55 protein-coding genes (2 of these 55 cut by a window edge) are annotated in these 56,068 nt (G+C 66.9%); 30 read left to right on the top strand and 25 right to left on the bottom strand.

Features of this window, described 5'->3' with window-relative positions:
- Positions 1–24: the 5' end (the start) of a YceI family protein gene (locus tag JCQ34_RS15640; RefSeq protein WP_286398940.1), read on the bottom strand. It extends 525 nt beyond the left edge of the window; the window shows 24 of its 549 coding nt (coding positions 1–24); the start codon lies at positions 22–24; its stop codon lies beyond the left edge, outside the window.
- Between the two features lie 203 nt (positions 25–227).
- On the opposite strand from JCQ34_RS15640, the gene JCQ34_RS15635 reads away from it, so the two are divergent.
- The 10 genes from JCQ34_RS15635 to JCQ34_RS15590 all read left to right on the top strand — a co-directional run bounded on the left by JCQ34_RS15635 (position 228) and on the right by JCQ34_RS15590 (position 14,448).
- Positions 228–908 (top strand): histidine phosphatase family protein, encoded by a 681-nt coding sequence (locus tag JCQ34_RS15635; RefSeq protein WP_286398937.1) that lies wholly within the window; start codon positions 228–230, stop codon positions 906–908.
- Positions 909–961: 53 nt separating this feature from the next.
- Entirely contained in the window at positions 962–1,522 is a 561-nt protein-coding gene (locus JCQ34_RS15630) for a TlpA family protein disulfide reductase (protein WP_200830762.1), read from the top strand.
- Positions 1,523–1,539: 17 nt separating this feature from the next.
- Positions 1,540–2,295 (top strand): cytochrome c biogenesis CcdA family protein, encoded by a 756-nt coding sequence (locus tag JCQ34_RS15625; protein ID WP_286398935.1) that lies wholly within the window; start codon positions 1,540–1,542, stop codon positions 2,293–2,295.
- Positions 2,295–4,082: a cytochrome c biogenesis protein ResB gene (resB, locus tag JCQ34_RS15620; protein ID WP_286398932.1), complete on the top strand. Its 1,788-nt coding sequence runs from the start codon at positions 2,295–2,297 to the stop codon at positions 4,080–4,082. The genes JCQ34_RS15625 and resB overlap by 1 nt, the downstream gene beginning before the upstream one ends.
- Entirely contained in the window at positions 4,082–5,167 is a 1,086-nt protein-coding gene (ccsB, locus tag JCQ34_RS15615; RefSeq protein ID WP_286398931.1) for a c-type cytochrome biogenesis protein CcsB, read from the top strand. The genes resB and ccsB overlap by 1 nt, the downstream gene beginning before the upstream one ends.
- Before the next feature lie 187 nt (positions 5,168–5,354).
- A complete protein-coding gene (locus JCQ34_RS15610) occupies positions 5,355–7,535 on the top strand; it encodes an Hsp70 family protein (RefSeq protein WP_286404582.1) in 2,181 nt (726 codons plus the stop codon).
- A 1-nt stretch (position 7,536) separates the two neighbouring features.
- Positions 7,537–9,618 carry a LuxR C-terminal-related transcriptional regulator gene (locus tag JCQ34_RS15605; protein ID WP_376976606.1) on the top strand — a complete coding sequence of 694 codons (2,082 nt, stop codon included), beginning with the start codon at positions 7,537–7,539 and terminating at the stop codon, positions 9,616–9,618.
- 164 nt (positions 9,619–9,782) lie between these two features.
- Positions 9,783–10,919, top strand: coding sequence for an IniB N-terminal domain-containing protein (locus tag JCQ34_RS15600; protein ID WP_286398927.1), 1,137 nt, complete (start codon positions 9,783–9,785; stop codon positions 10,917–10,919).
- A 122-nt stretch (positions 10,920–11,041) separates the two neighbouring features.
- Entirely contained in the window at positions 11,042–12,958 is a 1,917-nt protein-coding gene (locus JCQ34_RS15595) for a dynamin family protein (protein WP_286398925.1), read from the top strand.
- Positions 12,955–14,448, top strand: a complete 1,494-nt coding sequence (locus tag JCQ34_RS15590) for a dynamin family protein (RefSeq protein WP_286398923.1) — start codon at positions 12,955–12,957, stop codon at positions 14,446–14,448. Before JCQ34_RS15595 ends, JCQ34_RS15590 begins: the two co-directional genes overlap by 4 nt.
- Positions 14,449–14,462: 14 nt before the next feature.
- On the opposite strand, the gene JCQ34_RS15585 is transcribed toward JCQ34_RS15590, so the two are convergent.
- Both JCQ34_RS15585 and JCQ34_RS15580 read right to left on the bottom strand, forming a co-directional pair.
- A complete protein-coding gene (locus JCQ34_RS15585; protein WP_286398921.1) occupies positions 14,463–14,993 on the bottom strand; it encodes a hypothetical protein in 531 nt (176 codons plus the stop codon).
- 50 nt (positions 14,994–15,043) lie between these two features.
- The gene (locus JCQ34_RS15580) at positions 15,044–15,433 is read right to left on the bottom strand and encodes a PLD nuclease N-terminal domain-containing protein (protein WP_286398920.1); all 390 of its coding nucleotides are present in this window, start codon (positions 15,431–15,433) and stop codon (positions 15,044–15,046) included.
- Positions 15,434–15,495: 62 nt separating this feature from the next.
- Here JCQ34_RS15580 and JCQ34_RS15575 point away from each other — a divergent pair, with 62 nt between their 5' ends.
- Positions 15,496–15,804: a DUF4229 domain-containing protein gene (locus JCQ34_RS15575; protein ID WP_286398919.1), complete on the top strand. Its 309-nt coding sequence runs from the start codon at positions 15,496–15,498 to the stop codon at positions 15,802–15,804.
- Here the strand turns inward: JCQ34_RS15575 and JCQ34_RS15570 are convergent.
- From JCQ34_RS15570 to JCQ34_RS15550, 5 genes are all read right to left on the bottom strand, one after another.
- Complete coding sequence (locus tag JCQ34_RS15570) at positions 15,801–16,682, bottom strand: 1,4-dihydroxy-2-naphthoate polyprenyltransferase (RefSeq protein ID WP_236799501.1); 882 nt, start codon at positions 16,680–16,682, stop codon at positions 15,801–15,803. The genes JCQ34_RS15575 and JCQ34_RS15570 overlap by 4 nt on opposite strands.
- A 76-nt stretch (positions 16,683–16,758) precedes the next feature.
- Complete coding sequence (locus tag JCQ34_RS15565) at positions 16,759–17,985, bottom strand: AMP-binding protein (protein WP_286398916.1); 1,227 nt, start codon at positions 17,983–17,985, stop codon at positions 16,759–16,761.
- A gap of 12 nt (positions 17,986–17,997) precedes the next feature.
- Positions 17,998–18,951 (bottom strand): 1,4-dihydroxy-2-naphthoyl-CoA synthase, encoded by a 954-nt coding sequence (locus JCQ34_RS15560; protein WP_286398913.1) that lies wholly within the window; start codon positions 18,949–18,951, stop codon positions 17,998–18,000.
- 22 nt (positions 18,952–18,973) lie between these two features.
- On the bottom strand, positions 18,974–19,414 hold the full coding sequence (locus JCQ34_RS15555) for a VOC family protein (protein ID WP_286398911.1): 441 nt from the start codon (positions 19,412–19,414) through the stop codon (positions 18,974–18,976).
- 52 nt (positions 19,415–19,466) lie between these two features.
- Complete coding sequence (locus JCQ34_RS15550; protein WP_286398909.1) at positions 19,467–20,228, bottom strand: CPBP family intramembrane glutamic endopeptidase; 762 nt, start codon at positions 20,226–20,228, stop codon at positions 19,467–19,469.
- Between the two features lie 207 nt (positions 20,229–20,435).
- Between JCQ34_RS15550 and JCQ34_RS15545 the strand changes: the two genes are divergently transcribed.
- On the top strand, positions 20,436–21,896 hold the full coding sequence (locus JCQ34_RS15545) for an amino acid permease (RefSeq protein ID WP_286398908.1): 1,461 nt from the start codon (positions 20,436–20,438) through the stop codon (positions 21,894–21,896).
- An 89-nt stretch (positions 21,897–21,985) separates the two neighbouring features.
- Here the strand turns inward: JCQ34_RS15545 and JCQ34_RS15540 are convergent, their stop codons facing one another.
- Positions 21,986–22,735, bottom strand: coding sequence for a dienelactone hydrolase family protein (locus JCQ34_RS15540; protein ID WP_286398907.1), 750 nt, complete (start codon positions 22,733–22,735; stop codon positions 21,986–21,988).
- 62 nt (positions 22,736–22,797) lie between these two features.
- On the opposite strand from JCQ34_RS15540, the gene JCQ34_RS15535 reads away from it, so the two are divergent.
- Positions 22,798–23,853: a DNA polymerase IV gene (locus JCQ34_RS15535; RefSeq protein ID WP_286404580.1), complete on the top strand. Its 1,056-nt coding sequence runs from the start codon at positions 22,798–22,800 to the stop codon at positions 23,851–23,853.
- 90 nt (positions 23,854–23,943) lie between these two features.
- Here JCQ34_RS15535 and JCQ34_RS15530 read toward each other — a convergent pair whose 3' ends face one another.
- On the bottom strand, positions 23,944–24,120 hold the full coding sequence (locus JCQ34_RS15530) for a CsbD family protein (RefSeq protein WP_142132746.1): 177 nt from the start codon (positions 24,118–24,120) through the stop codon (positions 23,944–23,946).
- Between the two features lie 128 nt (positions 24,121–24,248).
- On the opposite strand from JCQ34_RS15530, the gene JCQ34_RS15525 reads away from it, so the two are divergent.
- From JCQ34_RS15525 to JCQ34_RS15510, 4 genes are all read left to right on the top strand, one after another.
- Positions 24,249–24,923 (top strand): pentapeptide repeat-containing protein, encoded by a 675-nt coding sequence (locus JCQ34_RS15525; RefSeq protein WP_286398902.1) that lies wholly within the window; start codon positions 24,249–24,251, stop codon positions 24,921–24,923.
- Between the two features lie 118 nt (positions 24,924–25,041).
- A complete protein-coding gene (locus JCQ34_RS15520) occupies positions 25,042–26,268 on the top strand; it encodes a thiolase family protein (protein ID WP_286398900.1) in 1,227 nt (408 codons plus the stop codon).
- Complete coding sequence (locus tag JCQ34_RS15515; protein ID WP_286398896.1) at positions 26,268–27,071, top strand: enoyl-CoA hydratase/isomerase family protein; 804 nt, start codon at positions 26,268–26,270, stop codon at positions 27,069–27,071. The genes JCQ34_RS15520 and JCQ34_RS15515 overlap by 1 nt, the downstream gene beginning before the upstream one ends.
- 19 nt (positions 27,072–27,090) lie before the next feature.
- A complete protein-coding gene (locus JCQ34_RS15510) occupies positions 27,091–27,966 on the top strand; it encodes a 3-hydroxyacyl-CoA dehydrogenase family protein (RefSeq protein ID WP_286404579.1) in 876 nt (291 codons plus the stop codon).
- A gap of 19 nt (positions 27,967–27,985) precedes the next feature.
- Here JCQ34_RS15510 and JCQ34_RS15505 read toward each other — a convergent pair whose 3' ends face one another.
- Positions 27,986–28,219 (bottom strand): DUF6480 family protein, encoded by a 234-nt coding sequence (locus tag JCQ34_RS15505; protein WP_286398893.1) that lies wholly within the window; start codon positions 28,217–28,219, stop codon positions 27,986–27,988.
- 73 nt (positions 28,220–28,292) lie between these two features.
- Here JCQ34_RS15505 and JCQ34_RS15500 point away from each other — a divergent pair, with 73 nt between their 5' ends.
- Positions 28,293–28,913, top strand: coding sequence for a GNAT family N-acetyltransferase (locus JCQ34_RS15500; protein ID WP_286398891.1), 621 nt, complete (start codon positions 28,293–28,295; stop codon positions 28,911–28,913).
- Here JCQ34_RS15500 and JCQ34_RS15495 read toward each other — a convergent pair.
- Positions 28,910–29,746: an SGNH/GDSL hydrolase family protein gene (locus tag JCQ34_RS15495; RefSeq protein ID WP_286398888.1), complete on the bottom strand. Its 837-nt coding sequence runs from the start codon at positions 29,744–29,746 to the stop codon at positions 28,910–28,912. The two genes, JCQ34_RS15500 and JCQ34_RS15495, sit on opposite strands and share 4 nt — an antisense overlap.
- 181 nt (positions 29,747–29,927) lie before the next feature.
- Here JCQ34_RS15495 and JCQ34_RS15490 point away from each other — a divergent pair, with 181 nt between their 5' ends.
- Both JCQ34_RS15490 and JCQ34_RS15485 read left to right on the top strand, forming a co-directional pair.
- The gene (locus JCQ34_RS15490; protein ID WP_286398886.1) at positions 29,928–30,626 is read left to right on the top strand and encodes a tyrosine-protein phosphatase; all 699 of its coding nucleotides are present in this window, start codon (positions 29,928–29,930) and stop codon (positions 30,624–30,626) included.
- Positions 30,623–32,863 carry a S1 family peptidase gene (locus tag JCQ34_RS15485; protein WP_286398883.1) on the top strand — a complete coding sequence of 747 codons (2,241 nt, stop codon included), beginning with the start codon at positions 30,623–30,625 and terminating at the stop codon, positions 32,861–32,863. The genes JCQ34_RS15490 and JCQ34_RS15485 overlap by 4 nt, the downstream gene beginning before the upstream one ends.
- Before the next feature lie 60 nt (positions 32,864–32,923).
- Here the strand turns inward: JCQ34_RS15485 and JCQ34_RS15480 are convergent, their stop codons facing one another.
- Together JCQ34_RS15480 and JCQ34_RS15475 are read right to left on the bottom strand one after the other, a co-directional pair.
- Positions 32,924–33,634: a DUF4397 domain-containing protein gene (locus JCQ34_RS15480; RefSeq protein ID WP_286398881.1), complete on the bottom strand. Its 711-nt coding sequence runs from the start codon at positions 33,632–33,634 to the stop codon at positions 32,924–32,926.
- A 102-nt stretch (positions 33,635–33,736) separates the two neighbouring features.
- Complete coding sequence (locus tag JCQ34_RS15475) at positions 33,737–34,180, bottom strand: PaaI family thioesterase (RefSeq protein WP_286398879.1); 444 nt, start codon at positions 34,178–34,180, stop codon at positions 33,737–33,739.
- Between the two features lie 143 nt (positions 34,181–34,323).
- Here JCQ34_RS15475 and paaZ point away from each other — a divergent pair, with 143 nt between their 5' ends.
- Positions 34,324–36,435, top strand: a complete 2,112-nt coding sequence (gene paaZ / locus JCQ34_RS15470; RefSeq protein ID WP_286398878.1) for a phenylacetic acid degradation bifunctional protein PaaZ — start codon at positions 34,324–34,326, stop codon at positions 36,433–36,435.
- A gap of 186 nt (positions 36,436–36,621) precedes the next feature.
- Positions 36,622–37,017 carry a VOC family protein gene (locus JCQ34_RS15465; protein WP_286398875.1) on the top strand — a complete coding sequence of 132 codons (396 nt, stop codon included), beginning with the start codon at positions 36,622–36,624 and terminating at the stop codon, positions 37,015–37,017.
- A gap of 82 nt (positions 37,018–37,099) precedes the next feature.
- Here JCQ34_RS15465 and JCQ34_RS15460 read toward each other — a convergent pair whose 3' ends face one another.
- The 4 genes from JCQ34_RS15460 to JCQ34_RS15445 form a co-directional block, all read right to left on the bottom strand.
- Entirely contained in the window at positions 37,100–37,405 is a 306-nt protein-coding gene (locus JCQ34_RS15460; protein WP_286398873.1) for a hypothetical protein, read from the bottom strand.
- 104 nt (positions 37,406–37,509) lie between these two features.
- Entirely contained in the window at positions 37,510–38,166 is a 657-nt protein-coding gene (locus JCQ34_RS15455) for a TetR/AcrR family transcriptional regulator (RefSeq protein ID WP_286398870.1), read from the bottom strand.
- Positions 38,167–38,227: 61 nt separating this feature from the next.
- The gene (paaK, locus tag JCQ34_RS15450) at positions 38,228–39,607 is read right to left on the bottom strand and encodes a phenylacetate--CoA ligase PaaK (protein WP_286398868.1); all 1,380 of its coding nucleotides are present in this window, start codon (positions 39,605–39,607) and stop codon (positions 38,228–38,230) included.
- A 7-nt stretch (positions 39,608–39,614) separates the two neighbouring features.
- Positions 39,615–40,085: a hotdog fold thioesterase gene (locus JCQ34_RS15445; RefSeq protein ID WP_286398865.1), complete on the bottom strand. Its 471-nt coding sequence runs from the start codon at positions 40,083–40,085 to the stop codon at positions 39,615–39,617.
- 267 nt (positions 40,086–40,352) lie between these two features.
- Here JCQ34_RS15445 and pta point away from each other — a divergent pair, with 267 nt between their 5' ends.
- On the top strand, positions 40,353–42,479 hold the full coding sequence (gene pta, locus JCQ34_RS15440; RefSeq protein WP_286398862.1) for a phosphate acetyltransferase: 2,127 nt from the start codon (positions 40,353–40,355) through the stop codon (positions 42,477–42,479).
- A gap of 71 nt (positions 42,480–42,550) precedes the next feature.
- Here the strand turns inward: pta and JCQ34_RS15435 are convergent, their stop codons facing one another.
- Positions 42,551–42,841: a hypothetical protein gene (locus JCQ34_RS15435; protein WP_286398859.1), complete on the bottom strand. Its 291-nt coding sequence runs from the start codon at positions 42,839–42,841 to the stop codon at positions 42,551–42,553.
- 341 nt (positions 42,842–43,182) lie between these two features.
- Here JCQ34_RS15435 and JCQ34_RS15430 point away from each other — a divergent pair, with 341 nt between their 5' ends.
- From JCQ34_RS15430 to JCQ34_RS15420, 3 genes are read left to right on the top strand one after another with little or no spacing between them, the layout of a single operon-like run.
- The gene (locus tag JCQ34_RS15430; protein ID WP_286398856.1) at positions 43,183–43,539 is read left to right on the top strand and encodes a VOC family protein; all 357 of its coding nucleotides are present in this window, start codon (positions 43,183–43,185) and stop codon (positions 43,537–43,539) included.
- Positions 43,540–43,593: 54 nt separating this feature from the next.
- Positions 43,594–44,754 carry an acetate kinase gene (locus JCQ34_RS15425; protein ID WP_286398853.1) on the top strand — a complete coding sequence of 387 codons (1,161 nt, stop codon included), beginning with the start codon at positions 43,594–43,596 and terminating at the stop codon, positions 44,752–44,754.
- Between the two features lie 5 nt (positions 44,755–44,759).
- A complete protein-coding gene (locus tag JCQ34_RS15420; protein WP_286398850.1) occupies positions 44,760–45,320 on the top strand; it encodes a GNAT family N-acetyltransferase in 561 nt (186 codons plus the stop codon).
- 2 nt (positions 45,321–45,322) lie between these two features.
- Here the strand turns inward: JCQ34_RS15420 and JCQ34_RS15415 are convergent, their stop codons facing one another.
- The 3 genes from JCQ34_RS15415 to JCQ34_RS15405 form a co-directional block, all read right to left on the bottom strand.
- Complete coding sequence (locus JCQ34_RS15415; protein ID WP_286398849.1) at positions 45,323–46,519, bottom strand: NAD(P)/FAD-dependent oxidoreductase; 1,197 nt, start codon at positions 46,517–46,519, stop codon at positions 45,323–45,325.
- Between the two features lie 4 nt (positions 46,520–46,523).
- On the bottom strand, positions 46,524–46,730 hold the full coding sequence (locus JCQ34_RS15410) for a DUF2945 domain-containing protein (RefSeq protein WP_286398846.1): 207 nt from the start codon (positions 46,728–46,730) through the stop codon (positions 46,524–46,526).
- An 87-nt stretch (positions 46,731–46,817) separates the two neighbouring features.
- The gene (locus JCQ34_RS15405; protein ID WP_286398843.1) at positions 46,818–49,034 is read right to left on the bottom strand and encodes a S9 family peptidase; all 2,217 of its coding nucleotides are present in this window, start codon (positions 49,032–49,034) and stop codon (positions 46,818–46,820) included.
- Positions 49,035–49,190: 156 nt separating this feature from the next.
- Between JCQ34_RS15405 and JCQ34_RS15400 the strand changes: the two genes are divergently transcribed.
- The 4 genes from JCQ34_RS15400 to JCQ34_RS15385 all read left to right on the top strand — a co-directional run bounded on the left by JCQ34_RS15400 (position 49,191) and on the right by JCQ34_RS15385 (position 52,431).
- Positions 49,191–49,751, top strand: a complete 561-nt coding sequence (locus JCQ34_RS15400) for a hypothetical protein (protein WP_286398840.1) — start codon at positions 49,191–49,193, stop codon at positions 49,749–49,751.
- Between the two features lie 13 nt (positions 49,752–49,764).
- Complete coding sequence (locus JCQ34_RS15395) at positions 49,765–51,384, top strand: FAD-dependent monooxygenase (protein ID WP_286398837.1); 1,620 nt, start codon at positions 49,765–49,767, stop codon at positions 51,382–51,384.
- A gap of 184 nt (positions 51,385–51,568) precedes the next feature.
- The gene (locus JCQ34_RS15390) at positions 51,569–51,760 is read left to right on the top strand and encodes a hypothetical protein (protein ID WP_286398834.1); all 192 of its coding nucleotides are present in this window, start codon (positions 51,569–51,571) and stop codon (positions 51,758–51,760) included.
- Positions 51,761–52,008: 248 nt separating this feature from the next.
- Entirely contained in the window at positions 52,009–52,431 is a 423-nt protein-coding gene (locus tag JCQ34_RS15385) for an Hsp20/alpha crystallin family protein (protein ID WP_286398831.1), read from the top strand.
- 218 nt (positions 52,432–52,649) lie between these two features.
- Here JCQ34_RS15385 and JCQ34_RS15380 read toward each other — a convergent pair whose 3' ends face one another.
- From JCQ34_RS15380 to JCQ34_RS15370, 3 genes are all read right to left on the bottom strand, one after another.
- On the bottom strand, positions 52,650–53,585 hold the full coding sequence (locus tag JCQ34_RS15380; RefSeq protein WP_286398828.1) for an NAD(P)H-hydrate dehydratase: 936 nt from the start codon (positions 53,583–53,585) through the stop codon (positions 52,650–52,652).
- On the bottom strand, positions 53,569–54,375 hold the full coding sequence (locus tag JCQ34_RS15375) for a histidine phosphatase family protein (protein WP_286398827.1): 807 nt from the start codon (positions 54,373–54,375) through the stop codon (positions 53,569–53,571). The genes JCQ34_RS15380 and JCQ34_RS15375 overlap by 17 nt, the downstream gene beginning before the upstream one ends.
- Positions 54,376–54,615: 240 nt before the next feature.
- Positions 54,616–56,068: the 3' portion of an alkaline phosphatase D family protein gene (locus JCQ34_RS15370; RefSeq protein WP_286398824.1), read on the bottom strand. 239 nt of this gene lie beyond the right edge of the window; the window shows 1,453 of its 1,692 coding nt (coding positions 240–1,692); its start codon lies beyond the right edge, outside the window; its stop codon occupies positions 54,616–54,618.

The following is a 56,068-nucleotide window of genomic DNA, read 5'->3' as shown; positions in this document are numbered from 1 at the left end:
GGTGACGTCTGCGGGAAGTGCCATGATGTTGCTCCTTTTATAGCTGTGCCTGTTGTGGTCCTGATGTTGAAGCTTCATAAGTTGAAGTCTCAACTAACTTGCTGCATCCAGTATAAACATGCATTTGCATCTTTTGTTCCCGCGTTCGGAACATTTCTTCAAAAACTTCAGTTCTACTGGATGTAGAAGATTTCGGATCGCGCGCCATCTTTGAGAAACTGGTAAACATGCCCCAAGCCACTGTCCATCTGCTCCGCCACGGCGAGGTCCATAATCCCGACGGCGTTCTCTATGGACGGCTCCCGGATTTCCACCTTTCCGAGCTGGGCCAGGAGATGGCCCGGATGCTTGCGGAGCACTTCCGGCAGCGCGCTGAGCAGGGGGCCCGCATCACCTACCTGGCCGCCTCACCGCTTGAGCGTGCGCAGGAAACTGCACGGCCGACGTCGGAAGCCCTGCAGTTGCACATCCACACAGACGCGCGGATCATCGAAGCCGAAAACTACTTCGAGGGCATGAAGGTCACCAAGGGCGAACTGCGCAGGCCCAGGCACTGGCCGCACCTGGTCAATCCGCTGCGCCCGTCCTGGGGTGAGCCGTACAAGCAGCAGGCGGCAAGGGTGGCAGCCGCCGCGCAGGACGCGCGCCGGAAGGCCATTGAACTCGCGGCGGGCGACTTCGGCGCCGAAGGCCCCGAGGCCATCCTGGTCAGCCACCAACTGCCCATCTGGGCCACCCGGCTGAGCGCGGAAGGGCGGCCGCTGTGGCACGATCCCCGCAAGCGCGAGTGCACCCTGACCTCCGTTACGTCCCTGGTGTTCGACGATGCCGGCTCGCTGTTGCGGGTGGAGTACAGCGAACCCGCAGCATCCCTTCTTCCCGGTGCCGCCAGCACCCCTGGAGCCTAGTAGTGAGCAACAACAACCTTCCCTCGCGCCGCGGACTGCTCGCCGCCGGCGGCATGGCCCTGACCGCGCTGACCCTTGGCCTGTCCGGCTGCGCGCAAGAGGACGCCCTGGCCAAGCAGGCCAAAGCGGGGGACAACAAGAACTACGTTGCCGGCGACGGATCCGTGACCGAGTTCGCCGCCGCGGACCGCAAGGAAGCCGTGCAGATCCAGGGTGCCCTCTTCAACGGCACCGCCGTCACCCCGGCCGACTTCCAGGGAAAGGTGAGCGTCTTGAACTTCTGGTTCGCAGCCTGCGCCCCCTGCCGGGTGGAAGCGCCGCTCCTGGAGGCGCTGCACCAGGAGTTTAAGGACCAGGGCGTCCAGTTCTTCGGCGTCAACCTCCGCGACGAGAAGCCCACGGCCGAGGCGTTCGAGAAGACCTTCAACCTGACCTACCCCAGCTTTAACGACAAGGACGGCGGGGTCCTGTTGTCCGTGTCCGGCCTGGTGCCGCCCGGAGCCGTGCCCACCACGCTGGTCCTGGACAAGCAGGGACGGGTGGCCTCCCGCGTCCTCGGCGAGATCGAGAAGGGCACCCTGAAGGCCCTCATCACCGCCGCCGTGGCGGAATAGGGACAGGCCGGGACCCCGTGAACAGCCCCTTCGCCGAAGCCATCCTCAGCGGCTCCCTCCTGCTGGCCATCCCGGTGGCACTGCTCGCCGGACTGGTCTCCTTCCTTTCGCCCTGCGTCCTTCCGCTGGTCCCCGGCTACCTGGGATACGTCACGGGCCTGAGCGGCGTGGACCTGCAAAAGCAAAAGCGCGGCCGGATGCTGGCCGGCATCGGATTGTTCGTCCTGGGCTTCTCCGTGATCTTCGTCCTGCTGGGCGGCGCGTTCGGCCAGCTGGGCACCCTCATCACCGGCAGCCAGAACGCCTGGATCACCCAGCTCCTGGGCATCCTGGTGGTCATCATGGGCATCGTGTTCATGGGCGGCTTCAGCTGGCTCCAGCGGGATGCGAAAATCCACGCCAAGCCGCCGGCCGGTCTTTGGGGCGCACCGCTGCTGGGCCTCACCTTCGGGCTGGGATGGGCGCCGTGCATCGGCCCCACCTACTCAGCCGTGCAGTTGCTGAGCCTCTCCGGCGGATCCTCCGCCGCCAAGGGCGCGTTCCTGGCATTCGTGTACAGCCTGGGGCTGGGCATTCCGTTCCTGCTGATCGCCCTGGCCCTGCGCCGGGGACTGGGAGTGATGGCGTTCTTCCGCAAGCACCGGCTGGCCATCCAGCGGACCGGCGGCGGAATCCTGGTGGTCCTGGGGCTGCTGATGGCCACCGGCGTGTGGGGTGCCTGGGTGACCGGGCTGCAGTACTGGTTCCAAACCGACGTGAAGTTGCCGATCTGATGAGCGAGCGTGTGAAGGTAAAAAAGAAGCAATCCGCCCCTGTCGCCGAGGCGAAGGCCCAGGCCGCCCTCCCGGCGCTGGGACTCAAGGGCATGCTCCGGTGGGCCTGGACCCAGCTGACCAGCATGCGCACCGCGCTGTTCCTCCTGCTGCTCCTCGCTGTCGCCGCTGTCCCCGGGTCGCTGTTCCCGCAGCGCCCGGCCAACCCGGCCACGGTGACCCAGTACATCAAGGACCACCCGGAGTACGGCAAGCTGCTGGACTCCCTCCAGCTGTACGACGTCTACTCCTCCGTGTGGTTCTCGGCGATCTACCTGCTGCTGTTCATCTCGCTGATCGGCTGCGTGGTGCCGCGCGCCATCGCCCATTACAAGGCCATGCGCTCCCAGCCGCCGCGTACTCCGCAGCGCCTGTCCCGGCTGCCGGAATACGGCACCATGGTGATTCCCTCCGGTACCGGCATCCCGGCGTCGGACGCCATCAACGGTGCCGCAGGGCTGCTGCGCAAGCGCGGCTACCGGGTGGAGGTCCGGGACGCCGACGGCGCCCTGCCGTCCCTGGGTGCCGAGCGCGGCTTCCTCAAGGAGGTGGGCAACCTGGTGTTCCACACCTCACTCATCGGCGTGCTGGTATCCGTGGCTGCCGGCGGCCTGTTCGGCTACAGCGGCCAGCGCATCCTGGTGGAAGGCGACACCTTCGTGAACACCCTGGTGGGCTACGACCAGTTCAACCCGGGCACCAACTTCCAGTCCAGCCAACTGCAGCCCTACTCCCTCCAGCTGGACAAGTTCAACATCACCTTTGACCGAGAATCCCAAGGCAAGTTCGGCCAGCCCATCGACTTCGCCGCCACCGTCACCACCAAGGAAAACCCGGACGCCCCGCCCAAGCAGGAGATCCTAAAGGTCAACGATCCCGTGAGCCTGGGTGGCACCAGCATCTACCTCACCGGCAACGGCTACGCGCCGGTGGTGACCATCCGGGACGGTGCCGGGAACGTGGCCATGCAGGGGCCGGTGGTGGCCAAGCTGCAGGGCCAGAACTACTACTCCTCCGTGGTGATCAAGGTTCCGGACGCCCAGCCGGACCAGCTGGGGTTCGTGGGCTTCTTCCTCCCCACCGCGTTCGTCAATGACAAGAACGTGTCCTTCAGTGCCGACCCCGAACTGTTCAACCCGCAGCTGACCCTGAACTCCTATTACGGCGACCTGGGCCTGAACAAAGGTGCGCCGCAGAACGTCTTCGAACTGGACGTCAAAAACCTCACCCCGCTCAACGCCAGGAACCTGGCGGCAGGCGGTATCACGCTGGCCCCCGGCTCCACTTACACCCTGCCCGACGGCAAGGGCAGCATCAGCTTTGACGGCGTGAAGCGCTACATCGGCGTGGACATCCACCACAACCCCGGACAGGCCTCCGCCCTGGTGTTCGCCCTGCTGGCCGTGGCCGGGCTGATCTTCTCGCTCTACGTCAACCGCCGCCGCGTCTGGGTCCGCACCGGTACCGCCGCTGACGGCCGCACCATGGTGGAGTACGGGCTCCTGGCCCGCGGCGAGGACCACCGCCTGGCCGGCGAGGCAGCGGCGCTCCGTAAGCTGTTCACCACGGAGTGGCAGCTGCCTGAAGACGCTGACTCCGAAGAAGGGACCGCTCCGTCCCAGCAAACTCCCAGCCGCACAGGCGATAATGTCGCAGGCTCCGTCGATACCGCAGCAGGCTCCACTGAAACTGCCGCCGGCTCCGTCACCACCCCAGCAGGCCCCACCGGGCCCGAAAAGGACCAGTAATGCCATTTGGAATCAACGAAACCATGGGCCAGTACAGCGAACTCTTCATGCTGTTGGCGGCGGGTACCTACACGGTGGCCTTCATCGCCTTCGCCTGGGACCTCGCCAAGAGCAGCAAGGCGTTGCGCGCGGTTGACGTCAAGGCCGCGCAGGCCGGGACCGCAGCCAAGGTTCCCGTAGCCGCAGGAGTGGGTGCGGGCTCTGCCGGGGCCCGCCTGGACGGCCCCGCCGACCGCGCCGAACGCCCGTCGTCGTCCGCCAAGGCCGGCGGTGCAGGAACCGGCGGCGTGGTAACGGCCGACGGCGACATGAAGTACGCCGCGGAGCGCCGGGTTCCGGCGCGGGTCGCCGTAGCCCTGACCATCCTCGCCGCCGTTATCCACGGCGCCGGCGTGGTCACCAGGGCATTGGGCGCGGGCCGCGTGCCGTGGGGCAACATGTACGAATTCCTCACCACGGGCGCGTTCCTGGTGGCGGCAGTGTTCCTGCTCTCGCTGATCCGCCGCGACCTCCGCTTCCTGGGCACCTTCGTGGTGGGCCTGGTCATCATCATGATGGTGGCGGCTTCGGTGGCCTTCTGGACCCCCGTCGGCCACTTGGTTCCCGCCCTGCAGAGCTACTGGCTGGTCATCCACGTTTCCATCGCGGTGCTTTCCTCGGCCCTGTTCACCCTGACCTTCGCCATGTCCGCCCTGCAGCTGGTGCAGTCCCACCGGCAGAAGACCGTGGCCGCCGACGGCACCGACAAGCTCGGTTTCATGCGCCTGGTGCCCTCCGCCCTGAGCCTGGAAAACTTGTCCTACCGCATCAACGCCATCGCCTTCATTGGCTGGACCTTCACGCTGATGTTCGGTGCCATCTGGGCCGAGAAGGCCTGGGGCCGGTTCTGGGGCTGGGACACGAAGGAAGTGTGGACGTTTGTTATCTGGGTTGTCTACGCCGGCTACCTGCACGCCCGTGCCACCCGCGGCTGGACCGGAACCCGCGCCGCATGGCTGTCGATCGTGGGCTACCTCTGCGTGATCTTCAACTTCACCATCGTCAACACGTTGTTCAACGGGCTCCACTCCTACTCCGGCCTCTAGGCTGCGCCCTCTTGCCCGCAGGTTTTTCGGGCCTTAAGACCTGAATTTGGCCGCCACGAGGCAATTGCGCGCCATATCGCCATTCGGTGTAGCAACAGGGGTGTTCCCGGGTCCCGCGGAATGCTAATTTGGTGACTGTTCACTGTGATGAAGCTTGCATGTGGACCACCAGCCTTCCGAGGTAACCATGAGCTACGCCCTCGCCGTAGACGTCGGGACGAGTTTCACGGCAGCCGCCGTTGTTCGCTTTCACCAGGGTGCTTCCCCTGTGCCCGAATGTCTGCCCCTGGGCGCCCGCGGAGCATCTGTGCCTTCCGTGGTGTACTACCCGGAAGAGGGCACTGTCCTGGTGGGCGAGGCCGCCGAACGCCGCGGGCTGGACAAACCCGAGCGTGTGGTCCGCGAATTCAAACGCCGGATTGGCGACGACGTCCCGATCATCCTGGGCACCCTGGCGCTGCAGCCTGAGGAAGTCTTCGCCACTATGGCCCGGTGGGTGGCCGACCGGGCAGCCGAGCGCGAGGGGGGCCCGGCGTCGGCCCTCTTCCTGACCCACCCCGCCGCCTGGGGCAGCCACCGCCTGTCCGTGGTCCGGGATGCCCTTGCTGCCCGCGGCCTGGAAAACGTGACACTCCTTTCCGAGCCGGAGGCCGCCGCCCTGCACTACGCATCGCAGGTACGGGTGGAGGAAGGCAGCACTATCGCCGTCTACGACCTCGGCGGCGGCACGTTCGATACCGCTGTCCTGCGGAAGTCCGGCAGCAGCCGCTTTGAGCTCGTGGGACGCCCGGAGGGCATCGAAGACCTGGGCGGTGCCGATTTTGATGCTGCAGTCTTCAGCTACGTGGCTGCCCATAGCGGGAACGCGCTGGACCACCTCGACCCCGTTGACCCCTCGGTCCTCGGCGCCCTGACCCGGCTCCGCCGCGAATGCGTAGAGGCCAAGGAAGCCCTCTCCGCTGACAGCGAGGCAAGCATCCCGGTGCTCCTGCCCGGCGTCCAGCAACAGGTCCGCCTGGTGCGTGCCGAGTTCGAAGCGCTGATTGAAGAGCCCGTGCGGGAAACCGTAGAGGCACTGGAACATTCCCTGGCCCAGCTCCACCTTGAGCCGGAAGACCTGTCCACGGTGCTGCTGATTGGGGGCTCGTCCCGCATCCCCCTGGTGGCACAACTGGTGTCCGAGCAGCTGGGCCGGCCCATTGCGGTGGACGCCGACCCCAAGTCGTCCATTTGCCTGGGTGCGGCAGTCGCGGCGCTCCTGGCCCACACCGCTGCCGCAGAGGCTGCGGCGCTGGCGGAAGCTGGGGCGGCCAAAGCTGAACCGGCACCAATCGAAGCCGCATCAACCGGAGCGGCACCAGCCGCACTCGCGGCTGATGCGGTGGAAGCCGCCGTCGCGTCCTCCGACGCGCCACCCGGACCGGACAGTTCCAGCCGGCCCAGCTGGTCGCGTAAATATTCGACGGCGGGAGGAGCCATCGCCGGGCCCTCCCGCCGTGCGCTGCACGGGAAAGGGGGCGCGCACGCCCCGAAACCCACAGTCCGGGTCACGGCTGTGGCCGCGGCCGCGGCTGTCCTTACGGTCCTCACCGCCACTGCCGCCCAAAGTCCTGACGGCTTCGGGAACCTGACGGCGATGTTCGTGCCCCAGGCCGGTGCCAGCACCACGGGCGGATCCAGCGGGGGAGGGGGGACGGAAGCGCCCGGTCCAGGCGCGGCAGCGGCGGCAGTCGTTCCGCAGCCGCTTGCGGGCATCGAAGCCAGCGCCAGGAAGCCGTTCACCGGGGAGCCCGCACCCACTGCCTCCGCCCCGCCCGCCGGCAAGCAGGCCACAGGCGGAGACGCGGCCGGCGGTGCGACGGCGGGTGGACCTGCCGCGGGCGCTCCGGCGAATCCGCCGTCCGGTGCCGGCACCGGGATCATTCCGGATTCCCTGAGCGGTGCTACTGCAAGCCCCACCGACACCCCCCAGCCCCTCCCAACGAGTCCGGCACCCACCAGCCCCGCGCCGACCGCCACCACGCCCCCGACCACATCGCCTGCCCCGTCACCGTCGGGCACTGCATCGTCCGGCACTGCACCGCCCGGCACCTCCTCGCCCGGGGTGCCGATCAGTCCCACCCCTAATTCCGCCCCGGCTCCCACGGACACGGGCACCGTTGCACCGACCAGCGGGAGCGCGTCTCCAACCATTACGCCTACAACGATGGCGGCTTCCGGCCCCACCGCTGATCCGCTCGTCACGCCAACGGCAACGGAATTGACGCCCACACCCGCCGTTGCGCCTTCACCCACGCCTGAGGAGTCCACCAGTGCCTCCACTGACACTGCCGTCGCCACGGCCACGACCACAGCTCCGGCGGCCTGAGATGGATGCGCACCTGCAGCGGGCGGAACGCCCCGTACCACTGCACACGTCTCCGGACCATCAGGGCCACCCGCCCCATGCAGCGGAGCTGATGGCCAAGCAGTTGAAAGGTGCCAACGCAGCCGTACGTGAGCTGCTGCTGGCACTCTCGGTGGGGTTCGCCCTGCCCGGTCCGCTTCCGGCCGACCTCCAGCGCAAATTCATCAACGGGACCGTGGAGGACCTGGACTCCCTGGTGGACCGGGCGGAGGCCGCGGGCCTGCTGAGGCCGGACGGCACAGTGGTGGGGACTGCCCAGCACGCCCTGCTGACCGCCACGCCAACCGCCAAGGTGCACTCGCTCCAGCGGGAGCTCGTGACTGTCTTCGCGTCCACCGGGCAACCACTTGGCAACCTTGCGCGCGAGCTCGCCAGGGGCGGACTCGCCGATTCCAGGGTTGCGGCGGAACTTTCGCAAGCGGCCAACGCTGCGCTGGAAAGCGATCCGGGGCTCGCCTCCCAGCTCTACGAGGAAGCGCTCCTTGCCGGCGCCGACCCGCTGGCCACCGCGGCCCGCCGCGCCCAGGCCGCAGCCGGTGACGGGGAACTGGACGCCGCCGCCCGCATCATCGACGCCCTCTTGGTCAGTGCGGAGCCGCCGGACGTGCGCCGGGGCGCGGACGTGGCTGCCTCCGTATGGGCGCAGCGGGGAATGCTGGCCCGCGCGGCCGACGTCTACAGCTGGTTGGGGCCGGGCCGCGTAGGCGCCTCGGCTCCCCTTGCCGCCGTCGCTATGATCGGCGCGGGAGACCGGGCAGCTGCCGAGGCCTTCTTCCAGCCGGACGCGCCGGCGTCGTCCCCAACGCTTCTTGCGGCTGCCCTGGTGCAGACCGGCCAGGGGGTTCTCGCGTCACTGGGCGAGAAGCCGCAGCAGGGCATCTCCATCCTGATCCATGCTTCGGACATGTTGAACTCGGCGGGCATGGCCCTTCCGCTGCCGGAAACACCTGCCGCACTGGCAGCCCTCCTTGCCCTGCACAGCGGTGAGCCGCACTTGGCGGAAACGGTCTGCCGGGCCGCCGTGGTGGCCGGGCAGGGCGGCAATGCCGCGCAGCCCAGGCTTTTGCTGCTCCAGGCCTGGGCGGCCATGATGCAGGACAAACTCGAGGACGCGCGGTTCGCCGCCGTGGAAGCCGCCAAAGCCAACCACTGGCCGCTGGTCCCGCGCGACGAGTTCATGTCCGCCGCGCTGGAGGTGGGACTTGCCCGCCGCAACGGCGACGTGCCGGAGCTCCTCAGGGCGTGGGAGCGGGCGCGGGAGGCAATGCTGCACACGTCGGTGGACCTCTACAACCTCCTGCCGTGGGGGGAGCTGCTGATCGCCGCTGCCCGCCTGCGCGAGACGCGCCGCGTAGCGCAGTACCTGGAAGACGCATGGAAACTGCTGGGGCGCCTGGGCGGACCTGCACTGTGGGCCGTTCCCCTGCACTGGGCTGCCGTCCAGGCTGCGCTGCTCAATGAGAGCCCCGCCGATCTTGCCCCCCATGCCACCGCCCTGGCAAGGGCCTCTGCCCACAGCCAGCTGGCCGCCGTCCTGGCGACGGCGGGCAAAGCCTGGGTATCGGTGCTGGCCGGCCGTTTCCGTACTCCTGAAGTGGAGGGTGCGGCCCGGCTGCTGGGTGCAGTGGGAATGCCGTGGGAGGGCGCCAGGCTGGCAGGACATGCTGCCGCCCGCGCCGAGGAACGCCGGGACATGATGCGCCTGCTCTCCTGCGCCCGGGACCTGCACCCGCAGGGCAGCCCGGGAGCATCTGGAGCGGCCGACGTGCAGGCAGGCAGCGGTGCCGATGGTGGGGGCAAGGGAGCCCAGCCGGACGCATCCGGCTTGAGCGAGCGCGAAAAGGAAGTTGCCAGGCTGGTGCTTGAGGGCAAGACCTACCGGGAAATCGGCGAGGCGATCTACATTTCGCCCAGGACGGCGGAACACCACATCGCCAGGATCAGGCGCCGGCTCGGCGCGGAGAACCGTTCAGACCTGCTGGCCCGCCTGCGCCTGGCCCTCGGCGTGGACAGTTCCCAGCAGCTGAATCCGCAGCAGGAATGACCCCCTAACACCCCTAGGCGTGCCACGTCCGTTGCCCCGGCACGGCGGCCACTGTTAGGGGGAAACCGCCCGATGCCCTTCCCCGGCAGCGAACCTAGGTTTGAGACAACCGGACACGTTCGCCGGATGATCCGCAACTCAAAGAAGATGTGAGGACCACGCATATGCCAACACTCGCAAACGACCTTGTTCAGTTCCTGATGCAGCTTTTTGGCAACCGGGAGGCGGTCCAGGAGTTCCTGGACGACCCCGAGCGGGCATTGGCGGAACACGGCCTGGGCAACGTGTGCTCGGCTGACGTGGACGCCGCAATGCCAGTTGTCCTTGACTACGCTCCCATCACCGTCAACGCCTCATCCTTCGACCGCCTGCACAACACCGGCGGAAACAGTGCCTGGTCCGGACACGTGGGGTCTGGCTACATAGGGCCCGGGCCGGCAGGCACGACGGCGGCGCACGCCGGCAGCGCCGCGGCCGTCCACGGTGGGGTGTACAGCCCAGGGCAGGGCGGGGCGGACTACGACAATGACGACCATGCCCACGCGGTCCAGCAGCTGCACCACGTGGTGAACCACTTCTCCTACACCAGCAACACCACCATGCTCGACGACCGGGACACCATTACGGACCAGTCCGTCAACCAAAATATTTGGGCGCATGGTGACGTGGAGCAGTGGTTCGACCATGACGCCGTGGTGGCCGCCGGGGACCACGCAGTGGCCGGCGGTGACGACGCCAGTGTCAGGGACTCCAACAACATCAGGGATTCCTACAACGCGGACCATTCGACCGATAACTCCACGGACAACTCCATCCACGCGGGCGGAGACGTCGGCATCGGCAATGAGCTGACCGCCATCTCCGGCTCCTTCAACACCGATGACTCCTTCAACACGGACATCGGCCTGGATGTGGACGACTCATTCAACGACAACTCGGACCACGCGGACTACTCCGACCATTCGGACCACTCCGTCAGCACGGACACGGCCGTGGACGTCCACGACTCGTTCAACGACAACTCCGACAACTCCACCCACAACTCCGACAACTCCACCCACAACTCCGTGGAGGTGGCGGACTCCTTCAACCCGGACAACTCCACCACTACCGCGGTGGACGTCCACGGGGACGACTCCTTCCAGGACAAATCGGCCACGAACATCCTGGCGGACAACCTGGTGGTTGCAGACAACCAATTCGAGTTCACGGAGGACAACCCGACCCATACAGATGTGGACCTGGACGACCACACCCCCGCCATCGACCATGCGGTGGTTGACGACTCCACCGCGCTGTAACACGCTATTCGAACACGCTGTTCGCGGGAGGCAAACCGCCCGGCAGGAGGCATCCACCTCCTGCCGGGCTCTTCCGGTATTACCGACGTTGGGAATTTTCGGCATCGACAGGGGGACACGCTGTGGCAGAAGCAGCACCGGCAAGGCCACCGGGGCCGGTTACTGCCGGTCAGTTGGGGAAGCTCGTGGAACAGGGCCTGCAGCTGGTGGGCAGCGGGGACCGCACAGACCTGCGCCGGAGGCTGGAGCAGGCCATGGCCAGGCTGCAGGACCCGAGCATCAGGGTCATTGTGGTGGGGGAGTTCAAGCAGGGAAAGAGCAAACTCATCAACGCCCTGGTGAACGCGCCGGTATGCCCGGTGGATGACGACATCGCCACGTCGGTCCCCACAGTGGTCCGTTATGGGGAGCCGGCGTCGGCAGCCGTCCTGGTCCCGGGAAATGCCGCCCCGGACAACTCCCCGGTGGAAAACCCGGCCGGGGATGCTGCCGGCGGCGGAATTGAGCGTCGGCCTGTCGAGCTTGCCGACCTGCCGGCCCTTGTTTCCGAGCAGGGAAACCCCGGAAACAGCAGGAAGATAGCAGCCGCGGAGGTCTGCCTGCCCCGCCGGCTCCTCACGGGCGGGCTCAGCATCATCGATTCCCCTGGCGTGGGCGGCATGGGCTCAACGCACACTTTGACCACCCTCACGGCCCTGCCCACCGCAGACGCCATGCTGCTGGTCTCGGACGCGTCGCAGGAATACACGGAACCCGAACTGCGGTTCCTCCGCCAGGCCATGCGGATAACCCCCAACGTTGCGGCCGTCCTCTCCAAGACAGACCTGTATCCGGACTGGCGGCGGGTGGCGGAGCTGGACAGGGCGCACCTGGGCCAGGTGGCGTCTGATATCCCGCTGCTGCCTCTGTCCGCGGACCTTCGCCTGGAAGCTGCGCGGCTCCAGGACAGTGAACTCAACGACGAATCCGGCTTCCCGGCACTGGTGGCCCACCTCCGCAATGACGTGGTGGGCAAGGCAGAACGGATCCAGCGCCGTTCCGTCAGCCAGGACCTGCTGTCCGTCACCGAGAACCTGAGGCTGTCCCTGCAGTCCGAGTTGGATGCCTTGGAAAACCCGGGTGGCACGCCGCAGATGCTCGCAGAGCTGGAACAGGCCAGGACGGAGGCGGACCACCTGCGGAAGCGGTCCGCCCGCTGGCAGCTCACCCTTAGCGACGGCATCAATGACCTCATCGCCGACATGGAGTATGACCTGCGGGACCGCCTTCGCGCGATCCAACGGGAAGCCGAGAACGCTATCGACCAAGGCGATCCCGGTCCCGTGTGGCCGCAGTTCTCGCAGTGGCTCGAAGAATGTGTTGCCGCAGCGGTTTCGGACACGTTCGTTTGGACCAGCGAGCGGTCGCAATGGCTGGCCGCCCAGGTGGCTGGGCATTTCGCGGCGGACGAGGTAGCGCTGCCGGTCCTGCATGTCTCCGATTCCGGCGACGCCCTGGATCCGGTGGAGCAGATGCCGGAACTGGATCCCGGCCGGGTAAATCCGATCCAGAAGGTCCTGATCGGCATGCGCGGATCCTACGGCGGCGTCCTGATGTTCGGCCTCCTGACCGGGATCTTCGGAATGGCCCTCATCAATCCGCTGTCGGTGGGCGCCGGGCTGCTGCTGGGGCGCAAGGCCTACCGGGAGGACAAGGAGACCCGGCTGAAGCGGCGCCAGGGCGAGGCGAAAGCGCTGGTGCGGCGGCAGTTGGACGATGTGACGTTCCAGGTGGGGAAGCAGTTGAAGGACAGGCTGCGCCTGGTCCAGCGGACCATCCGCGACCACTTCACCGAGATCGCGGATGAATACCACAGGTCGCTGTCGGACTCGGTGGCCGCGGCGCAGAAGGCTGCGAACTCGTACGCGCAGGAGAAGGAAGGGCGCATCCGGGACATCAGGGCTGAGCTGAAGAAGGTGGATGCGCTGCACCGGGCTGCAGAAGCCGTGGCCGCCGAGGCAGCCGCAGCCAGGACCCAAACAGCGGCGGGGGTGGGATGACGGCGTCCACCACGGCCGGGGCGGCGGCGCTGATTCGGGAAGCCCTGGAGGTGTACGCCGACGACCTGCAGGCCACCCAGGAACTGCAGGGCTATGCGCGGCGGCTGGCGGAGCCGCTGCGGATTGCCGTTGCCGGCATGGTGAAAGCCGGCAAATCCACACTCCTGAACGCCATCATCGGTGAAGAGATCGCCCCCACGGACACCGGCGAGTGCACCCGGATCGTCACCTGGTACCGTCACGGCCACACGCCCCGCATCACGCTCCACCCCGCTGCGGGGGAGCCCATGACCCTGCCGCTGAAGCGTGTGGACGGGCGCCTGGTCTTCGTCCTTGACGGCGTACGCGCGGAAGAAGTGGAACGGCTCGATGTCGAATGGCCGGCGCCGGCACTGCAGGCCATGACCCTGATCGACACCCCCGGCATCGCCTCCGTCTCCCAGGACGTGTCCGCGAGGTCCCTGGCGTTCCTGACCCCGGAGGATTCGCCGTCGGAAGCTGACGCTGTTATCTACCTGATGCGCCATATGCACGCATCCGACCTGAGGTTCCTGGAAGCCTTCCGCGACACAGAGTCTGGCCGCTCGGGCACCGTCAACGCCATCGGGGTGCTGTCCCGGGCCGACGAGGTGGGAGCCGGCCGCATCGACTCCCTTCTGTCCGCGGGGAACATCGCGGAAAGGTACAGCCGCGATCCCAACCTGCGGAAGCTTGCCCTCGGCGTGGTCCCGGTGGCCGGGCTACTGGCCCAAAGCGCCCGCACCCTGCGCCAGCCGGACTTCGAAGCACTCCAGCTGCTGGCCACCCTGGACCGAACCGAGCGAGAACGGATGATGCTCTCCGCCGACAGGTTCCGCCGGTCCGCCGCGCCGGCGGGCCTGACGGAGGAGGCACGGGCGTCCCTTCTGGAGCGCTACGGGCTTTTCGGCATCCGCCTGGCCGTGGTCCTGATCCGCAACGGTTTTGCCGAACCCACGCCGCTGGCCCACGAGCTGGCGCGGCGGAGCGGCCTGGACCCCCTGCTGGACGTGCTGGACCGGCAGTTCCAGGCCAGGGCGGAAGAGCTCAAGGCCAGGACTGCCCTGGCGGCGGTGGAAAACCTCCTGGCCAGCCGGCCGCGGCAGGGGACGGAACACCTGGCGGCATCCCTGGAGCGGCTCCAGGCGAACGCACACGAGTTCCGCGAGCTCCGGCTGCTGGCGGCGCTGCGGACCTCGGGGGTGGAGCTGGCCCCTGAGCTGGCTGCGGAAGCCGAACGGCTGGTCGGCGGCCAGGGCGCAGCTGCCTACCGCCGGCTGGCCGCGGCAGCAGATGCCGGACCCGAAATGCTGGCGGCTGAGGCCAGGCGCTGCCTGGCCCGCTGGCGTGCAGTCGCTGAAAGTCCGCTGACGGCACGGTCCGCCGGCGAAGCCTGCCGGGTGGTGATCCGCAGTTGCGAGGGGATGCTGGCAGAATGTGCGCGCGGGGACCGGCAGCCGCAGTCGGCGTAGGGTCCCAGGTCACCTCAGCTGCTCCCGCGCTCCGGCTTCAGCCATGCCCCGGCGGATGGCAGGAAGAGCAGCGACAACCCGGCCAGCGCCAGGAGCAGCCCGGCGCCCCACAGCATCACCACGTAGCTGCCGGCGGCACCGGCGGGGACCAGGAAGGCCGATGCCAGGACAAGGATGAGGACATGGCTGGCCAGCAGGGGAAGCAGGATCCAGCGGGCCCAGTTTCGGCGGCCCAGCACGGCGGCAAGCGCCACCGCCTCAAGCAGGGTTACCGCGAGCAGTGCTCCGACACTTCCCCAGAAGACGACTTCCGCCGTCGTGCTCACGGACGCTGCGTCCCGGCCTGCTGCCATATCCGCCACCAGGCCGCGCAACCGCTGAAGGTTGGATTCGCGGGCCACGAAGGATCCCAGCAGGACGGCCAGTCCCGCGGCGAAACTGAAGAGCCAGAGCGAGCGGGAAGTGCGGACCACCCGGGGCAGCGGGGGGATGACCGGGATGGGCGGCGGGGTGGAGTAGGACAGGCCGGGCCTCGGTGGGGGCACGGACCAGTTGCGCTCTTCTCCGCCAGGCGGGGAGGCCGGCGCCATGGGTCCTATTTCAGTCCGTCGGTATCGTGTTCATCGGTGCCGCGCTGGCCTTTTCCGCCGTCCTCCTTGGTCTTTGCCTCCAGTTCGTCCCGGAGTTTCTTCAGCCGCTCGGCCTCGGCCTGGTTGCGGCGGCGGGCCTCGAGGTTGCGGAGGAAGTCCGGGTCATCGTCCGGGGCCGTGGGGTGGGGGTAGCTGGGCCGCGGCTGCGCTGTGCCGCGCGGGCGCCCGATCAGCAGCCACAGAATGGCGCCCAGGACCGGCAGGACGATCTGCACGATGATCCAGGCCGGTTTCGAGATGCCCCGGGTAAGGCGGCCTTCAGTGCGGATCACGTCCACCAGGCCATACACGAAGATGACGAGGACTGCGACGGCCAAAGCCACACGGAACAGCATGCCGTTAAGTCTATCGTCAGGACGGGCGGGGGCCGCCGGGCGCAGGCGGCTAAACTTGAATAGTGGCCTTTTTGAAATATTCCCTTATCCGTTTGGCGATCTTCGTCCCCCTGTTTGTCGTGTTTATGCTTCTGCAGGTAGGCGTGCTGATGGCCGTGATCTGCGCCGCGCTCATTGCCTTTGCCATCAGCTACCTGTTTTTCCAGAAGCAGCGCGATGCTGCCGCGGCGGCCCTGCAGTACCGTTTCTCGGGGAGGGCCAAGCCGCTGCGCTCGGCCGGTGAAGTCCAGGACGCCAATGCCGAGGACGCGCTGCTGGACGCCAACCCGGACATCACCATCAACAACGCCAAGGGCACCAAGAACAGCTAGAATCCGTGGCTGAGGATCAGTCCCAGTGAGAACAGCACGCTGTAGCCGAGGTTGATCAGGCCGGTCTGCTTCAGGACCGGGATGAGGCTCTTGCGCTTGCGGCCGTTGATCATCAGCCAGGCCGGCATCAGGCAGGCTGGGATGAGCAGCAGCACGATCAGGATCCACGGCCGGGCCGGCGCCAGGATTACTACCAGCAGGATGGCGACGGCGAGCATCAGGACGTAGCTTTCCCGCGCATGCTTGTCTCCCAGCCGCACGGCGAGGGTCTTCTTGCCGGCCTGCATGTCCGTGGGAATGTCCCGGACGTTGTTGGCCATGAGCAGTGCGGTGGCGATCAGGCCGGTGCCGATGGCGCCGATGACCGAGGACAGGTTTATGTGCCCGGCCTGGGTGTAGGTGGTACCCAGGGTGGCCACCAGGCCGAAGAAGACGAACACGAAAAGATCGCCCAGGCCCATGTAGCCGTACGGGTTCTTGCCGCCGGTGTAGCCCCAGGCGGCCATGACGCAGCCCAGGCCCACCAGGATCAGCCACCAGGCCTGGGTGAGGAACACCAGGACCAGGCCGAACACCATCGCCAGGGCGAACGTGCCGAACGCCGCCCACTTGACGTGTTCGGGCTTGGCAGCGCCCGATCCCACCAGCCGCAGCGGCCCCACCCGGTCGTCGTCCGTGCCGCGGATGCCGTCCGAGTAGTCGTTCGCGAAGTTCACGCCCACCTGGAGCAGGAGCGCCACCAGCGCCGCGAGGATGGCGTTGGGCAGCAGGAACGAGTCCATCTCGTAGGCGGCGGCGGTGCCGATCAGCACCGGCGCGATCGCTGCCGGCAGCGTCCGGAGTCGGGCGCCTTGGATCCATTGGGCGGCTGTGGCCACGGTTAGTACCTCGTGTTGTTTCGGTAAGACGGCAGGATGGAACAGGTGCACCCGCCGCGGTGGTGCAGGTCCAACTCTACTTTCCCCGGTGGAGGGCGCTGAGTTCGGCGGTCATGGCGAGCCGGTCGGGTTTGCCGTTGGGCAGCATCCGCAGCGCCGGCGCCGTGAGGACGGTCTTGGGCGCCAGAACCCCCAACTGCCGCTGCCAATGCTGTTGAAGTACGACGGCGGGATCCCCGGGTTCCTGCCCGGCGGCACCTTCTCCGGCGGTGCCTTCCCTGCCGTCCGTACCCGCAGGGGCAAGGGCCACGTAGGCGGCCACGGCCTGCCCCCACTCCGCGGACGGGACGCCTGCCACGTAAGCCGCGGCGACGGCGTCGGACTTCTCCAGCTGTTCCTGCACGTGGCCGGCGGAAACCTTCACGCCGCCGGTGATGATCACATCGTCGGCGCGGCCAAGCACGGTGAGCCGGCCGTCGTCGTCAATGGAGCCCAGGTCGCTGGTGCGGTACCAGCGCACCCCGTCCTCCTCGAAGAAGGTCCCGGTTTCCTCATCGGGTGCCTCGATGTAGCCGGCGGCGACGGTGTCCCCGCCCAGCAGGATCCGGCCGTCGGTGTCCACGCGGACCGAGACGCCTTCCAACGGATAGCCGTCGTAGATGCAGCCGCCGGAGGTCTCCGCGGAACCGTAGGTGGTGACCACACGGACGCCGGCCTCGCGGGCGGCGTCAAGCAGTGCCGGCGGCGTGGGAGCTCCTCCCAGCAGGACGGCGTTGAAGCGGCGGAGCACGGCCAGCGTGTCCGGCGACGGATCATCCAGGAGGCGCTGGAGCTGCGTGGGAACCAGGGAGGTGAATCGGATCTTGTCCGTCAGTTCCAACGCCGCTGCGGTGAAGGCCTCCGGGGTGAAGCCGCCGGACATGTCCATGACCCAGGGCCGGGTGCCGGCGAACAGGGAGCGTACCAGCACCTGGATGCCGGCCACGAACTGCACTGGCAGTGCCAGCAGCCACTGGCCCTCGCCCTTGAGCCGCAGCGCCGTGGCCATCGAAGAGGCTGCCAGCGACTCCACGGTCAGCAGGGTGGCCTTGGGGACGCCGGTGGAGCCGGAGGTGCGGACCACGGCCACGGCGTCGTCGCAGCCGGGCGTTTCGACGTGCCCCACGACGAGTTCGCCGTCCGGGCCCACGGACAGTTCGACGGCGGGGCCCTCGCCGTGGAGGGCAGCCGCGAGGGCCTTCAGGGCGGGTCCGATGTTGAGCGGACCGCTTGGGGCCGGAGTGGGGGATGCTTCGCTGTTCATTGCCGTCCTGCCTTAGAAGTAGTGCGGGAAGCGTGACCAGTCGGGGTCGCGTTTTTGCAGGAAGGCCTCCTTGCCCTCCACAGCCTCGTCCGTCATGTAGGCCAGGCGGGTGGCCTCGCCGGCGAACACCTGCTGGCCGGCCAGGCCGTCGTCCGCCAGGTTGAAGGCGAACTTCAGCATGCGGATGGCCTGCGGGGACTGCCTGGCGATGTCCGCGGCGTATTCCAGTGCCACCTCTTCCAGCCGCTCGTGGTCCACGGCCTCGTTCACGGCGCCCATGCGGACCATGTCTTCAGCGGAATATTCGCGGGCGAGGAAGAAAATCTCGCGGGCGGTCTTTTGCCCCACCTGCCGGGCCAGGAGCGCGGAGCCGTAGCCGGCGTCGAAGCTTCCCACCGTGGCGTCCGTCTGCTTGAACTTGCCGTGCTGCCGGGAGGCGATGGTGAGGTCGGACACCACGTGCAGCGAGTGACCGCCGCCGGCTGCCCAGCCGTTGACGACGGCGATGACCACCTTGGGCATGGTGCGCATCAGCCGCTGGACTTCCAGGATGTGCAGCCGGCCGGCGCGGGCGGGGTCGATGGTTTCCTGGGTCTCGCCGTCGGCATACCGATAGCCGTCCCGGCCGCGGATCCGCTGGTCCCCGCCGGAGCAGAAGGAGTGGCCGCCGTCCTTGGGGGAGGGGCCGTTGCCGGTAAGGAGGACGGTAGCGACGTCGGGCGTCATCCGGGCGTGGTCCATGGCCCGGTAGAGCTCGTCCACGGTGCCCGGCCGGAACGCATTGCGCACCTCGGGCCGGTTGAACGCAATCCGGACCGTGGGCAGGTCACGCACCCAGCCGCCGTCGGCATCCCGCTCCACCTGCCGGTGGTAGGTCATGTCCTGGAAGTCCTCGAAACCGGAGACCACCCGCCAGCGCGTGGGATCGAAGACATCGGACACCGGGGCGGGGATCTGGTTGCTCACCGTCCAAGTCTAGTAATCGTGCTTAGCTGATGCAGAACTCGTTGCCCTCGGGGTCCGCCATGGTATGCCAGGAATGCGGGCCCTGCCGGGCGGACCAGAGGAAAGTTGCACCCCGTGCCTCGAGTTCGCGCCGGACCACGTCCTTGTCCCGGCCGTCCAGCCGGACGTCCCAGTGCACACGGTTCTTGACCGTCTTTCCCTCCGGTGCGGTCTGGAACAGGATGCGCCGCTCCGGGGCCTTGGACTCGATCTCTTCCGGCGGCCTGATGGCGGCGCCGTCCTTCCACACCAGGTTTCCCCGGTGGGTCATGGTCTGGTCGCCGGTGGCGTAGCCCTGCTCGATCATGGAGCGGATGAAGGATGCGTCCTGCGGTTCCACGGTCCACTGAAGCGTTTCTGCCCACCAGTCCGCGAGCTCATGCGGGCGGGCGGAGTCGACAACTATCTGGATATTCAGTCCCATGCGTCCACGGTAAAGGTGGGTGGGGCGTTGCGGAAGGTCCGGTGGAGCAGCTTTACGCCTGGACGTTCTGCATCTGGTTGAACAGTTCCGGCGGGATGGCATAGACCAGAATCACGGCCAACAGGTTCTTGGCGGCGTGCACGAAGTAGGAGAACATGACGTTCCTGCCGGTCCACATGTAGACGAACACCAGCGTGGCGCCCATGGCCAGGTAGGGGAGGAGGGCGGTGAGGGTAATCGCCTCCTGCCCCACGATGTGCAGTGCCGCGAAGAGCACCACGGACAGGATGCAGCAGATCCAGATGTTGACCCGCCTGCCCAGCTTTCCGATCAGCAGGTGCCGGAAGATGTACTCCTCCACGAACGGACCCACCACCACCAGCAGCGGCACCATGAGCCAGGCGGGGACCTGCTGCATCAGTGCCTGCAGGCCGGCCTGGTTCTGCGAGGTTTCCACCTGCCCGTTCGCCGCCACCACCACCGCCGTGAGGATCATCATGGCGATGACGGACGCCGGCACCATAAGCAGCGTGAACCAGGGCCGGGTTGCCAGGACCTTGAGGTCGCGTACCACCACCTTGCGGGCCGCCAGGAGCGCCAGTATTCCTACTGAGGCATAGAACAGCAGGTTCACTGCGTAGGAGGCCGCTGCAGGGGATGGTGCTATCTGGCGCAGAAACGGGGCCACCAAATCCCCGGCGGCGGCAAAAAATCCTGCGATGGCAACGTAGAGGCACAGCGTGGCCACGTCCATGGGGGAGAAACGGTACAGCTGGGGCTGAGGAGCGGGCGGTAAGCGGTGGGCTGTTGCCATGCTCCCAGCCTATCGCCGGGCCGGGGCGTGTAGTGCGGGTCACGTACCACTCCACGCCAGGTTGTAAGATGGTCAGGTCGCGTGAAGCTTCGGCAGTTCGACGGTTCGCCCTCACATTCGCTGGCCAAATGGCCTGTAAACCGAATTATGTGAGCTCGATCATACGAAGACCGGATGCGGCCAACCCCCAACCCACAAGGAACAGTTGTGCCTCAAAGTACCCCCACAGACCTAAAGAACAGCACGGCGCCATCCTCCGTCGTCGACCCCACCCTCAGCGCCGAGGGCTACAAAAAGACCCTGGGCCGCCGCCACGTCACCATGATCGCCATGGGCGGCGCCATCGGCGTCGGCCTCTTCATGGGAGCCGGCGGACGCCTCGCCTCCACCGGCCCCGCCCTGATCTTCTCCTACGCCATCGCCGGCGTCATCGCCTACCTGCTCATGCGGGCCCTGGGCGAACTCATCATGTACCGGCAGACCTCCGGCTCGTTCGTCAGCTACGCCGGCGAGATGTTCGGCAGGAAGGGCGCCTTCCTCTCCGGGTGGATGTACTTCATCAACTGGGCCATGACCGGCATCGCCGAGCTCATCGCGATCGGCCTGTACTTCCAGTTCTTCTTCCCCAACGTCCCCGTTGAACTGTCCGCCATCGCAGCGCTGGTGCTGCTGGTGGCCGTGAACCTGTTCAGCGTGAAGGCATTCGGCGAGTTCGAATTCTGGGCTTCCGTCCTGAAGGTTGCCGCAATCGTCATCTTCCTGGCCGTGGGCACCTTCATGGTGGTCACCAATGCCAAGGTGGGCGACGGCCACGCATCGGTCAACAACCTCTTCGCGGCCGACGGCGGCATGTTCCCCAAGGGCGCGCTGGTCATGATCCTGGTCCTGAACGCCGTGATTTTTGCCTACAACGCCATCGAACTGGTGGGCATCACCGCCGGTGAGATGCAGAATCCGGAACGCGAAGTTCCCAAGGCGATCCGCGCCGTCGTGGTCCGCATCGTCGTTTTCTACGTCGGCTCCGTGACCCTGCTCGCCATGCTCCTGCCCTCGGACCAATACAAGGCCGGCACCTCCCCGTTCGTCACGGTCTTTGGCCAGATGGGCCTGGGCTGGATGGGTGACGTCATGAACATGATCGTCATCACCGCAGCGCTGTCCTCCTGCAACTCGGGCCTGTACTCCATCGGCCGGATCTTCCGGACCATGGCCAACAATGGCCACGCCCCGCAGTGGCTTACCCGCATGTCCACCCGCCACGTCCCCTACGCCGCGATCCTGGCCATCGGCGCCGTCTACCTGGTGGGCATCCTGCTGAACATCTGGCTGGGCGGCTCGCACGCCTTCGACCTCGCCCTGAACACGGCCTCCATCGGAGTCATCTTCACCTGGGGCTCCATCTTCGCCAGCCAGATCGCGCTGCGGAAGAAGAAGGGCAACGTCTCCAGCCTGCCCATGCCGGGCTCGCCGTGGACCAGCTGGGCCGGCCTCATCGCCCTGCTCGCCATCACCGTGCTCATCGGCTTCGACACCATGACCAGCAAGGACGGCGAGGTGTTCTACCTGGGCCTGTGGACCCTGGCCACCATCCCGTTCTTCGCGGTGGTCCTGTGGCTGGGCTGGCAGAAGGTCAAGAACAACCAGCCCAAGAGCGAGCTCTACAGCTGACTTCCTGAACAACGTTCGACGGCGGGTTGCCCCTGGGGAGGGCGGCCCGCCGTCGTCGTTGTATCCGGATGCCGTACAGCGCTTGGTCCTTAAGGTGCTGCACCATCCTTGAGGTGCCGCGCGAAGAAGTCCTCGATCCTCTGCCAGGCCTCGGGCGAGTTCTCCGGGTCCGGACCTACGCCCATGACCCGCATCAGCGGGCGGAGGAGTACCGGCCCCAGCTCTTCATCGTTGAGGAAGGCGTGGCCGGCGCCGGGGAATTCCTTCACGCTGTGCTCGATGCCCAGCTGGTCCAGGGCTGATTCGAGCCGGGCCGCAGCTCCCTTCAGTGACTTGTCCGCGCCGCCGTAGCTGCCCACGATGGGGCAGGCGCCGCGGAGTGCGTCCACCAGGTCCTGTTGCTCCTTGCCCGGCAGCCGTCCGTAGTTGACGGAGGCGGCGTCAAACCCATCCCGGGCGGTGAGCAGGGCAAACCCGCCGCCCATGCAGAACCCGATCACCCCCGTTTTGCCGTTGCTGAGTTCCGACTCCGCCAGCCAGGTGCGGGCGGTGGCGATATCGATGAAGGGCCTGCCTGTCCTGGCTGCCATGGCACGCATGGTTCCCACCAGGCAGCGTCGCGGGCCGCCGTCGCTGAACAGGTCCAGCGCCAGAGTGAGGTAGCCGGCCCGGGCCAACCGGTCCGCATGCCGGCGGGTCTGGTCATCGAGGCCGAACACTTCATGGATCATGACGACGCCGGGGAAGGGGCCCTGTCCTTCGGGTACGGCAAGGTAGCCGTGCAGGAAGGTGGATCCGCCGGCGGCCGTGCTCTGGGCGCTCAGGTCTACGTTCGTCATGGCCCAAGGCTAGCCCGTTGTAGCCCCGCCGGGGCAGACTGGGGCTTGTGAGCGAACAGTGGGTGCTGCATGTGGACCTGGACCAGTTCATCGCTGCCGTTGAAGTGCTCCGGCGCCCTGAGCTGGCGGGAAAGCCCCTGATTGTCGGCGGCCGTGGGGACCCCACGGAACGTGCCGTCGTGTCCACCGCATCCTATGAGGCCAGGGCGTTCGGGGTCGGGTCGGGAATGCCGCTGCGCATCGCCGCGCGGAAAGTGCCGGACGCCGTCATCCTGCCGGTGGACCACGAGGCCTACCTGGAAGCGTCCGAGAAGGTCATGGCGGTGCTGCGCTCGCAGCCGGGAACCACCGTCCAGGTGCTCGGCTGGGACGAGGCATTCGTTGGCGTCAAGACCCCCGATCCGGAGGCGTTCGCCCGGCAACTGCAGGAGGCCGTCCTGGTGGAAACCCGCCTGCACTGCAGCGTCGGCATCGGCGACACCCTGCTCCGCGCCAAGGTGGCCACCTCATTCGGCAAGCCCGCAGGCGTCTTTCGGCTCACGGAAGAGAACTGGCTCGACGTCATGGGGAGCCGGCCTACGGTCGAGCTGTGGGGCGTGGGAACCAGGATTTCACGCCGTCTGACCACCCTCGGGATCAAGACTGTTGCCGAGCTCGCAGCGGTGGACCCCGAACACCTGGTGCCTGAGTTTGGCCCGAAAATGGGTCCCTGGTACGCCCAACTGGGGCGGGGTGACGGCTCCCGGGTGGTGGACGATACACCCTGGGTGCCGCGGGGGCACAGCCGCGAGACCACCTTCCAGCGTGACCTGACAGACCCCGAACAAATTGGCGACGCCGTCAGGGAATTGGCCGCGCGGGTGCTGGAGGATGTTGCTGCCGAGGGAAGGCCCGTGGTTGGCCTGACGCTGAAGGTGCGGTACGCGCCGTTCACCACCAGGACCTACGCGCGGAAGATTCCCGAGACCTCAGATTCCGCAGAAGTATTGGCACGGGCCCTTGACCTCGCCGCGAAGATCGAACCGGGACAGCCCATCCGTCTGCTTGGCCTCCGGGCCGAGATGACCATGCCGGAAGACTCGCGGCAGGGCCACACGCCGACCCGCAGCGGCTGGTGAGGTGGACAGCGAAACGGCGGCAAATCCACTGGATCCGCCGCCGTTTGGGCTGTTGCAGCACGCCGTTCGCTGCGGCTGCATCAGCAAGGACTAATGACGCTTGAACTCGTCCTTGACACTTTCGCCCACCTTCTTGGCGTCTGCTTTAACCTGGTCGGCCTGGCCTTCTGCCTTGAGGCGGTCGTTGTCGGTCGCGTTGCCTGCAGCTTCCTTGGCCTTGCCGCCAAGGTTCTCTGCCGCGTTACTGATCTTGTCTCCGAGGCCCATGGTTCCGGCCTCCTTTCGTTTCCGTCGATCAACCGTGCACTTTCACGATAAACAAAGCTTGCTTATTATTTCAAGCCCCGCGCAGCAGCTGCTGCCCGCTGTCAGGCCCCACCGCTAGGCTCGGGACCATGAATAAAGCACGTGGCAAAGCAGCGCTCAAGGTGGCCCCGCCCCGGTTGACCCCCGTGGACCTGCGTGACCTTGAAGAGCTGCCGGATCCAGTGTTCCGCGGCGGCGGGCGGCATGAGAATGTGCGGTTCAACCGGGCCTCCATGGACGGCCTCGATCTGGGGGATGCCGTCTTTGCGGAATGCCGGTTCGACGCCGCATCCTTCAACGAAACCCAGCTCCGTGGCGCGTCCTTCCGCGACTGCCTCCTGGCCGAGGTGTACGCGCCCGTCTTCCGCGGTGCCCGCAGTACCTGGCGCGAATCCGAACTGCGGAATCCCCGCCTGGGCTCGGCCGAACTGTATGAGAGCGGCTGGCAGTCCGTCCGGATCGACGGCGGCAAGATCGACTTCCTCAACCTCCGCGGCGCCAAGCTCACCGACGTCCTTGTCAGCGGCTGCATCATCAATGAACTGGACCTCGGAGCCGCCACCGCCACAAGGGTGAAGCTGGAGGACTGCACCGTGGGATCGCTGGACGTGAGCGGAGCAAAATTGAAGGACTTCGACCTCAGGGGCACGGAGTTCCGCAAGGTCAGCGGCCTCGGCAGCCTGTCCGGGCTCGTCATCGACGAGTACCAACTGAACCTGCTGGCACCGCTGATCGCGGTGCATCTGGGGGTCACGGTGCTGTAACCGGATGCGCACCCACGGCCTGCCGTGTACCATTTACAGAACGAACGGTCGGTAAGTGGAGGATTCCGCTGTACCGGCCGCCGATGACAGTGCTGTTTATCGCGTGAAGGGTGTTTCCATGGCTGCAACCGCAGGTCCGCAGGCTTTCCTTGTTGGCGGGGTCCGAACGCCGGTGGGCAGGTATGGAGGGGCTTTGTCCTCCGTGCGGCCGGACGATCTTGCAGCCCTGGTTGTCCGGGAAGCGGTGCAGCGCGCCGGCCTGGATCCGGACAGCATCGAAGAAGTGATCCTCGGCAACGCGAACGGTGCCGGCGAGGAGAACCGGAACGTGGCCCGGATGGCCACCCTGCTGGCGGGACTGCCCCTCCACATTCCGGGGATCACCGTCAACCGGCTCTGCGCCTCGGGCCTCAGCGCCATCATTCAGGCCAGCCACATGATCAAGGCCGGCGCCGCCGACATCGTGATCGCCGGCGGCGTGGAGTCCATGAGCCGCGCGCCCTGGGTGCAGGAAAAGCCCACCACCGCCTTCGCCAAGCCCGGCCAGATCTTCGACACCTCCATCGGCTGGCGCTTCACCAACCCCCACTTCCAGCACGGCGGCCTGTCCCGGGACGGCAAGATGACCTACTCCATGCCGGAAACGGCGGAGGAAGTGGCCCGGGTGGACAACATTTCCCGGGAAGACGCCGATGCCTTCGCCGTCCGCTCCCACCAGTTGGCCCTGGACGCCATCGAGGCCGGCCGGTTCAAGGACGAAATCGTCCCCGTAACCGTCAAGACCCGCAAGTCTGAAACCGTGGTGGACACCGACGAGGGCCCACGCCCCGGCACCAGCCTGGACGTCCTGGCCAAGCTGAAGCCGGTGGCACACGGCGGATCGGTGGTCACGGCAGGCAACTCGTCGTCCCTCAACGATGGGGCCTCGGCAATTATCGTCGCCTCCGAAGCCGCCATCGAGCGTCTGGGCTTGACGCCGCGGGCACGCATCATCGACGGTGCCTCTGCAGGCTGCGAACCGGAGATCATGGGCATTGGCCCGGTCCCGGCCACCCAGAAAGTGCTCAAGCGGAGCGGCCTGAGCGTTGGTGACCTGTCCGCCGTCGAACTTAATGAAGCCTTTGCCACGCAGTCACTGGCCTGCATCCGCCGGCTGGGGCTGGAACCGGAAATCGTAAACCGTGACGGCGGCGCCATCGCCCTGGGACACCCCCTCGGTTCCAGCGGGTCGCGGATCGCCATCACCCTGCTGGGGCGGATGGAACGTGAAGACGCCAAGATCGGCCTCGCCACCATGTGCGTGGGTGTCGGCCAGGGCACGGCGATGCTGCTGGAGAAGGTCTGATGGCCGCACCGGTGAACCTCGCCGAGGAAAAGTTCTCCGCCCTCCTGGTGGAGGAGCGGGACGACCGGGTAGTGGTGCTGCTCAACCGGCCCGGGGTGAAGAATGCGATAGACCAGCAGATGGTGGACGAACTGCACACGGTCTGCGCCGCGCTGGAACAGAACCCCAAGGTGCTGATCATTGCCGGGGTGGATGGCGTGTTTGCCTCCGGAGCCGACATCGCCCAGCTGCGTGAACGGCGGCGCGACGATGCCCTGCAGGGGATCAACTCCACAATCTTCGTCCGGATCGCCAAGCTGCCCATGCCCGTCATCGCTGCACTGGATGGCTACTGCCTGGGTGGCGGCGCAGAGCTCGCCTACGCCGCCGACTTCCGGATCGGAACCCCCAACATAAAGATCGGCAACCCGGAGACCGGGCTGGGCATCCTCGCCGCCGCTGGTGCCAGCTGGCGGCTCAAGGAACTGGTGGGTGAGCCGATGGCCAAGCAAATCCTGCTGGCCGGGCTGGTCCTTGGCGCCGGTGAAGCCAAGGCCATCAATCTCATCACCGAAATCCACGACCCCGCCGACCTCCTGGACGCCGCCCACAGCCTGGCCAACAGGATCGGGCGCCAGGATCCCCTGGCCGTCCGCATCACCAAGTCCGTGTTCCACGCGCCTGCGGAAGCCCACCCTCTCATTGACCAGCTGGCTCAGGGCATCCTCTTCGAGTCCCAGGCCAAGTTCGACCGCATGCAGGCGTTCCTGGACCGCAACGCGGCCAAGAAGGCAAACGCCGCCAATCCTGCCGACGGAAAGTAGACCCGTGACTGATTCATCAATGAACCCGGACCTGCCCACTGGCCTTCCCCACCTGGTGGGGGTGCTGGGCGGTGGCCGTATGGGCGCGGGAATCGCCCACGCCTTCCTGATCAAGGGCGCCGACGTCCTGGTGGTGGAGCGCGACGACGTCTCCGCCGAGGGCGCGCGGGAACGCGTGGAGTCGGCGGCACTGAAAAGCATCGAGCGCGGAGCAGTGGACGCCAACTTCGACGAACTGGCATCCAGGCTGACAGTCAGCACCGACTACGACGCCTTCACCGGTCGGCAACTGGTGGTGGAAGCGGTCCCTGAAGACTGGGACCTCAAGGTAACGGCGCTAAGGGGCATTGAAGAGCGGCTGGGGGAGGACGGGTTCATCGCGTCCAACACCTCATCGCTGTCGGTTAACGGGCTGGCCCGTGAACTGAAGCGGCCCGAAAACTTCCTGGGCCTGCACTTCTTCAACCCCGTCCCGGCATCCACGCTCATCGAGGTGGTGCTGGGGGAGCGCACCTCTCCCGAACTTGCCGCCGCGGCAAAAACGTGGGTGGAGGCACTTGGCAAGACCGCCGTCGTCGTCAACGATGCCCCCGGTTTCGCGTCCTCACGCCTGGGCGTGGCCATCGCGCTGGAGGCCATGCGGATGGTGGAGGAAGGTGTGGCCTCGGCCGAGGACATCGACAACGCCATGGTCCTGGGCTACAAACACCCCACCGGACCGCTGAAAACCACGGACATCGTGGGCCTCGACGTCCGCCTGGGCATCGCCGAATACCTGCAGTCCACCCTCGGCGACCGGTTTGCGCCCCCGCAGATCCTCAGGGACAAGGTGGCCCGCGGCGAGCTGGGACGCAAAACCGGCAAGGGCTTTTTCGAGTGGCCCACCCAGGAATGACCGCCTAAACGGACGGGGCTTAGTCGAAGAAGCCCACGATGTAACCGATGAAGTAGAGGAGGCACAGCAGGACCACCACGCCGATGATGCCGATCCACAGGAACTGCGTGCCCTTTCTGGGGCCCTTCTCCTCGTGGCCCTGCGTCATGCTGGTGGACGCTTCGCCGGGCGGCGTTTCTCCGGGCGGAACTCCGCCTCCGGGCTCCAAACCGGTGAGCTTGTCCTCTTCCGGGTCCGGATTCTGGCCTGACATGGTGACTCCCTCGCTCGACGTCGTGGTGCTTTTCCCAGCGTAACCCGCGCTCCCGCGGGCCTAGGCTGGTGCAGTGACTTTCCTTGAACCCCTTACCCTTACCGGCCGCTACGTAATCCTCGAGCCGCTCGCCGCGGAACACCACGACGGCCTGGTGGCGGCCGCCAGGGACGGTGAGCTGTGGAAGCTCTGGTACACATCGGTACCCGCGCCCGACAAAATGGCGGCGGAAATCCGCCGCCGGCTCGCGCTCCAGGACCAGGGGACCATGCTGCCGTTCACCACCCGGCTGATCGATTCCGCGACTGGCGGCCCGGGGCGCATCATCGGCATGACCACCTACATGAACATCGATGCCGCCACCCCGCGTGTGGAGATAGGCTCCACCTGGAACGCAGCGTCCGCCCAAGGGACGGGCACCAACCCGGATTCCAAGCTCCTGCTGCTGCGGCACGCCTTCGAAACGATTGGCTGCCCCGCCGTCGAGTTCCGCACCCACTGGTTGAACCACCAGTCGCGCGAGGCCATTGCCCGGCTGGGCGCAAAGCAGGACGGCGTGCTCCGCAGCCACTCACGGACCAGTGACGGAAACCTGCGGGACACCGTGGTGTTCTCCATCCTGGAGCATGAGTGGCCGGCCGTCCGCGCCGGGCTCGAGTACCGCCTGGACCGGCGCGGAGAAGTGCGAGGCTAGGGGACGGAGTAGGCGCCGGAAGCGCTGAGCGCAGCGAAGTAGGCCTCGTAGCCTGCGGCGTTCGGATGGAAGTTGTCCGGGCTTGCAGGGTTGGCCAGGTCCAGGTTGATCCAGGGATCCCCGGAGTTGACGCCGTGCCCTGTGAACGCGCCCCTGACGTCTACGTATTGAACCCCTGTGGCACTGGCGGCCGCCGCGATGGAGGCATCCAGTCCGTTGGCCAACACGGTGGCCTGCTGGATAAACAGCGACAGTGGATCGGCAGGATTGGGGGTGACCGGGTCGTAAAGGTACGGATAGCCCGTCACAACGATCCTTGCGTTGGGTGCAGCGGCCTTCACGCTCTGGATCATCGAGATGACATCCTGGGTGAGCTGTCCGCTTTGAATCATCGCGGCCGCAGAGGCAGTAGCCGCGTCACATGAGGGTCCTGCGGCGGGGTTGGCCAGGGCAGCCCCGCAGGAGGTGATGATGTCGCCGAAACCGATGTTGTTGCCACCAGCAGTGATGGTCACCAATTCCGTGCTCTTGTTCAGCTGGCGGAGCTGGCTGTTCACGACGTCCCAGGTGGTCTTGCCGCTGCAGGCAGCATTCACCACCAGCTGGATTGACTTGGCTTCATCCGCGAGTTCGGAATAGGCGTTGTTGCTGCGATAGCAGGCGTCCAGGTACGGCCCGGCACCTTGTCCTGCGGCGTAGGAATCTCCCAGTGCGATGTACTTTTCTTTGTCCACGGCCTGCGCCGGAGCGGCCGCAAAGCCTGCGGTAATCGCCAGCGTGGCAAGGGCGGCAGCGAAAGCCCGCGGCCGACGTCGTGCTGAAACTGTTCCCATGTGTTCCCCTCAGTTGCTCAGTGCCCCTCCGGCGGGGCCAAGTTTTGGTCACAGTACTCCCGCCTGTCACAGCTGTCACGGGCCGTTGGACACTCGTGCTTCACCACAACTTCCCCTTATGTGACATGCGGCTCCCAGCGGCGTGTGGTTAGCTGTCCGGATGAACACAAGGGGCAGGTCCATGGACTGGGATGGCGCTGTCAACGCGTGGCACGTTTCCGGCGGCATCTACCGCATGGGGCGGCGCGAGTGGCTGACGGAAGCAGGGTGGAAACAGGCTTTCGACGACGGCGTCCGCACCGTGGTGGACCTCCGTAACGCTGATGAAGGGCGGCGCCGGGACAATGACCCGGTGGTGCCTGCCGCTGCCTGGGCCGGCATGGATGTGGTCCACGCACCCACGGAGGAGCCCGGTGATCCGCGGTTCACCGCCGTCACCGGCCCCTACCTGAACGATCCCGCCCACTATGCGGAGAACGCCCGGCTTTTCCCCGAAAAGCTGGTGGGTGTTTTCCGTGCCATCGCCGGGGCCGCGTCCAAGGGGGACGTCCTGCTGCACTGCGCCGCGGGCCGCGACCGCAGCGGACTGGTGGCCGCCATGGTGCAGGACCTTGCAGGCGACCCCGACGAGGCGATCGCCGAAGGCTACCGCCGGGCTGCCCGCGGCATCAACGAGCGTTACCGCACCCACGGGCCGCCCCACAACAGGGAACGGTACCTGGACGAGCCGGAGTTGACGGCCCTGCTGGAACAGCGGGGTTTCGCGGTGGTGGCGTTTGTCCGTGGCCTGGACACGCGCAGCTACCTCCTGGCAAACGGGCTCACCTCCACTGAACTTGAGGCCGTCCTGGCTCTTTCCGGAGCGGGGGTTGCCCGATGAATGCGGACACACTGCGACGGGTCCTCACCCTTGCCGCTGCCACCGGAATGCTGGCCTCATCGGCGTACGTGGCCGGCCCCGCCTTCGGTGCCGGCGAACCGGACTCCGGGCAGGTAGCCGGGACCGGGAGCAGCACTGCCGCGCCGGCGAGCGCCAGCCCGTTTCCGTCAACCGGTGATTCATCCGGCACAGGCACCTCGACAGGTCTTTCCGAAGCAGCGCTCGCCGACGCAGTGCAGCGCGATCTCAAGCTGACGCCCCAACAGTTCCAAGCCGCGGCGGAACTCGGCGCCCAGGCCGCAGCCGCCGCGGTGCAGCTGCGCCAGCTGCCCGGTTACGTGGGTATCCGGATCGAGGGCACTTCCATCGTCGTGACCGGCTCCGGTCCTGAATTGCAGGCTGCTGCTGCTGCGCTCGCCGGCAGGATTCACGGCCTCACCCTTGAAGCCCCGGCTCCCCAGCCGGCGGCACCTCCGGTTGCGCCGCCGTCGTCCGCTGCTCCGTCTCCATCAACACCTGTGTCGCCAACCGCCCCCGCCTCCACAGAAGGCACCCGCTCGGAACTGGCGCAAAACACCGAACAGCTGTTCCAGGCGTATGTGCGCGATGTGGGCCCGCAGGGGCTGCAGGCAGTCATGGCGGCGGCAGGCGGCAAGTTCGTGATCAGGACCGGCGGGATCAACACGGCGGAGTCGCTGTCCGCCTCCTCCGGTGCTGGTTGGAGCTCGGCAACCCCCGCAAGCGGAAAAATTTCTCCCGCGCAGTTCGTCTCCCGTTACGCCAACGTGGAGCTCGACGGCGGCGCGCCGATTAAGCCCGAGGCCGACGTTCCGGGCGGCGTGGGCTACCAGACGGACATCGGATACGTCTGCTCCACCGGCTTTTCCGCATTCGATCCGGCAGGTGTGCCCGCCGTCCTCACCGCCGGGCACTGCGCGTCCGATGGGGCAGCGAAAACCGCCACCCTGGAATTCCAGTTCAACAAGCTGGGACTCCTGGGCAAGTTCGGTTTCAGCCAGTTTGGCGGCCCGGGCAACTCCCGGGTCGTGGACCCGAGCACTCCCATCGCTCCGGACCAGACGGCAGTCACTGACCCCGGAAACGTAGGAACGGACATCTCCGTCATCCAGTCTCTGCGGCAGGACATCAATCCGCTTCCGGCTGCCAGCACGTGGGGGGACCCGTCCCAGCCAGGGCCGGACGTGAAGATTATTGGGCGCGCTGATCCCGTGGTGGGAATGCCCATCTGCCGGTCGGGACGGACATCGGCTTGGTCGTGCGGAACTGTGGACGCGGTGGGGATCTTCATAGTGCCGGGGCCGGCCTACGCCACGGACCCCACGGACCTCCGCGCCTTCAACGGCTTCCTGTCCTATGGCGTGCAGTCCAGCGGCGGTGACTCCGGCGGCCCTTACCTGAGCGGCAATTATGCTGTGGGAACCCACTCAGCCGGGGACACTCCCGACGCGAACGGGAACGTCATCCAGAACTTTGCCGTGGGGGCCACCCTGCGGGACAGCATGGCGGTGCTGCCGGGCTACCAATTGGAACTCTTCCTCAACAAACCAACCGTTACCGCGCCGGCGCCCGGCGAAACCTACCAGCCGGGACAGGTCATCAGCGGCCAGGTTCCTGCGGCTCCGGCATCGGCCGTGGCGAAGGACAGCAAAGTCCGGGTCACCATCCAGGGCAAAGACCCGTTCGAGGTGCCGGTCCATGACGACGGCACGTGGAGCTTCGCGGCCCCACAGGGCACGGGTACGCTCCGCTTCACGGCTGAGACAGTAAACGGGTTCAGCAGGTCGGGAGCCAACAGCTTTGAGTTTGCTCCAGCAGCAGCGGAACCGCCGGCCCCGCCGGCGCCCACTGACCCGGTTCCCACGACGCCGCCGGCAAGCCCCACACCGACGGGTCCTGCCCCAAGCAGCCCGGCGCCGACCAGCCCGGCGCCGACCAGCCCGGCGCCGACCAGCCCGGCCCCGGCGAGCCCGTCGCCTGCCCCACCGACGGAAATCCCCGCCGTCGTGGTTCCGCCGTCAAGCGCCCCCGCGCCAAGTGCGCCGGCTGACCTTGCCAACACGGGCGGAAGCCGGAACAACCCGGCCGACCCGGGAGACCTTGCCTACACCGGAGCCGACGGGCTGATTACCGCAGCGATCGCCGCTGTGGCCGCGCTCGCCGTCGGGATCCTGCTGATGCTGCTGGTCCGACGCCGGAAGGGACGCTCCACCAGCTAGCCGATAAGGAGGCGGGGCCGCGGAGCCCTGCCCCCTTAGCGTCAGCTGCGGTCTGCCGACTCAGTGCCGGCCGCGGCCCTGCTCCTTGCCGTCAACCACCTGAGTGGCCACGGCCAAGGTGCCGTCTGCGAGGCTTCCCCAGGCGTAAACGATGGTGTTCTTCCCGCCTTGCACCGTGATGTCCGCCGGGCCGATCACGGGATCGGTGGTTCCTGCCGCGGCGACCGTGGCCGAGATGGTGCCGGCCTTCAGCTTGAGTTTGGCTTCGTCCGGGTTGCTGAGTCCCTCAATCACCGGAACTCCACCTGCCAGAACGTCGACGGCGGGGGCCGCGGCTACGTGTCTGACCGTGAGCTTGCCCTTCTGGTCATTGCGGGGCGCTTTGGTGTCATTGGTGAAAAGTGACGCGGTGGGGGTGCCGTCGGCATCGAGGTGGGCCACCGCGGTGTAGTTCCGGCCCTCGTCGAGTTCCACGTTCACCGGGCCTATCACCGGGTTGTCGGCGCTGGTGGCGTCAGCAGCGGTGATGGCGATTTGGTAGTCTCCGGCGGCCAGTTCCAGGGGCCCGGCCAGGGTGCCGGGGGTGAAGTCGTCGAGGGTGAGGTTGCCATTGACCCACACGTCCACGGTCAGGCCGGGAACTGCGTGCAGGACGGAAAGCTGGGCGGGGTCATCATCATGATGGTGCCATCCGCCGGCCTGGGCGGGAGCGGCGAAGGCCAGCGAAGCGGCGAGCGAGAGTGCTCCGGCGGCGTAGGTCATTTTGCGCATGTCAAACTCCTTGCAGGATGCCCGGTAGCGGGCTGTTTGTACTTACGCGCTTAATACCTGCGGAACGCCGTCCTTGGATGCGGTCCCGGAGAACTTCTTGGGTCAGTTTTTGCGCTTCATCAGCAGATTGGTGATGCGCAGGGTGCAGAGCCGCTGGCCGGCCTCGTTGGTGATCAGCACCTCGTGCGTGGTGAGGGTGCCGCCCAGGTGGATAGGGGTGGCCGTGATGGTCACCTGGCCTTCACGCGCGGAGCGGTGGTGGGTGGCGGAAACATCCACGCCCACCGCCGTCTTGCCCATGGTGCTGGCATGGATCACAGCGGCCCAGGATCCCACTGCCTCTCCCACGGCCAGGGAGGCGCCGCCGTGCAGCAGCCCGAACGACTGCCTGTTCCCTTCCACGGGCATGGTGGCCACCACGCGCTCCACGGACTCTTCCAGGATCTTTACGCCCATCTTCTCGTCCAGCTCCCCGAGGGTGATTTTCCAAAGTTCGTGCTCGGAGGGCTGGCTTCCGGCGTCATCTTTCGGGGCAGGGGCGTTCATGGGTTCTCCTTTGAGGCGGCCAATTCAGTGCTGGCCTTCTAGTCTGCAGTACGGCACGTCATGTATGGTGAATATATTACCGAACGGACGGTCAGTAATGACCGGCCGGTTTGCCTGCCCCCTTGTTGGAAGGACCGTCAACGATGACCACCACAGCCACAGCTCCCCAGGCCACGGTCGACACCGTGGAGACAGTGCCCAGCTTCGTCATGGACGCCTGGTGGACGCCCGACGCCGGCTCGTCGGCTTCCGCCGTCCCCGTCCGGGACGCGAGCACAGGGGAGATCCTGGCCAAAGTCAGCACCGAGGGCCTGGACCTCGCAGGGGTGGTGGAGTACGGACGCACCACCGGCCAGGATGAACTGGGCAAGCTGACCTTCCATCAGCGTGCCCTCAAACTCAAGGAACTGGCCCAGTACCTGAATGCCCGCCGCGAGCACTTCTACAACTTCTCCTTCCAGACCGGCGCCACCAAGATCGACTCCATGGTGGACATTGACGGCGGCATCGGCGTCCTCTTCACTTTTGGGTCCAAGGGCCGGCGGGAACTCCCCAACTCCCAGGTGGTGGTGGACGGCCCCATGGAGGTGCTCTCCAAGGACGGCTCCTTCGCCGGCGAGCACATCTACACCCGCATCCCCGGCGTGGCCGTGCAGATCAACGCCTTCAACTTCCCGGTCTGGGGCATGCTGGAGAAGTTCGCCCCCGCGTTCATCGCCGGCGTCCCCACGATCGTCAAGCCCGCCACTCCCACCGGCTACGTTGCCGCGGCCGTGGTCAAGGCCATCGTCGAGTCCAACATCCTGCCCAAGGGCTCGCTCCAGCTGGTTTCCGGCTCCGTCCGCGGGCTGCTGGACGTGCTGGACTACCGCGACCTGGTGGCCTTCACCGGTTCTGCCTCCACGGCCAAGTCGCTGAAGGCCCACCCGAACGTGGTTGAGGGCGGTGTCCGGTTCACCTCCGAGACCGACTCCCTGAACGCCGCAATCCTTGGCCCCGATGCCGTGGAGGGCACCCCGGAATTCGACGCCTTCGTCAAGTCCGTGGTCACCGAAATGACCGTCAAGGCCGGCCAGAAGTGCACCGCCATCCGGCGCGCCATCGTGCCGCAGGAGCTGGTGCCCGCGGTCTCCGCCGCCATCGGCAAGCGCATCACCGAGCGCGTCGTCCTGGGCGACCCGCGCGGCGAGGGCGTCACCATGGGCGCCTTGGCGTCCGTGGAACAGCTGGAGGACGTCCGGGCCGCCGTGCAGTCAATGCTCGACGCCGGCGGTGAGCTTGCGTACGGAACGCTTGATTCGCCGTCGGTCACCTCCGCCGACGGAACCACCGGGGTAGTGGACGGCGGCGCATTCATGGCCCCCGTGGTCCTGAACTGGGACAACCCGGAAGCGGAAGCCATCCACTCGCTCGAGGCGTTCGGGCCGGTATCGTCCGTGATCGGCTACAAGGACCTGGCAGACGCCGTGCGCCTCGCAGCCCGCGGCGGTGGGTCCCTGGTGGCGTCGGTCTGCACCAACGATCCCGAGGTGGCGCGCCAGCTTGTCACCGGCATCGCGGCACACCACGGCCGCGTCCTCATGCTCAACCGCGAGGACGCCCGCACCTCCACCGGCCACGGTTCGCCGGTTCCGCATCTGGTCCACGGCGGACCGGGACGCGCCGGTGGCGGCGAGGAACTGGGCGGCATCCGGTCCGTGCTGCACCACATGCAGCGCACCGCCATCCAGGGCTCACCGAACATGCTGACCGCCGTCACCGGTGTGTGGCACACCGGGGCCGACCGCAACTTCACGGTGGAGACCGAGGGGACGCACCCGTTCCGCAAGCACCTGTCCACCCTCCGGATCGGCGACGCCGTCCGCTCCGATCTGCGGCAGGTCACCCTGGAGGACATCACCGCGTTCGCCAACTCCACCGGCGACACCTTCTATGCGCACACCAACCAGGAAGCGGCGGAAGCCAACCCGTTCTTCCCGGGCATCGTGGCGCACGGCTACCTGCTGTTGAGCTGGGGCGCAGGGCTGTTTGTGGAGCCCGCACCGGGCCCCGTGCTGGCCAACTACGGCCTGGAGAACCTGCGCTTCATCACCCCCGTCGCCGCCGGCGACTCGATCCGGGTGACCCTCACCGCCAAGAAGATCACCCCGCGTGAAACCGACGAATACGGCGAGGTTGCCTGGGACGCCGTGCTCACCAACCAGAACGACGAAATCGTGGCCACCTACGACGTCCTCACCCTCGTCGAAAAGTAACCACCGACGCCCTTCAAATCCTCGTTGCTCTATCACTTTTGGTTCCTAAACTGCGGTTTCAGGGACCAAAAGTGATAGAGCATCGGGGGATTAATGCAGGAGGGATGGGCTTTTTTTGGGGGGTCTTTTTTCGGATCTCCGAGCGTAAAATTCTGCCCACAAGGAGGTGGCCCCATGCACCTGACAATGAGTTCAGTAACAACCATCCTGCCGGTGGACGACGCAGCCCGCGCCCACAGCTTCTACACGGAGAAGCTGGGCCTTCCGCACCGCGGAACGACTGAAGATGGACACCAGTTGCTCGGCATCGACGGCGGCCCGTTGCTGGAGCTGATGCCGGTGTCCGACGGAAAGCATTCCGAGCACACCGCGCTGAGCTTCGAGGTCGCCAACATCGAGGACACTGTCCGGGACATGGAAGCCCGCGGCATCCGGTTCCAGGACTACGATCTGCCCACCTTGAAGACGGAGAACCATATTTGCACGACGGCGTCCGAGAAGTGCGCCTGGTTCATGGACACCGAGCACAACATCCTGTGCATCCACGAAAACCTGGGTGACAAGCTGGAGTACCAGGTCTAGGCCCAGCAAGCTGATAAAACGGCAGCAGGGGTGCCCCGGTCGGATCGGGGCACCCCTGCTGCTTGTTTACCGACGGCGGCGGCTAGCTTTCGGCGCCGCCGTGCAGGCCGTCGTCGCTGCTGTCGTCCTCGGGGCCGGTGCCGCGGCCGTCTTCGCTGCGGTCGGAAAGGTCCATGTTGCCGCGGGCCTCATCCATGGTGGGGCCGCCGGAGGGGACGCTGTAGGTCTCCGGACGGACGCCGTGCGACTGTTCCTCGATCAGTGCCTGCTCCTCGCTGAACCGGATCACGTTGGCTTCGTCGCCGGCATCGCCCGGAATGTCCTCGCGGATCTTTGAGGGATCCGGAACGATGAAGCCTGCGTCGGGTTCTTCCTTGGGGTGGCTCATGTGTCTTTTCCTTCCTGCGGATGGTGGCTTAGTACCACCGTAGCGGGGGAGCGGGGAATATACCAAGCACCCTTATTATTCGGTGCCCGGAGGGCTCGCGCTTCCTAGGTATTGGCGTGAAGGCCGTCAAACGCCATGGTGATGACGTCGTCGGCCAGCCGTTTCGGTGAGAGTGCACCGCCCGGTTTGTACCACTCCACGATGGAGTTGATCATGCCGAACAGCAACCGCGAAACGGTCCGGGGATCGATGTCCGCGCGGAGGGACCCCTCGTCGCGGGCGGCCGAAATCAGGCCGGCCACCTTGTGGTCGAAAGCGCGGCGGCGTTCCAGGGCGTCCCGCTCGATCTCAGTGTTGCCGCGCAGGCGGAGCAGCAGGGTGACGAAGGGCAGGCGGTCCACCAGGACAGCCACGGTCTCGCGCAGCACAAACTCGAGCCGGGAATCCGCGGCTCCGGAGGTCGCTTCCGGCTGCTCCAGGATGGCTTCGAGCCCGCCCAGGGCGTGGTCAAGGGCGAGCTTGAGGAGGTCGCCCTTGGAGGGCACGTGGTGATAGATGGCGGACTTGGAGATGCCCAGGTTCTCGGCCAGGATGCCCATGGAGGTGGCGTCGTAGCCGTGCCGGTTGAACACGTCCACGGCGATGCGGAGCACGGACTGCTGGTCGTAGCCGGGGCGGCCGCGCTTGGCTGTGCCATTCACGGAGTTTCCGTTGGTGCTTGAGGTTTCGGTGGTGCTGGCAGTTCTGCTGGCGCTGGGCATAATCGCTAGTTTCTCACGAACGGTCGGTAAGTCCGGGGACGGCGCAGCACCACCGAAACACTCAGGCCTTCGGGCGCAGGTCGTAGATGCGGCGCAGCTTGCCGTTGGACCGCTCCAGCGAACCCGGCTCCACCACGTCCACAGTGCACGAAGAACCCACGTGGATCTTGATCTGTTCCTTCAAGGTGCGTGCCGCCGTCGTGCTCTGCTCGATGGTGACGGCGTCCCGGCGCTCGATGCGCACGGTCAGCTGGTCCATCCGATGGCCCTCGGGGCGGGTGAGTTCAAGCTGGAAGTGCGGGCTGAGCTCCGGGATGCGGAGGGCGATTTCCTCGATCTGGGACGGGAACAGGTTCACGCCGCGCAGGATGATCATGTCATCGCTGCGGCCGGTGATGCGGCCCATACGGCGGTGCGCGGGGCGGGCCGTGCCGGGCAGGAGCCGGGTGAGGTCCTTGGTGCGGTAGCGGATGATCGGAAGCGCTTCCTTGGTGAGCGAGGTGAACACCAGTTCGCCGTGCTCGCCGTCGCGCAGGACGTTTTCCTTGCCCGCTACAGGGTTGAAGGGGTCGATGATTTCGGGGCGGAAGTGGTCCTCCCAGATGTGGCTGCCGTCCTGGGTCTCCACGGCTTCGCCGGCAACGCCCGGGCCCATGACCTCGGACAGGCCGTAGATGTCGCAGGCCTTGATGTTCATCATGACCTCCAGCTCATGCCGCATTTCCTGGGTCCACGGCTCTGCGCCGAGGACGGCGAACTTCAGCGAGGTGGAGGCGGGGTCGATCCCCATGTGCGCCATGGCGTCGGCGATGGTGAGCAGGTAGGTGGGGGTGGCCAGGATGGCGTCCGGCTTGAAGTCCTGGATCAGCTGGATCTGGCGTTCGGTTTGGCCGCCGGACATTGGAATGACGGTGCAGCCCAGCGCCTCGGCGCCGGCGTGCGCGCCCAGGCCGCCGGTGAACAGGCCGTAGCCGTAGGCGTTGTGGACCTTCATGCCGGGGCGGATGCCGGAGGCGCGGAAGCTGCGGGCAACGAGTTTCGCCCAGTCAGCCAGGTCCTGCTTCGTGTACCCGACCACCGTGGGCCGGCCGGTGGTGCCGGAACTGGCGTGGATACGGGCCACCTCGTTCTGCGGCACCGCGAACATGCCGAACGGGTACTCCTGGCGCAGGTCCTCCTTCGTGGTGAAGGGGAAGTTGCCGAGGTCCTCGAGTTCGCGCAGGTCGGTGGGGTGGATGCCTGCTTCGTCGAACTTGCGCTTGTACAGCGCGACCCGGTCATAGGCGTAGGCCACGGTGTGCTGCAGCCGCTGGAGCTGCAGTGCCTCGAGTTCGTCGCGGGAGATGGTCTCCTCGCGGTCCAGGACGGCGTCCGTGCCGGCTGCGGTGTCCGCCGGGGTGGAAACGGCAGCGGCGGGGGTTTCGGGGGCATGCAGGGTCATGGTTTTCCTACTTCTTGGGGATGGTGCGGCTGCGTCCGCGGAACTCGGCGATGAGCTCGCCCGGGGAACTGGGCTGGGTTTCGGTAGGCGGCCTGGCGGCATCGGCGGCGAAAATCTGGATGTCGTAGAGCCCGCTGCGCCCGGCGCTGGAGCGGCGGTCCGCGACGGCGGTGAGCACCTGCCCGCGGAACGCCGGCTTGAGGAAATTGATATCGACGCCGGAGGCAACGGTGATGGTGCCTTCCTCGCCCGGTGCAGGGTGGATGGGGTTGCACGCGAGGGCGAAGGCAGTGTCGCCGAAAGCGAAGATCATTCCGCCGTGGGCCATGCCGAAGCCGTTGAGCATTTCCTGCCGGAGGGTCATCCGGATGGTGGCGTGGCCGTCGCTGATGGCGAGGACCTCGATGCCCATCCATTCGGAGGCATAGTCGTTTTCCAGGATGGGGTGGGTGGCCCCGGAAAGGGTGGTCTCAGCCATGCGTCATTGCCTCCAGCTTTATTTACCGAATGTTCATTAGGTAATCCCATGAGGGGGTCCGGTGTCAAGGGGAGGAGGGATACTGCACGACGCCGGGACACACCTTGCGCGGCTGGGCCACCCATTCATCGATTGCTCCGTAACTGCCGTTTTCAGCGCTCAAAACGACGTTTACGGAGCAGTCGATGCTGGGTGAGGTGCCCCGCGCACGGATCGAAGTGCAAGGATGGGGGTACCGGCACCAGCAAGGACAGCAAAGGGCGGACCATGGCCAAAGGCATCTACGTCAGCGCAACCACTCCTGGATCGGGCAAGTCCTTGATCGCCCTGGGGCTGGCGGATACCCTGCACCGGCACGCGGACAGGATCGGCTTCTTCAAGCCGGTGGTCCACGGGCCCTCGGCGGCAGATGACCCCATGGTGGCGTTCATGAAGTCCCGGTTCGCACTGGAGGACGAACGGTGCCGCGGCGGCCTGACCTACGACGAGGTCCGCACGCTGCTGGCCGAAGGGAACCGCGCGGAAATCGACGGGAGGTGTGTCGAGATCTTCGCGGACATCGCCCGCCACTGCGACGTAGTGATCGTCGAGGGGACCGACCTGGTGGGCCAGGACGCCGCCGTCGAATTCGACCTCAACGCCCGCCTTGCCAACAACCTCGCGACCCCCGTCGTGGCCGTGGTGGGGGCCAAGGGCCGCACGGTCACTGAGACCGCCGCCGCCGTCGAGGTTGCGCGCAAGGAGCTCGCCGCGGAAAAGTGCGCGCTGCTGGCCATCATGGTCAACCGGGCGGACGCTGACGACCTCGATGCCATCGCCGCCGCCCTGAAGCCGGGTGCCTCCGGCCGGCCGGTCTACATCCTGCCGGAGCTGGAGGAGATCGCGCGGCCCACCACCGGCGAGGTGGCCATGGCCCTGGGCGTGCGGCAGATCGCGGGGACGCCGGACATGGAACGCGACGTCAAGGACATCAAGGTGGCCGCCATGAACGTGGGCAACTTCCTGAACGTGCTGGACGAGGGCGCGCTGGTGATCGTGCCGGGGGACCGGGCAGATGTGATGGTGGCGTGCCTGGCGTCGTCCTTCTCGCCCGAGTTCCCCGTAGCGTCTGCGCTCATCCTCACCGGTGGCTTGGCCCCGGATGCCAACATCTACCCGCTTCTGGCCCAGGCGCCGTTCCCGGTGTTCGCCGCCGACGAGGACACGTATCAAACGGCCCGCCGGGTGTCCGAGGTGCGCAGCGAGATCTGGTCGGGGCACCGGCGCAAGGTGGCTTCCGCCCTGGGGCTATGGTCCCGCCGGGTTGACGAGGCGGAGCTGGTGGAGCGCCTGCACCTGCCGCGGGCGGAGCGGATGACACCGCTGCGGTTCCTGCATGACCTCGTCGAGCGGGCCCGGGCGCAGCGGCGGCATGTGGTCCTGCCCGAAGGAACCGACGTCCGGATCCTGCGTGCGGCCGAGATCCTGCACCGCCGCGACGTGTGCGACCTGACCCTGCTGGGCCCCGAATCCGCCGTCCGGGAACTGGCGGCGGCAAACGGCATCGACCTGTCCGGCATAAATGTCATTGATCCGGCGACGTCCGAGCTCCGGCAGGCGTTTGCCGAGAAGTACGCCGAGCTCAGGGCGCACAAGGGCGTGGACCTGCCCAAGGCCCTGGAGATCATGCAGGACGGAAGCTACTTCGGCACCATGATGGTCCAGCTGGGCGTAGTGGACGGCATGGTCTCCGGCGCCGCGCACACCACCGCGCACACCATCCGGCCGGCGCTTGAGTTCGTGAAGACCCGGGAAGGCGTTAAGATCGTGTCCTCGGTGTTCCTCATGCTCATGCCGGACCGGGTGCTGGTCTACGGCGACTGTGCCGTGAACCCGGATCCGAACGTGGAACAGCTGGCGGACATTGCGCTGGCCTCGGCCGAGACTGCCGCGCAGTTCGGGGTGGAGCCGCGGGTGGCGATGCTTTCCTATTCGACCGGCGGCTCGGGCTTTGGCGAGGCTGTGGACGAGGTGCGGCAGGCCACCGAACTGGTGCGCCAGCGCCGGCCGGACCTCGCAGTGGAGGGTCCAATCCAGTACGACGCCGCCGTGGACGCCTCGATCGCCGCGTCCAAGATGCCTGGTTCCTCCGTGGCCGGGCAGGCTACCGTGTTCATCTTCCCGGACCTGAATACGGGCAACAACACCTACAAGGCGGTGCAGCAGAGCTCCGGCGCCGTGGCGGTGGGGCCCGTCCTGCAGGGCCTGCGGAAGCCCGTCAATGACCTCTCCCGCGGCTGCACGGTGGAGGACATCGTGAACACGGTGGCCATCACGGCCATCCAGGCGCAAGCCCAGCGCCCAGCCCAGGCGTCGGTCCCGGCGCCGGTTTCTGCGGAGGCGCCGGCGTCCTAGGGGACCACCCGGAAAAGTACGACGCCGGCACTCGATTGAGTGCCGGCGTCGTACTTTTGGTTGGGGAACGGTCAGCTGTTGTCCGGCTTGGCCACGCTCTCCGGGTCCTCCTGCTTGGCCGGCTCATCGGAGAGGCCCTGCGGGGTGAGGTCCAGGTCTTCCCGGTCCTCGGGGGCCTCCGGCGATTCCCCGGTTTCGGCGGCCTTGAGGTGGCCGGTATCGTCCAGGGCCGGGTTGGCGCCCTCCACGCCCGTGGGATCGTCCTTGCTGCCGGAGTCCGGCTGCGCGTTGAGCGGGGCGGTGCTGCTGGATCCCGTATTGGTGGGGTCGTTCTCGTCGATCGAATTGGGCTCGTTCGTCATGGAATTGTCCTCTCGGCGTGGTCCAGCCTTGTCCGCCGACTCTAGGCACAGGCTTCGCTGATCCGCAAGGAACCCACGCTGGGATGCCCGCTTCTGGAAAGCCCGCCGCCACAAGCGGCACGGAAAGGGTGCGCCCCGTTCGCTGAGCGCACCTTTTTCGCTATTCCGTTCGCAGCCGTTTCCGATCGACTACATCGATAGTAAGCATGCTGATGATCTTTTGGCAAGCCTGCCAGGACGCTGCAGCGAAAGCTTTATCAGTGCCGCAGGTCAGGGCAGGAATTGGGCCAACGACGGCGACGGGTCCCTTCCTGTCGGAGGGGTGGACTACCATCGCAGTCATGCCCGGTACAGCCATCACCACCGCCTTCATCCCCGTCCGGAATCCGCAGGCCGCAGCCGAGTGGTACAGCCGCACGCTTGGCCTCACCATCGCGGAAGCCAACACCTTTTCCGCCGTGCTCAGCGGGGGAGGAACGGCATCGGTGACCCTCATGGGCCCGGACAGCGGCATCAGAGCCCAGCCTGGCCTTGCCTGGGCAACCTGCAACTTCCTGGTTGACGACCTCGAGAAAACGCGCACCAGGCTCGCGGAAAACGGGGTTGCGGTCGGCGCCATCGCAGGCGCCCCGGACGTCTGCCTCTTCTTCACCGCCAAGGACCCGGACGGCAACACGCTGCTGCTGACCGACCGTTAGCCGCACAACCTATAGTGGGGTTGAACTGCAGACGCCAGGCTGAGGAGGCCCCGCATGCTCGTGCTCGTCATCAATTCCGGTTCCTCGTCGCTGAAGTACCAGGTCCGGGACGTGGCCGCCGGGACCGTCCTCACCGAGGGGCTGATTGAGAAGATCGGCGTGGGCAACGGCGGCGGCGGGGATGGCGAAATGGTGGGCCCGCGGGACCACGCGGAGGCGTTGGAGCAGGTGGACGCGGCCATCCACCAGGAACTGGGCGACCTCGAACTGGGGGCGGTGGGGCACCGGGTGGTCCACGGCGGCGAGCGGTTTGCGGAACCCGTGCTGGTGGACAACGAAATCACGCGCGCCATCGAACGGCTCAACCCGCTGGCCCCGCTGCACAACCCCGCCAATGTCCTGGGTATCCGCGCCATCACCAGGAAGTGGCCCAAAATGCCGCAGGTTGCAGTCTTCGACACCGCTTTCCACCGCACCCTGCCCGAATATGCCTGGCGGTATGCGGTCCCGGACGAGCTCTACACCAACCACGGCATCCGCCGCTACGGCTTCCACGGCACCTCCAACGAGTATGTTGCGCGCCGGTCGGCCGCGCTGCTGGACCTTCCCGTCGAGGAGTTCGACGCCGTCATCGCCCACCTGGGCAACGGCGCCTCCGTGACGGCGATCCGCGGTGGACGCTCCGTGGACACTTCCATGGGCTTCACCCCGCTTGAGGGCCTGGTGATGGGAACCCGCTCCGGCGACCTGGACCCCTCCATCCTGGTGTTCCTGGGCCGCGCCGGCTGGACGCCCGAGGACCTGGACACCATGCTGAACCGCGAGTCGGGCCTCAAAGGCCTGGCCGGCCACAATGACATGCGCTCCGTGGTGGAGGCCTCCGAGGCCGGCGACGAGCGCGCAGCCATGGCCCTCGCCGTGGCCTCCTACCGCCTTGCCAAGTACATCGGCGGCTACCACGTTGCGGTGGGCGGGGCCAAGGCGTTGGTGTTCACGGCCGGGATTGGGGAAAACTCGAAGGAGTTCCGGGCCCAGGTAGCGGACCGCCTGGGCGCCCTGGGCATAGAGCTCGACGGCGGCCTGAACGCTGAGCGGTCAAAGGAGCCGCGCGTGATTTCCACCCCGTCCTCCGCCATTCCCGTCCTGGTGGTACCCACGGATGAGGAGCGCGCCATCGCCGAGGCGACGGCCGCCGTCGTCAGTGCCGCCCGCTAAAACGCATGCCGGCGATTTCCCTTCCCATCCGCACCGACCGGCTGGTCCTGCGCCGCTTTGACGGCGGCGACCTGGACGCCTTCCACGCCTACCACTCGCTGCCGGAGACCGCCCGGTACCTTCCCGGTCCCGCCAAGACCTACACCCAGTCGATGGAGCGGGTGGGCTGGTACGCCAACTTCGCCTTCGAGAAGGAGGGGGACTGGGTGGCCCTTGCCATCGAAGCGGCGGACGAGCCCGGGCTGCAGGGCGAAGTGGTGCTCAAATGGCTGCCGGGACGCGGGCAGGGCGAGGTCGGCTGGACCCTGGCGCCGGGAGCCCGCGGCAAGGGCTATGGCACGGAAGCCGCCCAGGCCGTCTTGCGCCTTGGCTTCGAGGAGCTGGGCATGCACCGGATTGAGGCGCGCCTGGACGAACTCAACGGAGCGTCGGCGGCACTGTGCAGCAGGCTGGGAATGCGGCTGGAAGCGCGGCACATCGATAAATGGCACTACAAAGGCCAGTGGGCCACCGAGCTCATCTACTCGATCCTTGCCGATGAGTGGCGTATTGGCTCCCGCGGCTAGCGTTACGCCCGTCCCTTGAGGATCAGGTTCCAGTAGATTTTCGGGAAGATGTCGCGGTCCAGCACCCAGGACAGCTTGCTTTCATTCCACGTGGGCAGCCGGGGGATGGTGGGCATGGGCCGGTACCGGTCGTCGAATTCGGCGAACACCACGGTGTCCCGTGACACGGTGAACGGGCACACCGAGTAGCCGTTGTACTTGGCCCGCAGCGGCTTTCCCTTCCGTGCTGCCACCAGGTTCTTTGCCACCACCTTGACCTGCTTGCGGAGTGATCCGCCCGACTTGGAGTTGGTGGTGCCGGCGGCGTCGCCCAGGGACCACACGTTGGGGTACCGGAGGTGCCGGAGAGTCTGGCGGTCCACCTCAACGAAGCCGCCTGCGTCCCCCGCGGCGGGCAGGTCCGTAGCCTTGAGCCAGTCCGGGGCCGACTGCGGCGGAACGGCATTGAGGACGTCGTACGTCAGGTCCTCGGTGGTGTTGGCGGCGTTGTTCCGGATGGTGGCCCTGCGGCCGGCCGGGCTCACGGCCACAAGTTCGCTGTTGGTGCGCAGCTCGATCCCGTACTCGGCGATCTTGCGGTCCAGTTCCCGGTCCACCTCCGGCACCCCGAACACGGTGGGGTATGGCTGCACCATGACCACGCGGATCTTGTCCAGCACCCCCTGCCCGCGCCAGTAGTCACACGCGAGGTACATGGGTTTCTGCGCGGCGCCCCCGCATTTGATCGGCCCGGCCGGCATGGTGAAGACTGCCGTGCCGGAGCGCATGGCGCTGAGCAGTGACCAGGCTTTGGGGGCCAGTTCGAACTCGTAATGGGAGGCGCCGTACGGGGAGTGCACGGCATCGAGCAGGCCCGGCACCCGATCCCAGTCATACTGGAGCCCCGGGCACACCACCAGCTGCCCGTAAGCTACCGAAGACCCTGACTCGAGACTGACCGTATTGGCTTTCGCAGCCACCCCCACGGCCGCATCCCGGATCCAGGTGACGCCCTGGGGGATGACCGACTCCTGGCTCCGGACTGCTTCCTGGGCCTGTGCCCGGCCGCCGGCGATATGCGAGAACAGGGGCTGGAAGAGGTGGTGGTCCTGGGGCTCGACCACCGCCACGTCCTTGACGCCGTAGCGCTGCAGCCGGGCCGCCAGGGAGATCCCGGCATTGCCGCCGCCGATGATCACTACCTCGTGCTGGGCAGCCACGCCGCTACTTCTTCTCGGTCAGCGCGGACGCCTTGTGCGCTGCCCGAGCGCCTGTCTTGTCCGATTCCACCACGTACTGCGGTTCATCCTCGCTGGCGCGGTGGGTGTTGCCGTCGAGCTCGAAGTCGCTGGTTTTCTTTTCCACGATCCTGCCGTGCGTCTTGCCCTGCGAGGTGTTCCACTCCACGCGGGTTCCCTTGCTCAATGACATGCCTGCTCCTCTGGTGTTGGCAACCGGAAAACACGTGCTCCCCAATAGTAAGCATGGTTAGCTTTTTCAGGTATGCGGATGCAGGAGCTACTTGAGCCCCGCCCCCGGAAGCAGGTCCACCGCGCCCAGGGCGTCGGCGATGAACGCGTAGTCCCAGGCCCGTTCGCGCCACTGCACGTACCGGCCGGACGCGCCGCCGTGGCCGCCGTCCATCTCGATCTTCATAACAATCGGCTCGGACCCTGCGGTCTTGTTCCGCAGTTCCTGCACCCACTTGGCCGGCTCCACGTAGAGGACACGGGTGTCATTGAAGGACGTCACGGCTGCGATCTTGGGGTAGGCCACCTCCCGCACGTTCTCATAGGGGGAGTAGGACTTCATGTAGGCGTAAGCCTGGGGATCGGTGATGGGGTTGCCCCATTCCTCCCACTCCAGGGCTGACAGCGGCAGGTCCGGGTCCAGGATGCTGGTGAGCGGATCCACGAACGGCACCTGGGCCACGATGGCCGCATACTTTTCCGGCGCCATGTTGGCCACGGCACCCATGAGGAGTCCGCCCGCCGAGCCGCCCAGGGCAGCGATGCGGGAGGGATCCACCCAGCCGGAGTTTGCCAGCCAGTCCGTGGCGTCTACGAAGTCGGTGAAGGTGTTCTTCTTCGTGAGCTTCTTGCCGTCCTCATACCAGTGCCGGCCCAGCTCACCGCCGCCGCGGATGTGCGCAATCACGAACACCACGCCGCGGTCCAGCAGCGACAACCGGGCAATGCCGAAGCCCGGGTCCATGCTCATCTCATAGGAGCCGTAGCCGTAGACCAGGCCGGCCGCCGTCGAATCCTGTTTGATGCCCTTGTGCCGCAAAACGGACAGCGGGATGCGCGTGCCGTCCGCCGCCGTCGCCCATTCACGGGTGGCGATGTAGTCGCTGCCGTCGTAGCCGCCCAGCACCGGGCTTTCCTTGCGCAGCAGCAGCTCGCCGGCCGGCCGCGCCGGGGTGGGCAGGACGAAGTCGTAGATCCGCGACGGCGTGAAGTAGGACGTGTAGCCGAGACGGATCACGGGGGCCTCGTAATCCGAGCCGCCCACCCCGGCGGTGTAGAGCTCCTCGTCGAAGGCCGGCTCCACAGGCTCCTGCTGCGCGGGCGTGCCCAGCCCGGCCAACCCCATCACTTGCACCCGCTCGATGGTGTCCTTCCGGATGGACACGATGAGGTGGGTAGCGGTGACGCCGGCGCCGTTGACCCGCACGTCGTCGGAATGTTCGACGACGGTCTGCCAGGCCTGTTCGGCCAGCGGCTTTTGCAGCTCGGCTGGGTCCGCCAGGGAAACCATGGAGTTGATGGCGCCGCGGTTGTGCGTGAGCAGGATTTTTTCCTGCCCGTCGAGCAGGAAGGGTTCGGCCTCGTAGAGGATCCTCTCATCCCGGGAAATCACAGTGCTGACTGTTCCGGCGGGGTCGTCAAACCGGAGCAGCCTGGTTTCGCTGTACTCGGAGCACCCGATGCCCAGCACCAGGTAGCGCCGGTCGGCGGAAAGCTCGAAGCCCAGCCACATGGCGGGATCGTCCTCCTGGTACACCACCGCGTCCTCGGCAACAGGCGTGCCCAGGACGTGGGACTTCACCTGGTAGGGACGCCAGGACTCATCCACCACCGTGTAGAACAGGCGGGAGCCGTCCGGGGAGAAGGAAACCCCGTAAAAGATGTTTTCGATGACGTCCGGGAGCAGTTCACCGGTGCGCAGGTCCTTGATCCGCAGCGAAAACCGTTCGTCCCCGGAGTTGTCCACGGCATAGGCGTACAGGTTTCCGTCAACGGTGACGGCGGTGCCACCCACCGAGAAGAACGGCTTGCCTTCGGCCTCCACGTTGCCGTCCAGCAGAATCTCCTCGCCGGGAATCCCCACCCCGGCCTCCACGTGCGGCGGAGTCCAGTCGGCCACCTTGTCCCCGGTGTCCTGCGCCTTCACGCGGCAGTGGATCCCGTACTCCTTGCCCTCGGCCGAGCGGCTGAAGTACCACCAGCCGTCCTTGCGGTGCGGGACGGACAGGTCGGTTTCCTGGGTGCGGCCCTTGATCTCCTGGAAGATGGCTTCGCGGAGCGGTTCCTGGTGCGCGGTGACGGCTTCCTGGTACGCGTTCTCGGCCCGCAGGTGCTCTACCACCTCCTGCGATTCCTTGCCCCGCAGCCATTCGTAGTTGTCCACGAACGTCTCACCGTGATGGGTGCGTTCGGTGGGGATTTTCTTGGCAACCGGGGGCGCCGGGATCGCAGTGCCGGTGGAATCCTGCAGGGAAGTGGAGGTCATGGATTCAATATATAGACCGCCCCCAACAAGTCGGCAGGGCGTTCGCTGATGGGGGAGACGCCCCGGCCTGAAAAGGGCGAAAGACTCTGGGACCTGGGTGCGCCCCCCGGCAGGCTGGAAGGGCGCTGCAGGGACGCGCAGGGAAAGGAGAACGCCATGATCCCCGAATCCGGACCGGCTCCCCGGCCCAAGGCATGGTTGGCGGTGGCCCGCTGCGTCGGAACGTCCTGCATCATGCTGGCCCGCGGGCAGGTGCGCCAACCCAAAGACAACGTGGGCCGGGTGCTGCGCTTCGCCGATGGAAGCACGTCACGGGTCTATCGGGAGACCGCCGTCCGCCGCCAGCCCGCCGAGCCCTGCGTCCTGGTGGTGGCGTTCACGCTGCGCCTGGTCCGGGGCCGTGCACACCGCCTGTTCGAGGCGGAAAGCATCCTGAACACCCCTCTCTTCGTGGGCTTCCCCGGCTTTGTGAACAAGCTCTGGTGCGCCCACGACACCTTTGGCGCCTACCGCGGGCTGTACGAGTGGGACGGCGCGGAGCCCGCCCGGAAGTATGCTTCGGCCCTCTGGCGGGTCCTGGAACTGGTCAGCGTTCCCGGCTCCATCAGCTACAAAGTGCTTCCCGGGCTCCGCCGCGATGAGGTGCTGGCGGACCCGGCCAGGATTGCGGCCGCCGGAACCGACCACGCCTGGTGGCGGCTCCGCACGCAAGAGTGACGGCCGGGCGCGCATGCCTAGGGGGCAAAGCACGACGGCGGACACGGACGTTTTAGTGGTCGGCGCCGGTCCCGCCGGGCTCACCACCGCCCTCCAGGCCCTCGCCCACGGTGCCACCGTGCGGGTGGTGGACCGGCGGGAGCGCCGGGCCCGCCCGTCAAGGGCGCTGATGCTGCATGCCCGGGCCCTGGAAGGACTACGCCCGCTGGGCGTAACCGCTGACCTGCTGGACCGCGCGGACACCACACCCGAAGCACAGATCCACCTGGGCCGGCGGGTGGTTGAAGCCCGGCTGGGGCACGCAGACCTTCCGGACACTGCCTTCCCGCACCTGACGCTGGTCCGGCAGGCCGACGTCGAGGAGGTGCTGTGGCAGGCGCTGCAGGACAGGGGTGTGGCGGTGGACTGGGGCGTGGAATTCGTTGGACTGCACCGGAACAACGGCGGGGGACCGGCCCGGCAAAGCCGCGGCCAGGTCCACGCGGAGCTCCGTGGAGCCGGCGGGCCTGAACAGCACCTCTCCCATTTCCTGGCCGGCTGCGACGGACAGTCCAGCACCGTCCGCGGCATCACCGGCGCCCAGTGGCGCGGAGGCCCGTACCGGGTGGAGGCCGTCCTGGCCGACCTCGAACTTGCTGGCCCCCTGGACCCCGGACTGCTGCACGTGGCGGTGGGGCGTGCCGGGCTGGCTTTCCTCTTCGCGCTGGGCGAGGGTGCCACGTGGCGGATGCTGGCCACCCGCCCGGCGGTCCCGGGCTCCAGCGCCCGCTTCGGCCAGCTTGGTCCGCCCGTGCCGCCGGCGGAGGTGGCGCGGCTGGTGAATGAGTCGGGCCTGGGAGCCACCGTGCGTGAGGTGGGATGGTCCGCCCAGGTCCCGCTGCAGCACCGGATTGCCAGCACGTTCGGGAGCAGCCCCGTCTTCCTGGCCGGCGACGCCGCCCACGCCCACTCACCGGCGGGAGGACAGGGCATGAACAACGGCATCCTGGACGCCCTCAACCTCGGTTGGAAGCTGGGGTTCGCCTCGACCGCCGGCAGACCGCTGCCGGAACTGCTGGAAAGCTACGGGCGGGAGCGGCTGACCGCAGCCCGGCGGGTGCTGGCGCTGACGCACCTGATCTTCTTCGGCGAAGCTTCGCCGCATCCGGCAGCCCGCCTGGTCCGCACCATCCTGCCGGCGTTGGCTCCAGTCATGCCTATCCTGCTTCGCCGGCGGTGGCTCATCGCGAGGGGAGTCAGGCTGCTGGCGCAGCCCTTCGTGAACTACCGGAACAGTGCCATCTCGCGCGACGTTACACCCGGGGCCAGCGGGTGGACGCGGCCGGGCGAGCGGCTGCCCGATGCCGTGGTGTCGGTTGACGGACAGGTGATCCGCCTGCACGAGCTGACCGCCGTGCCGGGCATTCACCTTTTGCTGGGGCGCGACGCCGGCCCGGTGGCCTTGGGTGCCGGCCGCAGCTTTCCAGCGGTGGACAGCCAGCCCCGGTTGCTGCACGTCCACCGCCTCACCAGCCACCCCGGCGCCGGCATTGTTGCCGTCCGCCCGGACGGCTACGTGGGCTTCCGCTGCGGCGGGGTGGACCCGGCCCAGCTGCTCGACTGGCTCCGCCTGGTCGGTGCAGCCCGGGACTAGGTACGCTCCGGGGTCAAGGCGACCCTCCGCCGTCGTGATGCTCCATCACTTATGGCTCCTAAAGCGGCCTTTTAGGGACCAAAACTGATAGAGCAACCGGGGTGGGGAGGGTAGTTGCGGAGGGATTGCGGGCGTAGTCTGGTCAGTTCAAGACAGATCAGTCCAGCATGAGAGGGGAAGTTCCATGACCATCCCGCCAGTGCACGAACCTGAGCCGTTTCCGCCCGAACCCGGTCCGGAGCCCACCTCACCGGATCCCACCCAGCCGCCCGGTCCGCCGTCCCCCAACCCGTTCCCGGCACCGCCGGCGCCCGGCCCGCTGCCGGTGCCGGATCCAGGGCCCGCGCCGCTTCGCCCGGATCCCACCAGGGACTGACGGTAAACCCGCAGAACAGTGACTCCGAAGAGGGGCCTTCCGCGCAGCAGCAGCTGCGCGGAAGGCCCCTCTTCATGCTGCGGACGTCGCGAAAATCAGGCCCGCTTCGGACCCAAAAATAGGCAGGAAATCCGCGGCTGAACCCCCTTGAAGACCTCCTGCTGCAGTGCTAAAAAATCTATATCAGCCACTACAGATAAGGCTGATGTGGAAAGAGTGTTGGACCATCTCTTACGAGGAGGGAAGCCATGTTGATGCGAACCGATCCGTTCCGCGAGCTGGACAGGCTGGCCCAGCAGGTCCTCGGTACCACCGCACGCCCGGCAGCGATGCCGATGGACGCGTGGCGTGAGGACCAGGAATTCGTCGTGGCCTTCGACTTGCCCGGCGTCGCGGTGGATTCGGTGGACCTGGATGTGGAACGGAACGTCCTGACGGTGCGGGCGGAACGGCCCGATCCCGTGGGCAAGGACACCGAACTGATCGCCGCCGAACGGCCGCGCGGCGTCTTCAGCCGCCAGTTGGTCCTCGGCGACACCCTGGACGCGGACAAGGTCAAGGCCAGCTACGACGCCGGCGTCCTGACGCTGCGGATCCCGGTGGCCGAAAAGGCCAAGCCGCGCAAGATCGAGATTGAAACGAAGGGGGCAAAGCAGGAGATCTCCGCATAGCCGGCAGGGATCCCGCCCGGTGCAGGATCCGAAGAGGTCCGACAAAAGGCTCGGGAGGCGGGCACATCTGTTGACTGCCTTTTTGGGGCGAATCGCCATCTGTGCAACGCCACAGCGCCAGACAGCGCATCGGCAGCGTAGGCCTTAACCTTCCGACACGGTGGCCCCCGGGTTGAGCCGGGGGCCATCCGCGTGACAGCGCATGCGGCAGGCCTGCGTCAGACGCTGAATTCCAGCATCAGGGCGGGCAGTTCGTCAGCCAGTTCGCGGGCCAGGAAGCCGAGCGGTCCCATCCTGCTGGCCAAGCGGTCCCCCGCGGCTGCATGCAGGTGGGTTCCCCAGCAGGCTGCCTGGGCGCCCGTGGTTCCGCGGGCACGGAACCCGGCGATGGCTCCCGCAAGCACGTCGCCGCTGCCGGACGTGCCCAGCCCGCCATACCCTGTGGTGATCTTCCACAGCTCCGGCTCGTCCGGGTTCAGGCCGGGCGGCTGGGTTATCAGGCCCTGGCAGCTGACCACGGCGCCGAACCTGGCGGAAATCTCGGCCAGGTCCTTTTCGAGGTCATTTACGTCCCGCCCCAGCAGGACCTCCGCTTCCGTCGGGTTTGGGGTGAGGATCAGCCTTCCGTGCCACGGGCCAAGTTGGTCCTCCAGCGGCACCAGGGCACCCAGCGCGTAGGCATCGAGGACGACGGCGGGACCTTCCCCCGCGCCGGCGTCGCCTTGGGCGCCACTACCCTCGCCGCCCTCGCGGCTGAGCAACGCTTCCAGAAGTTCATTGGCAAGGTCGGGATCGTCCAGGCCCGGGCCCACCAGGATGGCGTTGGCTTTATCCAGGTAGGAGGAAATCCGGTCCAGTTCCGGCTTAACAGAGCCAGCGGCGGTTTCCGGGAGTCCGATCGAGCCGCACTCGGGCACGGCCACCCCCAGCTGCACTGACACCGATTCGGCCACCGCCAGTGTGAGCTTCCCGGCCCCGGCGCGCAGGGATGCGGTGCCGGCCAGGAGGGCTGCCCCGGGGGTGGCCCGGGCCCCGCCCACCACCAGCACCGACCCGCGGGAATACTTATCAGCGCCCGGCGCCGGCAGCGGCCACTCCCGCAGGAGCGACGGCGTCACCAGGGTGGGGCCGGATGCTTCAGCGCGGGCGGACACTGGTGTCTCCCGCGTGCTGGGTGACCTCGACGCCCTGCTCCGCCAGATGGTCGGCCACGTTGAAGCTTTCCAGCGTCCACGGCCCCACGCCCGAGGGCCGGACGAACTTGGTCAGTGACGCGTTGAGGATGGCCTCCCTGGCCGCCAGGTCCAGCAGTTCCTTTTCGCTGAGGCCTTCCAGGACATACCGGAACAGCATGATCACGGCGTCATGGCACACCAGCATGACCCGCTGGCCCATGCCTGTGCTGTTCAGCTCCGCCAGGACGGATCGCAGACGCAGCGCCACGTCCGCCCACGATTCCCCTCCCGGCGGCCGGTAGTACAGCTTGCCCAGCCAGTCCCGGCGCTCGGATTCCCCGGGGTAGCGGTTCTCCACTCCCAGCCGGGTGAGCCGGTCCAGGATGCCCAGTTCGCGGTCACGAAGCCGCTCATCAGTGCGCACCTGCAGCGGCCAGCCGGCGGTTTCCACCGCAATCTCAGCCGTTTGCCGCGCCCGGGCATAGGGGGAGGACACCACCGTGTCGGGACGGAACTCCTCCGCGATCCGTCCCAGTGCCGTACCCAGCGCCTTGGCCTGGTCCCTGCCGGTACCGGACAGGTTCACATCCGCATCGCGGGCGGGAACCTCGATGACCTCCACGCCGGCTTCACGGGCCTCGGTGGCCGCAACGTTGCCTTCGCTCTCACCATGCCGGATCAGCAGCAGCTCCACCGCCCCGGCCTGCTGGACCGCCTCCGTCAGGCCGCCGTCGTCCGCTGAAGTGCTGTCCGCTGAAGTGCCCTTCAAAAAATCACCCCGTCCTCACTGTTCCGAATGCGTGAACACTACTAACGGCGTACCCAGGGGGTGGCGCAAAATAACCGACGACGGCGGCGGCAGCACCTGGGTGCGCCGCCGCCGCTGCAGCACCACGCGGCTCGACGCGCATATTGCTCCGCGACGCGCACAGTCATCGTCGCGCCCCAAATATTGGCGCGTCAGGGAATCTGCGCGTCGCCAGTGGCTATCTGCGTCGCGGAACGGGAGCTACCGTTCGGGCGTCAGGACCTTGGAGAACACCGTGGCGCCGTTCGCGTTCCGGAGGCTGGCGGTGAAGCTGTTGTCTCCGCCCAGCTCCACGTGCCCGAAGAACTGGTTCTCGCCGTCGCGCGGTGACTCCCCGGCGAAGCGCCCTGACTTAGAGAAGACCACCTCGGGACCGAACGTGCCGTCCATGCTGTTGGGGCCGAAGGAACCTGCGGCGATGGGTCCGGCAACGAACTCCCAGAAGGGGTCGAAGTCGGTGAAGGCGGCACGCTCGGGGGAGTAGTGGTGGGCGGCGCAGTAATGCACGTCCGCGGTAAGCCACACCGTGTTCTTCACACCGTTGCGCTTGAAGGCACTCAGCACGCCGGCGATCTCGAGTTCGCGGCCCAGGGGAGCACCGTTGTCGCGGTTGGACAGGCTCTCCTGGTTGACCGGGCCGTCCGGCACCACGATGCCCAGCGGCAGGTCGTTCGCGATCACCTTCCATGTCGCCTTGGACTTGGACACCTCGCGGATGAGCCAGTCCACCTGCTCCTGGCCAAGAATGTTCGTGGCGTAGGGTTCCTTGCCGTCCGTGTTGGGGGACTTGTAGGTGCGCATGTCCAGGCAAAAGATGTCCAGCTGCGGGCCCCTGGAGATCTTCCGGTAGATCCTGGCCGGCTGGTACTGGCCGGCGTCGTCGAACGTTCCGGGGCGCCAGATGGCCGAGCTGTCTGCGATGGGCATGTTTTCCTGCCACGCCTGCCGGCCGCGGGCGGCCAGGGTGTTGACGTCCCGCACGGTGTAGCGGGAGTCGTCCAGGATCTGGCCCGGGTACCAGTTGTTGTGCGTCTCGTGGTCGTCCCACTGCGCGATCACCGGCACGTCCGCGAACATGGCCCGCATATTGACGTCCATGGAGTTGTAGCGGTGCCGGCCTCGGAATTCGGTGAGCGTCTCGGCCACCTTGGACACCTCCTCCGTGACCAGGTTCCGCCAGACCTGGCCGTCTTTTTCCACCACGGTTTCGGCGATGGGCCCGTCGGCGTAGATAGTGTCGCCGGAGTGGATGAAAAAGTCCGGGCGGGCCTGGTGCATGGCCCGGTAGCCCCGCATCCCGCCGATCTCCTCGTTGATGCCCCAGCCCTGGCCTGCGGTGTCGCCGGTCCACACAAAGCTTTGGGCGGACGACGCCGGGACGTCACCGCCGTTGCTGGTGTCACCAGTGCGGCCCTTGCCGTTGACCGTCCCGGTGTCCGGCGCCGTGCGGAAGCTGCCGCGAACCGTCTCACCGGCCGCGCCGCCGTCGTCCTCGAAGCTGATCTCCAGGGCGAAGCGGGTGTTGGACGGCAGGTTTCCGGCGTGGATCTTGGCCGTGAAGTCGGACGCTTGGGTGGCGCGGGGCCCGCGGAGGACCCGCTCAAAGGCGCCCCGCCCGCGCAGGACCTGGCCGCCGTCGTCCACTGCCCGCAGG

Source organism: Pseudarthrobacter defluvii, from assembly GCF_030323865.1.
Taxonomy (GTDB): domain Bacteria; phylum Actinomycetota; class Actinomycetes; order Actinomycetales; family Micrococcaceae; genus Arthrobacter; species Arthrobacter sedimenti.
Note: the sequence above shows the minus strand (reverse complement) of the source record. Positions and strands in the feature narration are given on the sequence as shown.

Coding starts and splice junctions, on each gene's coding strand:
- JCQ34_RS15565 (WP_286398916.1), bottom strand. CDS start 17,985: ATGAACAGCGAAGCATCCCCCACTCCGGCCCCAAGCGGTCCGCTCAAC.
- ccsB (WP_286398931.1), top strand. CDS start 4,082: ATGCCATTTGGAATCAACGAAACCATGGGCCAGTACAGCGAACTCTTC.
- JCQ34_RS15580 (WP_286398920.1), bottom strand. CDS start 15,433: ATGCTGTTCCGTGTGGCTTTGGCCGTCGCAGTCCTCGTCATCTTCGTG.
- JCQ34_RS15455 (WP_286398870.1), bottom strand. CDS start 38,166: ATGCCCAGCGCCAGCAGAACTGCCAGCACCACCGAAACCTCAAGCACC.
- JCQ34_RS15405 (WP_286398843.1), bottom strand. CDS start 49,034: ATGACCTCCACTTCCCTGCAGGATTCCACCGGCACTGCGATCCCGGCG.
- resB (WP_286398932.1), top strand. CDS start 2,295: ATGAGCGAGCGTGTGAAGGTAAAAAAGAAGCAATCCGCCCCTGTCGCC.
- JCQ34_RS15540 (WP_286398907.1), bottom strand. CDS start 22,735: ATGACGAACGTAGACCTGAGCGCCCAGAGCACGGCCGCCGGCGGATCC.
- JCQ34_RS15495 (WP_286398888.1), bottom strand. CDS start 29,746: ATGGGAACAGTTTCAGCACGACGTCGGCCGCGGGCTTTCGCTGCCGCC.
- JCQ34_RS15435 (WP_286398859.1), bottom strand. CDS start 42,841: ATGACGAACGAGCCCAATTCGATCGACGAGAACGACCCCACCAATACG.
- JCQ34_RS15390 (WP_286398834.1), top strand. CDS start 51,569: ATGACCATCCCGCCAGTGCACGAACCTGAGCCGTTTCCGCCCGAACCC.
- JCQ34_RS15515 (WP_286398896.1), top strand. CDS start 26,268: ATGGCCGCACCGGTGAACCTCGCCGAGGAAAAGTTCTCCGCCCTCCTG.
- JCQ34_RS15590 (WP_286398923.1), top strand. CDS start 12,955: ATGACGGCGTCCACCACGGCCGGGGCGGCGGCGCTGATTCGGGAAGCC.
- JCQ34_RS15510 (WP_286404579.1), top strand. CDS start 27,091: ATGAACCCGGACCTGCCCACTGGCCTTCCCCACCTGGTGGGGGTGCTG.
- JCQ34_RS15635 (WP_286398937.1), top strand. CDS start 228: ATGCCCCAAGCCACTGTCCATCTGCTCCGCCACGGCGAGGTCCATAAT.
- paaK (WP_286398868.1), bottom strand. CDS start 39,607: ATGACCCTGCATGCCCCCGAAACCCCCGCCGCTGCCGTTTCCACCCCG.
- JCQ34_RS15425 (WP_286398853.1), top strand. CDS start 43,594: ATGCTCGTGCTCGTCATCAATTCCGGTTCCTCGTCGCTGAAGTACCAG.
- JCQ34_RS15410 (WP_286398846.1), bottom strand. CDS start 46,730: ATGTCATTGAGCAAGGGAACCCGCGTGGAGTGGAACACCTCGCAGGGC.
- paaZ (WP_286398878.1), top strand. CDS start 34,324: ATGACCACCACAGCCACAGCTCCCCAGGCCACGGTCGACACCGTGGAG.
- JCQ34_RS15520 (WP_286398900.1), top strand. CDS start 25,042: ATGGCTGCAACCGCAGGTCCGCAGGCTTTCCTTGTTGGCGGGGTCCGA.
- JCQ34_RS15530 (WP_142132746.1), bottom strand. CDS start 24,120: ATGGGCCTCGGAGACAAGATCAGTAACGCGGCAGAGAACCTTGGCGGC.
- JCQ34_RS15505 (WP_286398893.1), bottom strand. CDS start 28,219: ATGTCAGGCCAGAATCCGGACCCGGAAGAGGACAAGCTCACCGGTTTG.
- JCQ34_RS15610 (WP_286404582.1), top strand. CDS start 5,355: ATGAGCTACGCCCTCGCCGTAGACGTCGGGACGAGTTTCACGGCAGCC.
- JCQ34_RS15395 (WP_286398837.1), top strand. CDS start 49,765: ATGCCTAGGGGGCAAAGCACGACGGCGGACACGGACGTTTTAGTGGTC.
- JCQ34_RS15420 (WP_286398850.1), top strand. CDS start 44,760: ATGCCGGCGATTTCCCTTCCCATCCGCACCGACCGGCTGGTCCTGCGC.
- JCQ34_RS15605 (WP_376976606.1), top strand. CDS start 7,537: ATGGATGCGCACCTGCAGCGGGCGGAACGCCCCGTACCACTGCACACG.
- JCQ34_RS15550 (WP_286398909.1), bottom strand. CDS start 20,228: ATGGCAACAGCCCACCGCTTACCGCCCGCTCCTCAGCCCCAGCTGTAC.
- JCQ34_RS15630 (WP_200830762.1), top strand. CDS start 962: ATGGCCCTGACCGCGCTGACCCTTGGCCTGTCCGGCTGCGCGCAAGAG.
- pta (WP_286398862.1), top strand. CDS start 40,353: ATGGCCAAAGGCATCTACGTCAGCGCAACCACTCCTGGATCGGGCAAG.
- JCQ34_RS15475 (WP_286398879.1), bottom strand. CDS start 34,180: ATGAACGCCCCTGCCCCGAAAGATGACGCCGGAAGCCAGCCCTCCGAG.
- JCQ34_RS15445 (WP_286398865.1), bottom strand. CDS start 40,085: ATGGCTGAGACCACCCTTTCCGGGGCCACCCACCCCATCCTGGAAAAC.
- JCQ34_RS15600 (WP_286398927.1), top strand. CDS start 9,783: ATGCCAACACTCGCAAACGACCTTGTTCAGTTCCTGATGCAGCTTTTT.
- JCQ34_RS15385 (WP_286398831.1), top strand. CDS start 52,009: ATGTTGATGCGAACCGATCCGTTCCGCGAGCTGGACAGGCTGGCCCAG.
- JCQ34_RS15430 (WP_286398856.1), top strand. CDS start 43,183: ATGCCCGGTACAGCCATCACCACCGCCTTCATCCCCGTCCGGAATCCG.
- JCQ34_RS15480 (WP_286398881.1), bottom strand. CDS start 33,634: ATGCGCAAAATGACCTACGCCGCCGGAGCACTCTCGCTCGCCGCTTCG.
- JCQ34_RS15465 (WP_286398875.1), top strand. CDS start 36,622: ATGAGTTCAGTAACAACCATCCTGCCGGTGGACGACGCAGCCCGCGCC.
- JCQ34_RS15555 (WP_286398911.1), bottom strand. CDS start 19,414: ATGGGACTGAATATCCAGATAGTTGTCGACTCCGCCCGCCCGCATGAG.
- JCQ34_RS15485 (WP_286398883.1), top strand. CDS start 30,623: ATGAATGCGGACACACTGCGACGGGTCCTCACCCTTGCCGCTGCCACC.
- JCQ34_RS15490 (WP_286398886.1), top strand. CDS start 29,928: ATGGACTGGGATGGCGCTGTCAACGCGTGGCACGTTTCCGGCGGCATC.
- JCQ34_RS15460 (WP_286398873.1), bottom strand. CDS start 37,405: ATGAGCCACCCCAAGGAAGAACCCGACGCAGGCTTCATCGTTCCGGAT.
- JCQ34_RS15525 (WP_286398902.1), top strand. CDS start 24,249: ATGAATAAAGCACGTGGCAAAGCAGCGCTCAAGGTGGCCCCGCCCCGG.
- JCQ34_RS15400 (WP_286398840.1), top strand. CDS start 49,191: ATGATCCCCGAATCCGGACCGGCTCCCCGGCCCAAGGCATGGTTGGCG.